The 57,671-nt window shown below is 61.2% G+C and carries 51 protein-coding genes (2 of these 51 running past the window's edge); 32 read left to right on the top strand and 19 right to left on the bottom strand.

Going from position 1 to position 57,671, the window contains the following annotated elements; translation table 11 throughout:
• From AC097L_RS07685 to AC097L_RS07675, 3 genes are all read left to right on the top strand, one after another.
• Positions 1-96: the 3' portion of a pilin gene (locus AC097L_RS07685; RefSeq protein WP_479585675.1), read on the top strand. The gene continues 339 nt to the left of window position 1, outside the view; only the last 96 of its 435 coding nucleotides appear in the window; its start codon lies off the left edge, out of view; it ends in the stop codon at positions 94-96.
• A gap of 85 nt (positions 97-181) precedes the next feature.
• Positions 182-1,930 (top strand): PglL family O-oligosaccharyltransferase, encoded by a 1,749-nt coding sequence (locus AC097L_RS07680; RefSeq protein WP_479585674.1) that lies wholly within the window; start codon positions 182-184, stop codon positions 1,928-1,930.
• Between the two features lie 122 nt (positions 1,931-2,052).
• Entirely contained in the window at positions 2,053-3,477 is a 1,425-nt protein-coding gene (locus AC097L_RS07675; protein ID WP_479585673.1) for a PglL family O-oligosaccharyltransferase, read from the top strand.
• A 41-nt stretch (positions 3,478-3,518) separates the two neighbouring features.
• Here the strand turns inward: AC097L_RS07675 and AC097L_RS07670 are convergent, their stop codons facing one another.
• Positions 3,519-4,601: an adenylate/guanylate cyclase domain-containing protein gene (locus AC097L_RS07670; protein ID WP_479585672.1), complete on the bottom strand. Its 1,083-nt coding sequence runs from the start codon at positions 4,599-4,601 to the stop codon at positions 3,519-3,521.
• Positions 4,602-4,691: 90 nt separating this feature from the next.
• The gene (moaC, locus tag AC097L_RS07665; protein WP_479585671.1) at positions 4,692-5,174 is read right to left on the bottom strand and encodes a cyclic pyranopterin monophosphate synthase MoaC; all 483 of its coding nucleotides are present in this window, start codon (positions 5,172-5,174) and stop codon (positions 4,692-4,694) included.
• Positions 5,175-5,345: 171 nt separating this feature from the next.
• On the opposite strand from moaC, the gene AC097L_RS07660 reads away from it, so the two are divergent.
• On the top strand, positions 5,346-6,842 hold the full coding sequence (locus AC097L_RS07660; RefSeq protein ID WP_479585670.1) for a M48 family metalloprotease: 1,497 nt from the start codon (positions 5,346-5,348) through the stop codon (positions 6,840-6,842).
• Here AC097L_RS07660 and AC097L_RS07655 read toward each other — a convergent pair.
• Together AC097L_RS07655 and AC097L_RS07650 are read right to left on the bottom strand one after the other, a co-directional pair.
• The gene (locus tag AC097L_RS07655) at positions 6,839-7,171 is read right to left on the bottom strand and encodes a phage holin family protein (protein ID WP_479585669.1); all 333 of its coding nucleotides are present in this window, start codon (positions 7,169-7,171) and stop codon (positions 6,839-6,841) included. The genes AC097L_RS07660 and AC097L_RS07655 overlap by 4 nt on opposite strands.
• A 56-nt stretch (positions 7,172-7,227) precedes the next feature.
• Positions 7,228-7,920, bottom strand: a complete 693-nt coding sequence (locus tag AC097L_RS07650) for a TerC family protein (RefSeq protein ID WP_479585668.1) — start codon at positions 7,918-7,920, stop codon at positions 7,228-7,230.
• 287 nt (positions 7,921-8,207) lie between these two features.
• Between AC097L_RS07650 and AC097L_RS07645 the strand changes: the two genes are divergently transcribed.
• The gene (locus AC097L_RS07645) at positions 8,208-8,633 is read left to right on the top strand and encodes a DUF3717 domain-containing protein (protein ID WP_479585667.1); all 426 of its coding nucleotides are present in this window, start codon (positions 8,208-8,210) and stop codon (positions 8,631-8,633) included.
• 45 nt (positions 8,634-8,678) lie between these two features.
• Here AC097L_RS07645 and uvrA read toward each other — a convergent pair whose 3' ends face one another.
• The gene (uvrA, locus tag AC097L_RS07640; RefSeq protein WP_479585902.1) at positions 8,679-11,561 is read right to left on the bottom strand and encodes an excinuclease ABC subunit UvrA; all 2,883 of its coding nucleotides are present in this window, start codon (positions 11,559-11,561) and stop codon (positions 8,679-8,681) included.
• Between the two features lie 162 nt (positions 11,562-11,723).
• On the opposite strand from uvrA, the gene AC097L_RS07635 reads away from it, so the two are divergent.
• Positions 11,724-12,896, top strand: coding sequence for an MFS transporter (locus AC097L_RS07635; protein WP_479585901.1), 1,173 nt, complete (start codon positions 11,724-11,726; stop codon positions 12,894-12,896).
• Between the two features lie 24 nt (positions 12,897-12,920).
• Entirely contained in the window at positions 12,921-13,487 is a 567-nt protein-coding gene (gene ssb, locus AC097L_RS07630) for a single-stranded DNA-binding protein (protein ID WP_479585666.1), read from the top strand.
• Between the two features lie 108 nt (positions 13,488-13,595).
• Here ssb and AC097L_RS07625 read toward each other — a convergent pair whose 3' ends face one another.
• From AC097L_RS07625 to AC097L_RS07605, 5 genes are all read right to left on the bottom strand, one after another.
• Positions 13,596-14,189, bottom strand: coding sequence for a DUF1349 domain-containing protein (locus AC097L_RS07625; protein WP_479585665.1), 594 nt, complete (start codon positions 14,187-14,189; stop codon positions 13,596-13,598).
• 14 nt (positions 14,190-14,203) lie between these two features.
• Entirely contained in the window at positions 14,204-15,214 is a 1,011-nt protein-coding gene (locus AC097L_RS07620) for an aldo/keto reductase (protein WP_479585664.1), read from the bottom strand.
• A gap of 155 nt (positions 15,215-15,369) precedes the next feature.
• A complete protein-coding gene (mglC, locus tag AC097L_RS07615; protein ID WP_479585663.1) occupies positions 15,370-16,413 on the bottom strand; it encodes a galactose/methyl galactoside ABC transporter permease MglC in 1,044 nt (347 codons plus the stop codon).
• The gene (locus tag AC097L_RS07610) at positions 16,400-17,941 is read right to left on the bottom strand and encodes a sugar ABC transporter ATP-binding protein (protein ID WP_479585662.1); all 1,542 of its coding nucleotides are present in this window, start codon (positions 17,939-17,941) and stop codon (positions 16,400-16,402) included. Before AC097L_RS07610 ends, mglC begins: the two co-directional genes overlap by 14 nt.
• A 78-nt stretch (positions 17,942-18,019) precedes the next feature.
• Entirely contained in the window at positions 18,020-19,045 is a 1,026-nt protein-coding gene (locus AC097L_RS07605) for a galactose ABC transporter substrate-binding protein (RefSeq protein ID WP_479585661.1), read from the bottom strand.
• Positions 19,046-19,367: 322 nt separating this feature from the next.
• On the opposite strand from AC097L_RS07605, the gene AC097L_RS07600 reads away from it, so the two are divergent.
• The 16 genes from AC097L_RS07600 (at position 19,368) to AC097L_RS07525 (ending at position 39,037) form a co-directional block, all read left to right on the top strand.
• Positions 19,368-20,459, top strand: coding sequence for a LacI family DNA-binding transcriptional regulator (locus tag AC097L_RS07600; protein ID WP_479585660.1), 1,092 nt, complete (start codon positions 19,368-19,370; stop codon positions 20,457-20,459).
• Positions 20,456-21,469: a hydroxyacid dehydrogenase gene (locus tag AC097L_RS07595; protein ID WP_479585659.1), complete on the top strand. Its 1,014-nt coding sequence runs from the start codon at positions 20,456-20,458 to the stop codon at positions 21,467-21,469. The genes AC097L_RS07600 and AC097L_RS07595 overlap by 4 nt, the downstream gene beginning before the upstream one ends.
• Positions 21,470-21,754: 285 nt before the next feature.
• Positions 21,755-26,119 (top strand): response regulator, encoded by a 4,365-nt coding sequence (locus tag AC097L_RS07590; protein ID WP_479585658.1) that lies wholly within the window; start codon positions 21,755-21,757, stop codon positions 26,117-26,119.
• 3 nt (positions 26,120-26,122) lie between these two features.
• On the top strand, positions 26,123-27,139 hold the full coding sequence (locus tag AC097L_RS07585; protein WP_479585657.1) for an HD-GYP domain-containing protein: 1,017 nt from the start codon (positions 26,123-26,125) through the stop codon (positions 27,137-27,139).
• 131 nt (positions 27,140-27,270) lie between these two features.
• On the top strand, positions 27,271-28,053 hold the full coding sequence (locus AC097L_RS07580; protein ID WP_479585656.1) for an ABC transporter ATP-binding protein: 783 nt from the start codon (positions 27,271-27,273) through the stop codon (positions 28,051-28,053).
• 25 nt (positions 28,054-28,078) lie between these two features.
• Complete coding sequence (locus AC097L_RS07575; protein ID WP_479585655.1) at positions 28,079-28,933, top strand: ABC transporter permease; 855 nt, start codon at positions 28,079-28,081, stop codon at positions 28,931-28,933.
• A gap of 107 nt (positions 28,934-29,040) precedes the next feature.
• Positions 29,041-29,874, top strand: coding sequence for an ABC transporter permease (locus AC097L_RS07570; protein ID WP_479585654.1), 834 nt, complete (start codon positions 29,041-29,043; stop codon positions 29,872-29,874).
• Positions 29,875-29,897: 23 nt separating this feature from the next.
• The gene (locus tag AC097L_RS07565) at positions 29,898-30,905 is read left to right on the top strand and encodes an ABC transporter substrate-binding protein (protein ID WP_479585653.1); all 1,008 of its coding nucleotides are present in this window, start codon (positions 29,898-29,900) and stop codon (positions 30,903-30,905) included.
• Positions 30,902-31,561, top strand: a complete 660-nt coding sequence (locus AC097L_RS07560; protein ID WP_479585652.1) for a TetR family transcriptional regulator C-terminal domain-containing protein — start codon at positions 30,902-30,904, stop codon at positions 31,559-31,561. The genes AC097L_RS07565 and AC097L_RS07560 overlap by 4 nt, the downstream gene beginning before the upstream one ends.
• Entirely contained in the window at positions 31,558-32,502 is a 945-nt protein-coding gene (locus tag AC097L_RS07555) for a PfkB family carbohydrate kinase (RefSeq protein ID WP_479585651.1), read from the top strand. Before AC097L_RS07560 ends, AC097L_RS07555 begins: the two co-directional genes overlap by 4 nt.
• Before the next feature lie 18 nt (positions 32,503-32,520).
• The gene (locus AC097L_RS07550; protein WP_479585650.1) at positions 32,521-33,447 is read left to right on the top strand and encodes a pseudouridine-5'-phosphate glycosidase; all 927 of its coding nucleotides are present in this window, start codon (positions 32,521-32,523) and stop codon (positions 33,445-33,447) included.
• 4 nt (positions 33,448-33,451) lie between these two features.
• Positions 33,452-34,321 (top strand): phytanoyl-CoA dioxygenase family protein, encoded by an 870-nt coding sequence (locus AC097L_RS07545; protein ID WP_479585649.1) that lies wholly within the window; start codon positions 33,452-33,454, stop codon positions 34,319-34,321.
• A gap of 84 nt (positions 34,322-34,405) precedes the next feature.
• Positions 34,406-35,377 (top strand): BMP family lipoprotein, encoded by a 972-nt coding sequence (locus tag AC097L_RS07540; protein ID WP_479585648.1) that lies wholly within the window; start codon positions 34,406-34,408, stop codon positions 35,375-35,377.
• Positions 35,378-35,389: 12 nt separating this feature from the next.
• Positions 35,390-36,949 (top strand): ABC transporter ATP-binding protein, encoded by a 1,560-nt coding sequence (locus tag AC097L_RS07535; protein ID WP_479585647.1) that lies wholly within the window; start codon positions 35,390-35,392, stop codon positions 36,947-36,949.
• Positions 36,946-38,076: an ABC transporter permease gene (locus tag AC097L_RS07530; protein WP_479585646.1), complete on the top strand. Its 1,131-nt coding sequence runs from the start codon at positions 36,946-36,948 to the stop codon at positions 38,074-38,076. Before AC097L_RS07535 ends, AC097L_RS07530 begins: the two co-directional genes overlap by 4 nt.
• On the top strand, positions 38,069-39,037 hold the full coding sequence (locus AC097L_RS07525) for an ABC transporter permease (RefSeq protein ID WP_479585645.1): 969 nt from the start codon (positions 38,069-38,071) through the stop codon (positions 39,035-39,037). Before AC097L_RS07530 ends, AC097L_RS07525 begins: the two co-directional genes overlap by 8 nt.
• Before the next feature lie 54 nt (positions 39,038-39,091).
• On the opposite strand, the gene AC097L_RS07520 is transcribed toward AC097L_RS07525, so the two are convergent.
• Both AC097L_RS07520 and AC097L_RS07515 read right to left on the bottom strand, forming a co-directional pair.
• Entirely contained in the window at positions 39,092-40,093 is a 1,002-nt protein-coding gene (locus AC097L_RS07520; protein ID WP_479585644.1) for a Gfo/Idh/MocA family protein, read from the bottom strand.
• A 1-nt stretch (position 40,094) separates the two neighbouring features.
• The gene (locus AC097L_RS07515; RefSeq protein ID WP_479585643.1) at positions 40,095-40,598 is read right to left on the bottom strand and encodes a cupin domain-containing protein; all 504 of its coding nucleotides are present in this window, start codon (positions 40,596-40,598) and stop codon (positions 40,095-40,097) included.
• A gap of 210 nt (positions 40,599-40,808) precedes the next feature.
• On the opposite strand from AC097L_RS07515, the gene AC097L_RS07510 reads away from it, so the two are divergent.
• From AC097L_RS07510 to AC097L_RS07490, 5 genes are all read left to right on the top strand, one after another.
• On the top strand, positions 40,809-41,618 hold the full coding sequence (locus AC097L_RS07510) for an outer membrane protein OmpK (RefSeq protein WP_479585642.1): 810 nt from the start codon (positions 40,809-40,811) through the stop codon (positions 41,616-41,618).
• A gap of 96 nt (positions 41,619-41,714) precedes the next feature.
• Positions 41,715-42,698, top strand: a complete 984-nt coding sequence (locus AC097L_RS07505) for an MYG1 family protein (RefSeq protein WP_479585641.1) — start codon at positions 41,715-41,717, stop codon at positions 42,696-42,698.
• Between the two features lie 5 nt (positions 42,699-42,703).
• A complete protein-coding gene (locus AC097L_RS07500; protein ID WP_479585640.1) occupies positions 42,704-43,378 on the top strand; it encodes a hypothetical protein in 675 nt (224 codons plus the stop codon).
• 72 nt (positions 43,379-43,450) lie between these two features.
• Positions 43,451-43,885 carry a hypothetical protein gene (locus AC097L_RS07495; protein WP_479585639.1) on the top strand — a complete coding sequence of 145 codons (435 nt, stop codon included), beginning with the start codon at positions 43,451-43,453 and terminating at the stop codon, positions 43,883-43,885.
• Positions 43,886-43,964: 79 nt separating this feature from the next.
• Positions 43,965-44,327, top strand: coding sequence for a c-type cytochrome (locus AC097L_RS07490; RefSeq protein ID WP_479585638.1), 363 nt, complete (start codon positions 43,965-43,967; stop codon positions 44,325-44,327).
• A gap of 46 nt (positions 44,328-44,373) precedes the next feature.
• On the opposite strand, the gene AC097L_RS07485 is transcribed toward AC097L_RS07490, so the two are convergent.
• The gene (locus AC097L_RS07485) at positions 44,374-44,838 is read right to left on the bottom strand and encodes an Lrp/AsnC family transcriptional regulator (RefSeq protein ID WP_479585637.1); all 465 of its coding nucleotides are present in this window, start codon (positions 44,836-44,838) and stop codon (positions 44,374-44,376) included.
• A 269-nt stretch (positions 44,839-45,107) separates the two neighbouring features.
• On the bottom strand, positions 45,108-47,255 hold the full coding sequence (katG, locus tag AC097L_RS07480) for a catalase/peroxidase HPI (protein ID WP_479585636.1): 2,148 nt from the start codon (positions 47,253-47,255) through the stop codon (positions 45,108-45,110).
• Positions 47,256-47,480: 225 nt separating this feature from the next.
• Between katG and AC097L_RS07475 the strand changes: the two genes are divergently transcribed.
• Positions 47,481-47,783: a type II toxin-antitoxin system TacA family antitoxin gene (locus AC097L_RS07475; RefSeq protein WP_479585635.1), complete on the top strand. Its 303-nt coding sequence runs from the start codon at positions 47,481-47,483 to the stop codon at positions 47,781-47,783.
• Positions 47,780-48,277, top strand: coding sequence for a GNAT family N-acetyltransferase (locus AC097L_RS07470; RefSeq protein WP_479585634.1), 498 nt, complete (start codon positions 47,780-47,782; stop codon positions 48,275-48,277). Before AC097L_RS07475 ends, AC097L_RS07470 begins: the two co-directional genes overlap by 4 nt.
• 103 nt (positions 48,278-48,380) lie before the next feature.
• Here AC097L_RS07470 and AC097L_RS07465 read toward each other — a convergent pair whose 3' ends face one another.
• The 5 genes from AC097L_RS07465 to AC097L_RS07445 form a co-directional block, all read right to left on the bottom strand.
• Positions 48,381-49,808, bottom strand: a complete 1,428-nt coding sequence (locus AC097L_RS07465; RefSeq protein ID WP_479585633.1) for an SEFIR domain-containing protein — start codon at positions 49,806-49,808, stop codon at positions 48,381-48,383.
• Between the two features lie 210 nt (positions 49,809-50,018).
• Positions 50,019-51,266 carry a Zn-dependent hydrolase gene (locus AC097L_RS07460; protein ID WP_479585632.1) on the bottom strand — a complete coding sequence of 416 codons (1,248 nt, stop codon included), beginning with the start codon at positions 51,264-51,266 and terminating at the stop codon, positions 50,019-50,021.
• 13 nt (positions 51,267-51,279) lie between these two features.
• Positions 51,280-52,722 (bottom strand): dihydropyrimidinase, encoded by a 1,443-nt coding sequence (gene hydA / locus AC097L_RS07455; protein ID WP_479585631.1) that lies wholly within the window; start codon positions 52,720-52,722, stop codon positions 51,280-51,282.
• 191 nt (positions 52,723-52,913) lie between these two features.
• Positions 52,914-54,221 carry an NAD-dependent dihydropyrimidine dehydrogenase subunit PreA gene (gene preA / locus AC097L_RS07450; RefSeq protein ID WP_479585630.1) on the bottom strand — a complete coding sequence of 436 codons (1,308 nt, stop codon included), beginning with the start codon at positions 54,219-54,221 and terminating at the stop codon, positions 52,914-52,916.
• Positions 54,214-55,563, bottom strand: a complete 1,350-nt coding sequence (locus tag AC097L_RS07445; RefSeq protein WP_479585629.1) for an NAD(P)-dependent oxidoreductase — start codon at positions 55,561-55,563, stop codon at positions 54,214-54,216. Before AC097L_RS07445 ends, preA begins: the two co-directional genes overlap by 8 nt.
• Positions 55,564-55,787: 224 nt before the next feature.
• Between AC097L_RS07445 and AC097L_RS07440 the strand changes: the two genes are divergently transcribed.
• Together AC097L_RS07440 and AC097L_RS07435 are read left to right on the top strand one after the other, a co-directional pair.
• Positions 55,788-56,957 (top strand): zinc-binding metallopeptidase family protein, encoded by a 1,170-nt coding sequence (locus AC097L_RS07440; protein ID WP_479585628.1) that lies wholly within the window; start codon positions 55,788-55,790, stop codon positions 56,955-56,957.
• A 310-nt stretch (positions 56,958-57,267) separates the two neighbouring features.
• A protein-coding gene (locus AC097L_RS07435; protein ID WP_479585627.1) for an Hpt domain-containing protein crosses the window boundary here: on the top strand, positions 57,268-57,671 show its 5' portion. It continues 1,231 nt past the right edge of the window; the window shows 404 of its 1,635 coding nt (coding positions 1-404); the start codon lies at positions 57,268-57,270; its stop codon lies off the right edge, out of view.

Below are 57,671 nucleotides of genomic sequence, written 5' to 3'. Positions count from 1 at the left end.
ACTTTGTCTGGTGTATCCGATACCAACGGACAGATTATTTGGACTTGCTCTGGTAGCATTCTTCCTAAATATCGCCCTGCTAGCTGCCAAGGTTAATTTAGGCTAAACTAAAAAGCCCCTTACGGGGCTTTTTTTATGTGTGATCACAAAGCATTTTAAACAAATATTTCTAGGCTGAATTTTGCAATCGCATTATTTTAAAGACCCCCTTTCTCCGCTTTGGTTGGGCCTCTGGGTGCCACTTGTATCCTTGGCGTGGCTGGCGCCAAATCATTATTTCCCTTGGGGAACCTTCCATTCTGATGCATGGCTTGCCATCATGTTTGTTATGGCCGCGGTTGCCGTAATCATTCGTTCGCCTAATAAAATATCATGGCACAGCTTACCAATAATTATTATATTCATCGCAATATTGCCGATTATACAATTCCGTACAGGTATGCTGTCTTACAGTGGGCAAGCATGGGTTGGTACGGCATATTGGCTAGGACTGATATTGGCACTGTTAATAGGCACGAGATGGGAGGCTGCGTCACCTGGTCGCGCTGCGGATGGACTGTTTTTGGCGGTGGGTCTAGCTGCTTTTGTTTCGGTGGGCTTGCAATTGCGCCAATGGTTGGGAGTGGAAAGTGATGAACTGCAATTTTGGACAGCTGATTTTTCGCCAGGGCGACCATCTGCGAATTTGGGCCAACCCAATCAACTTGCCACATTATTGCTTTGGGGTGTATTGGGCTGTGGATGGGGCGTAGTTCGGCAAAAAATAAAATCAATTTATGCTGTTTGCATGGCCCTCTATTTCTTATTTGGTGTTGTATTAACCCAGTCACGTATAGCACTTGTCGCAATGCTTGTGGTGACTTTCTTGGTATGGGTCTGGCGCCGCTTGTGGGCATCTCAGACCGTGCCATGGGTAGTCACATTTTTATTTCTATTTTGTGTACTGTGTACTTTTTCACTACAGTATTTGAGCGATCTGCTTCACCTTGACATCGAGATCCGTGCTGCGTCATTTGGGGGTGGCTCTACACAATTAAGACTCAAGGCATATAGTTTATTTTTGGATGCTATACAGCATCAGCCCTGGTGGGGCTACGGTTTATACCAACTGCCTGAAGCTCAGTTGTCTGTAGCACAAAACCACCCAAATCTGACTGCATTTTTTACGCATTCACACAATCTATTTTTAGATCTAATTCTGTGGTTTGGCATTCCTATTGGTGCTGGGCTATCTGTTTATCTTATGGGTTGGTTCGTAATCTGCATAAGAAGAGTCATTAACATGGAGCAAGCCCTATTGGCGCTAACTTTGGTTGTAGTAGGGCTACACGCCATGGTAGAGTTTCCCTTACACCACGCATATTTTCTTTTGCCGACGGGGCTAGTGGTGGGCATGCTGAATCATAGCCAGAAAAATCGCACGATATTTACGACTCCTCGTTGGATTGCCGGCTGCTTATTGTTTACTGCCACCATTTTGGTGTCACTTATCATACGGGATTATTTACGGATAGACGATAGCTTTAGAAGGTATAGACTGGAGTCAGCTCGCATTGGTAATCTTTCGCCAGGAAAAGTACCTGATGTATTTCTATTGACCGATCTTCAAGCATTTATTCTGAATACAAGAGCGGTTGTTCAGCCAAACATAAATACCGAAGAGTTCATGCAATTGCGTAACGTTACACTTCGATTTCCAACCCCCTCAAATTTATTTAGTTATACAACGGCATTGGCCTATCGGCATCAACCGACACAGGCGCGTGAATGGATGGAGAAAATGCAAAGAGTTTTGCCACCCACGATTGAGCATGGCATGAGATTAAGGTGGGAGGCGCAATCTCGCACACAACCCGCCCTGGCTGCAGTGCAATGGCCACCTCCGCTAGATATACCAGCAGAGCCTGCCACGCCTAAGAAATTGCCTTAGCGGTAGCTGTCGAGTATTTTCAGATTCGATTTATGCCATCTACTATTATTTCTCGACCTTTACTGCTTCTGGCCACCCTCTTCATAGTCCTCCCTTGGCTCAACCCCTTCGCCCCCGGTCCTATGGCATCCATGGTGCCGTGGCTGGTGGCGCTGGCATCGGTGGCGGGTTTATGCGGGGTGCAGGCGGTTTGGCAACCTGCACGGCAACCGGCTAACGCCCCTGGCTGGGCCGATGCCGCGGCGTATGGCTGGCTGCTGGCGGGGGCTTTGAGCTGTGCTATTGGCGTTATCCAGTATTTCGGTCTGAGTGCGGCGCTGTCTCCGTGGGCCAACACCACACCCCTGGGGGAGGCTTTTGGCAATCTGCGCCAGCGCAACCAATTCGCCAGCCTCACCCACATCGCGCTGGCGGCGTTGCTATGGTGGGTGGTGCAGGTGCGGCCCGTGGTGGCCCAGCCCGCAGCGCGGAATCTGGCCGTGGCGCTGGCGGTGCTGCTGGGAATAGGTAATGCCGTGTCGTCTTCCCGCACCGGCTTGCTGCAGACCGTGCTGGTGGTGGCGCTGGCAGCGGGCTGGGGCGGTCTGCGCCAGCCCACGGTGCGTAAGGTACTGCTGGCGTTTGCACTGGCCTATGGGCTGGGCTTGTTGGTACTGCCAGCCTTGGTCGGGCTGTACACAGGGGCCTGGGCGCGGCTACGGGAAGGCGATACGCTGTGCTCCAGCCGCCTGACGCTGTGGCACAACGTGCTGACGCTGATCGCCCAGCACCCGTGGCTGGGCTGGGGCTGGGGTGAACTGGATTACGCGCACTACATCCATCTGTACGACAGTCCGCGGTTTTGCGACATTCTGGACAACGCCCACAACCTGCCACTGCACTTGGCGGTGGAGCTGGGTGTGCCGGTCGCCGTGGTGGCCTGCAGCCTGCTGGTGTGGTGGGTGGTGCGCGCCAAGCCCTGGGCCGAGACGGATGCCACCCGGCGCATGGCCTGGACGGTGCTGGCGGTGGTGGGCTTGCACAGTTTGCTGGAATACCCGCTGTGGTACGGCCCGTTCCAGATTGCAGTGGGCATGTGTATGATTTTGCTGTGGCGCAGGCAGAATGCCGTCATTATAAAAAATAAGGCTCTAGCGCATATTCTGCCTGCACTAGTAGCTATACTTATAATAGCAATATGCATGTATACAGGCTGGGACTACCGGCGTGCCAGCCAGATCTACCTGCCGCCCGCATCGCGCGATGCGGCTTACCGGGACGATCCGCTGGCGCAGGTGCGCAGCACCTGGCTGTTCCAAAACCAGGTACAGTTTGCCGAGCTCAGCATTACGCCTTTGACCTACGAAAATGCGGCGGCGCAGTACCAGCAGGCCTTGGATTTGCTGCATTTTTCGCCCGAGCACCGGGTGATTGAGCGGGTGATCGACAGCGCGATGCTGTTGGGTCTTGACGGTGTGGCCGTGTTCCACATGCAGCGCTTCAAGGCGGCTTTTCCCGAAGCTTTTGCCGCGTGGCTGGCGGCCCGCCGACTGGGTAACGTGCAGTAATTTGCGTGGCCTGGGATGCTTTGCACCCAAGTCTTTGAAAGTCAGTGCTGGTTGAACTCCACAATGCCATCGACAAATTCCTTGATGGTCTGTGCCGCCTTGGCTTCGATGGAGGTGAACTCCACCGGGCATTGGTACTCGCCGTGGGACTCGGTGACACGCAGCACCTTGGCGTAGATTTCGGTCAGCTCGCGGCCCATCAGGGACAGCGATAGGGCGATTTTGATGTCGTCAAACGGGGCCAGCGCTACCGGGCTGATGACGAACATGCCGCCGTAGCTCAGGTCCACAATCCGGCCGATATGCTCTGCGGGCAGGACCGATTTACCCTTCAGAACCTGGTAGGCCAGCGGCATATCGACCTCGACGCGGGGGCTGTTGCGGACTTCGCGTTTGGGTGCGGTCAGCGGGTGCAGGCCCCGCAGCGCCAGCAGCTCGACCATGCGCACGCTGCCTTTCTTGCCCTTGACCTGCACCTCGTTGATGTCGCCAATGTCGATGAAGTCCCGGGCTTGCTGGTAAGTGCTTTCGCTGAGCAAAATCTGCCCGCGCAGGCTGTGCGCTTCAACCCGCGATGCCAGGTTGACCTGGTCACCGATCACCGTGTATTCGCTGTGCAACCGGGAGCCCAGGTGACCCACCACCACGTCTCCGGTGTTGATGCCGATGCCCATGTACAGCGCGGCCATGCCGTGCAGCTTGTTCTCAGAATTGATCTCGTCCATGGCCAGCTGCATTTCGATGGCGCAGGCCAGCGCCGCCTCGATGTCGTTGGGCCGTGCGTGCGGTGCGCCAAACAGCACCATGATCGCGTCGCCCATGAATTTGTCGATGCTGCCGCCGTGGCGCAGGATGATTTCGGTCATGCGCGACAGGTAGCGGTTCAGCGCCGCCACCATGTCCATGGCCGAGAACTTTTCGGCAATCGCGGTGAAACCGCGCAGGTCGGACAGCAGAATCGTCACCCGGCGGGTTTCGCTGTCGGTGGCGTGCAGCGTGGCGTTGTCGATCGCCTCGGCAATGGCCTGCTGCCGACGCTCGGCGCTTTGGGGGGCAGCCGGGTTACCGGGGTCAAAAATGGCGCTGAGCCTGGCGATCAGTTCTTGCCGGTGGACATGCTTCACAGGGGGCCTCTGGCGGTAGGGGGTCGGTACAGAATAGCAGACGCTATGGTCTACGCGCCACCATTGGCAAACGCTATGTGGATGGCGGCGTTACGGCGCAATCGCTACGAAGCTGCCCGATTGGCCACCGTGCTTCTCGGCCACGTGGATGTTCTGCAGCACCATGCCCCGGTCTACCGCCTTGCACATGTCGTAAATGGTCAATAAGGCGATTTGCACGGCGCACAGGGCCTCCATTTCCACCCCGGTGGGGCCGACGGTTTCCACCGTCGCGGTGCACACCACCGCGGCTGGCTCTGCAATGGTGGCAAAGTCCAGTGCCACCCGGGTCAGCGCCAGCGGGTGGCATAGCGGCACCAGGTCGCTGGTCTTCTTGGCTGCCTGGATGCCTGCAATGCGCGCAATCCCCAGCACGTCGCCTTTTTTGGCGGTACCGCTCTCGATAAGCGCCAGCGTGGCGGGCAGCATCTCGATACGGCCGGTGGCGACTGCTGTGCGGTGGGTGTGGGCTTTGGCGCCCACATCGACCATGTGGGCCTGGCCGTGTGCGTCGAAATGGGTCAGGGTGGGCATGCGGGTCACAATTCAGATGTACGAAACGTTTATGGTTGGGCGGCATCATACTGACACCACACAAGGTTACGGCCCATCGCCATGGAATCCAAGTTGAAATCTACATTTATAAAAAATAGGGCTCTAGCGCATATCAAACATACGCCTATAGCTATGCTATTGATAGCAAGTATGGCGCTGAGCCCGCTGACAGTTGTAGCCCAGGCGCGGCCCACCCCCGCCGCGCAACTGCCCAGCCTGGGCGACGGCAGCAGCATGACCACCAGCGCCGAGCGCCGCCTGGGCGAGCGCATTGCCCGCGAAATCTACCGCGACCCCGACTATGTGGACGACCCGGTGTTGGTCGAATACGTGCAAAGCATCTGGCAACCGCTGCTGACCGCCGCCCGCCAACGCGGTGAGCTGACCGATGAACTCGACCAGCGCTTTGCCTGGGAGGTGCTGATGGGTGCCGACCGCACCATCAACGCCTTTGCCTTACCCGGCGGCTACCTGGGCCTGCACCTGGGCCTGGTGGGCGTGGTCACCAGCCCGGACGAGCTGGCCTCGGTGCTGGGCCACGAGCTCAGCCACGTCACCCAGCGGCATATCTCGCGGATGATGGAATCCCAAAGCAAAGTCATGCCCTGGATGATCGGGGCCATGATTCTGGGCGTGCTGGCGGCCAGCAAAAGCCCGGACGCGGCCAATGCCGTGGTCATCGGCGGGCAGGCAGCAGCCGTGCAAAACCAGCTCAACTTCTCACGCGACATGGAGCGCGAGGCCGACCGCATTGGCTACGGGGTGATGACCCAGGCGGGCTATGACCCCATCGGCTTCGTCAGCATGTTCGAAAAGCTGCAGCAGGCTTCGCGGATTGGCGACAACGGCTCGCTGCCCTACCTGCGCACCCACCCGCTGACCACCGAACGGATTGCCGACATGCAGTCGCGCCAGGCGCTGGATGGGCCCCCCGTGCACGCCCCGCCCGGTGCCCTGCACGCCATGATGGCCGCCCGCGCCCGCGTGCTGGGCAATCCCGGCGTGGACATGCTGCGCGCCTGGGTAGGCGAGGCCAAGGCCGTGCACCCCAGCGGCCCGGCTGTAGATGTGCGCAGTGTCGGCGTGCTGTACGCTGGCGCGCTGTCGGCTTTGCAGCAGCGCGACTTCGCCATGGCCCGCAACTTGGTGGCCCGGCTGCAGGCCCTGACCGGCACCGATCCTGCGGTGGCCCGCATCAGCCGCTTGCTGGCCGCTGAAATCGAATGGGGCGCTGACGACGTGCCTGCGACCGCAGCCTTGATGGACCTGCAGGCACCGGGTCGGCCCGAGTTGGTGCTGGGCTCCCAGGTGCGCACCCGCATGGGCCAGGCCGCGGACGCGATGGCCCGCCTGCAGCCCTGGGTGGTGCTGCATCCGCGTGACGGCACCGCCTGGCAGCTACTGGCCGCCGCCTACACCGCCCAAGGCCAGACCTTGCGGGCGATCCGGGCCGAAGCCGAGGCCCAGGTGGCCCGGCTGGACTACGCCGGGGCGATGGACCGCTTCCGGGCCGCGCAAGACTTTGTGCGCAAGCCGCCCCCGGGCAGCGGGCCGGTGGACGACATCGAGGCCTCCATCATCGACACCCGCACGCGCCAAATCCAGGCCCTGCTCAAAGAGCAGGCGCTGGACAAGGCCAATAACTAAACCACTGCATCGATCACGATGCCCAGGGCTGAATACAGCAGCGAGCCAATCAAGGCCGCCGCAAACCCAGTCACGTGAAAGCCAGCCAGCAGGCCGGAGGCAGACCAGAACATCAGCGCGTTCACCACAAACAAAAACAGCCCCAGCGTGAGGATGGTGACCGGCAGCGTCAACACCACCAGCACCGGCCGCAGCACGGTGTTGAGCAGGCCAATCACCAGCGAGGCGATGAGTGCCGTGGTGAAGTTTTGCACCTGCACTCCGCTGTACAAATGGGCCACCAGGAGCAATGCGGCCGCGCTGAGCAGCCATTTGAGGATGAGTTTCATGCGGGCAAGGATAGCGCTTTTGCACGACACATATTCCGCTTGTACTTGCCCCGCCATCAGGCTACGGCCACTTTACGGCGTGCAGCCCAGCTACCGGTCGCCAGCACACCGGCCACAGCCACGGCATACAGCCCCCAGTGGGCGGCGGTGCTCCAGGGGGCAGCCGGGCCAAACACCGAAGCCAGCACCGGCTCACCCATAATCATCTTGGCCGCGGTAAAAGCCAGCACCGCAGAGCCGATCTGGATGATGGCCGGGAAGCGCTCCACCAGCTTCAGCACCACTGTGCTGCCCAGCACCACAATCGGCACGCTCACCAGCAGGCCGATGATGACCAGGTCGAACGCGCCATGTGCGGCACCGGCCACGCCCAGCACGTTATCCACACCCATCAATGCGTCGGCCACCAGGATGGTTTTCATCGCGCCCCAGAAGGTGCTGACCACCGGGCCGTCGTGCCCATCTTCACTGCCCTGGTCTGCCAGCAGCTTGTAAGCAATCCACAGCAGGCCCAGGCCGCCGACCAGCATCAGGCCGGGAATCTTCAGCAGCCAGACCACGCCGATGGTCATGACCGAGCGCACGGCGATGGCACCCACCGTACCCCACAGGATGGCTTTCTTTTGCAAATGGGGCGGCAGGCTGCGCGCCGCCAGGGCGATGACAATGGCGTTGTCGCCGGCCAGCACCAGATCAATCAAAATAATAGCCAGCAGGGCAGACCACCAGGGGGCCGATAAAAATTCCATAGAAACACTCCATTGCAGTTAAAAAAAGCAAAGGCGGGGATCGAGAGGCGGGGGGAAAGATGACCGATGGGAGTCAGCAAGCACGCTTCGAAACCCACCTCTGAAGGTGGAAATCGAAGGTCTTGCTCGGCATGGTGAAGCATGTTCAACCGTGCCCCACTGCCCGGTTGCCCGTGCGGGGCAACGTATTGACGACCAGTGGATGCCCGCTGGGATGGCGGGCGGGAGCTACTCCCCTTCAAGCGGCGATTAGAGCACAATCACCCTCCCTTTGCCTACCTAACTTTATGGCCGGACTGCACATCACCGATATCGAAGCCGCCATCAACTACTGGCGCGCGCAAAAGCCTTCGCCCGACGGCTTCACGCTGTGTGCCGAATTGCGCGCCCTGGCCGAGGTGTACGCGCTGATGGTCTACCACCATGAAGACACGGTGGATGACGTCTCCATGCCGCCCAAAGCCCGCGCGGCCTGGCTGACCTGGTATGAGACGACTCCCGACACGCCCTGCATCGCCATCTGCTCCACCTTCCAGGGCGATGCCATCTGCAAAGGCTGCGGCCGTACCTTCGAAGAAGTGCAGCACTGGCCCGCCATGGGCCCCGCCGACAAACGCGCCACCTGGCGGCGCATCACGTTGGAAGGCAATTCCTGGCGCTTCAACCGCTATGCAGAGCGCGCCGCCGAGGGGCGTATGAATGCTATTGATTGAGTAGCTGAAAGCGTATATTGCGTATGCGCTAAAGGCATAAAAAGCTTATAAAAGCCGCGCTAAATATTTGCCGGTGTGGCTGGCGGGGTTGGCTGCTATTTCTTCCGGCGTGCCCACTCCCACCACGGTGCCGCCACCGGCGCCGCCTTCGGGGCCCATGTCGATCAGCCAGTCGGCGGTTTTGATCACGTCCAGGTTGTGCTCGATCACCACGATGGTGTTGCCCGCGCTGCGCAGCTGGTGCAGTACCTTGAGCAGCAGGGCGATATCGGCAAAGTGCAGGCCGGTGGTGGGCTCGTCCAGGATGTACAGGGTGCGGCCGGTGTCGCGCTTGCTCAGCTCCAGCGCCAGCTTGACACGCTGGGCCTCGCCGCCGGATAGCGTGGTGGCCGACTGGCCCAGTTTGATGTAGCTCAGGCCCACGTCCAGCAGGGTGTGTAGCTTGCGCGCGATGGTCGGCACGGCCTGCAGGAAGGTGTAGGCGGCCTCGACCGTCAGCTCCAGGATCTGGGCGATGTTCTTGCCCTTGTACACGACCTCCAGCGTCTCGCGGTTGTAGCGCTGGCCTTTGCACACGTCGCAGGGCACGTACACGTCGGGCAGGAAGTGCATCTCTACCTTGACCATGCCGTCGCCCTGGCAGGCCTCGCAGCGGCCCCCGGCCACGTTGAAGCTGAAGCGCCCCGGCCCGTAGCCGCGTTCGCGCGCCATCGGCACCTCGGCCATCAGCTCGCGGATGGGGGTGAACAGGCCCGTGTAGGTGGCCGGGTTGCTGCGCGGCGTGCGGCCAATGGGGCTCTGGTCCACGTTGATGACTTTGTCGAACTGCTCGATGCCCAGGATCTCGCTGTGTTCGGCGGGCTCGTCGTGGGCGCGGTAGAGCTGGCGTGCCACGGCGGTGTACAGCGTGTCGTTGACCAAGGTGGACTTGCCCGAGCCTGACACGCCGGTGACGCAGGTGAACAGGCCGACGGGGATGTCGGCGTTGACGCTTTTCAGGTTGTGGCCGGTGGCACCGACGATGGACAGCCAGCCGTGGGTCGGCTTTTGGCGTTCGGTGGGGACCTCGATCTTCAAGGTGCCCGCCAGGTACTGGCCGGTGAGCGAGTCCGGGTTGGCCTTGACCTCGTCGAACGTGCCCTGGGCCATCACCCGCCCGCCGTGCACGCCTGCGCCGGGGCCCAGGTCGATCACGTGGTCGGCGGCGCGCATCATGTCTTCGTCGTGCTCCACCACCAGCACACTGTTGCCGATGTCGCGCAGGTGCTGCAAGGTGGCAATCAGCCGGTCGTTGTCGCGCTGGTGCAGGCCGATGCTGGGCTCGTCCAGCACGTACATCACGCCGGTCAGGCCGGAGCCGATCTGCGAGGCCAGGCGGATGCGCTGCGATTCGCCGCCGCTCAGGGTTTCGGCGCTGCGGTCCAGGCTCAGGTAGTTCAGGCCCACGTCGTTCAGGAATTTGAGCCGCAGGCCGATTTCGCGCACGATCTTGTTGGCGATTTCCCCCTTGGCACCGCCCATGGTAAGGGTGTTGAAGTAGGTAAAGCAGTCGCGCAGCGTGGTGTGGCTGATCTCGAAGATGGCGCGGGCCTGGCTGCCTTCGCCTACCTTCACATGCCGAGCCTCGCGCCGTAGCCGGGAGCCGCCGCAGGTCACGCAGGGCTGGGTGGTGCGGTAACGGGCCAGGTCTTCGCGTACCAGGTTGGAATCCGTCTCGCGGTAGCGCCGCTGCATGTTGGGGATGATGCCTTCGAAGGGGTGCTTCTTGCGCAGCTTTTTGCCCGCCGTGGGGCCGGTGTCCATCAGGTAATGGAAGGCAATGTCTTCTTCGCCCGAGCCGTGCAGAATGGCCTGCTGCACTTCAGCGGGCAGCGTCTCAAAAGCCTGCTCTATGTCGAATTTGTAGTGTTTGGCCAGGCTTTCCAGCAGGGTGAAGTAGTAGGCATTGCGCCGGTCCCAGCCCTTGATGGCGCCGCTGGCCAGGCTCAGCGACGGAAAGGCTACCACCCGCGCCGGGTCAAACAGCTCCTGCATGCCCAGGCCGTCGCAGGCCGGGCAGGCCCCTACCGGCGAGTTGAACGAAAACAGGCGCGGCTCCAGTTCGCTGATGGAGTAGCTGCAGATGGGGCAGGCAAACTTGGCGTTGAACAGGTGCTCCTGGCCTGAGGCCATCTCCACCACAATGGCCTTGCCTTCCGCCAAGCGCAGAGATGCCTCGAAGCTCTCGGCCAAGCGCTGGCGCTGGGCGGCTTGGGATTGGGGTTCGGTGTCACCGTGCACCTTCACGCGGTCGATCACCACGTCGATGTTGTGCTTTTCGGTCTTTTTCAGCTTGGGCAGGGCATCGAACTCGAAGGTTTCGCCATCCACCCGAAAGCGCACATAGCCCTGGGCCTGCATGTCGGCAAACACGTCGGCGTACTCGCCCTTCTTCTCGCGGGCGATGGGGGCCACCACCATTAGCCGGGTGTCCACTGGCAAGGCCAGCACCGCATCCACCATCTGGCTCACCGTCTGAGCCTGCAGAGGCAGGTCGTGGTCGGGGCAGTAGGGCGTGCCGGCGCGGGCAAACAGCAGGCGCAGGTAGTCGTGGATCTCGGTCACCGTGCCGACGGTGGAGCGCGGGTTGTGGCTGGTGGCCTTTTGCTCGATGGAAATCGCCGGGCTCAGGCCTTCGATCAGGTCCACGTCGGGCTTGTCCATCAACTGCAAAAACTGCCGGGCGTAGGTGCTCAGGCTTTCCACGTAGCGGCGCTGGCCTTCGGCGTACAGGGTGTCGAACGCCAAACTGGACTTGCCGGAGCCGCTGAGTCCGGTGATCACCACCAACTGGTTGCGCGGGATGTCCAGGTCGATGTTCTTCAGATTGTGGGTGCGTGCGCCACGGATGCTGATGCGCTGCAACTGCAAGGCATTGCGCAGGTACATGCCGTCGGAAGCGGTATCGGGGAGGGCAGAGTTCAAGGTGGGGACACTTAAGGGGTAACCCGTGATGATAGACAATCGTGGGTTGTTTGCTTGCCAACGGTTTTCCGCGTGTCCTCACCCTCCGTCTCCATCCCCACCGCTGCTGCATCCGTGTCTGTCGCCATGACACCGCCAGAGCGCCACGCCAGCCTGTCGCTGGCCCTGATTTTTGCGTTGCGCATGCTGGGTCTGTTTCTGGTGCTGCCGGTGTTTGCGCTGGAGGCGGCCAAGCTTCCCGGTGGCGATGACCCGGCCCGTGTGGGGCTGGCGATGGGTATTTATGGGCTGACGCAGGGCCTGCTGCAACTGCCATTTGGCATGGCATCGGACCGGTTTGGCCGCAAGCGCGTGATTGTGCTGGGTTTGCTGCTGTTCGCTGCGGGCAGTTTTTTGGCGGCCACGGCCAATAGCCTAAACGGCTTGCTACTGGGTCGGGCCGTGCAGGGTGCGGGGGCCATTTCGGCCGCCGTGACGGCCCTGCTGGCCGACCAGACCCGCGATGCCGTGCGCACCAAGGCCATGGCGCTGGTGGGTGGCAGTATTGCGCTGGTGTTTGCCCTGTCGCTGGTGCTGGCCCCCGTATTGGCCGCACATATCGGATTGGCGGGGCTGTTTGACCTGACCGGAGTCCTGGCGCTGGCTGGAGTGGCGGTGGTGCTGTGGGTGGTGCCGCCCGAGCCCATGCTGCACCAGAACCAGCCACGCGGCAAGCTGATTGAAGTGCTGTTGCACCCAGGCCTGCTGCGGCTGAACTTTGGTGTTTTTGTGCTGCATGCCGTGCAACTGGCGATGTGGATGGCCGTACCCGCGCTGCTGTTGCAGGCCGGGCTGGACAAGGCCCACCACTGGTGGGTGTACCTGCCTGCCGTGCTGGGCTCGTTCGTGGTGATGGGCGGTAGCCTGTTCCCGCTGGAGCGGCGCGGCTATCTGCGCGGCGTGTTCCTGGTGGCCATAGCGCTGATTGCGCTGGTGCAGATGGGACTGCTGTGGGTGGCGGATGCGCCACAGGTCAGCACGATGGCGACGCTGCTGTTTTTATTTTTCTGTGGTTTCAATGTGCTGGAGGCCAGCCAGCCCAGCCTGGCCTCGCGTCTGGCCCCAACCCATGTGCGCGGCAGCGCGTTGGGGGTGTACAACACGCTGCAGTCATTAGGCTATTTTGCCGGTGGCTTGGCGGGCGGTGCGCTGCTGAAATCGGGTGGCACACACAGCCTTTTTCTCGCTTGCGGGCTGTCCATGCTGGCTTGGTTCGTCGTCGCGTGGCCGATGCAGGCCCCGGCCAAAGTCAACGCATAATCTACTCCCTCTAGAGGAATAACCATGGCATCCGTCAACAAAGTCATCATCGTCGGCAATCTGGGCCGCGACCCTGAGGTGCGTACCTTCCCTAATGGCGACCGGGTGGCCAATGTCACCATCGCCACCACCGAAACCTGGAAAGACAAGCAAACCGGCGAGCGCCGCGAAGCTACAGAATGGCACCGTGTGGTGTTTCGTAGCGGCTTGGCGGGCATCGTTGAGCAGTACCTGCGCAAGGGTTCGCAGGTGTATGTAGAAGGCTCCATCCGCAGCCGCAAGTTTAACGACGCAACCGGCTTGGAAAAATCCATTACCGAAATCATCGCCACTGACATGACCATGCTGGGCAGCCGCCAGGGCATGGGCGGCCCGCAGGGTGGTGGCAATGACGGTGGTAATGGTGGTGGTTATGACGACGGCGGGGGCTACGACAACAGCCCGGCTCCTGCTCCCGCTCGCCGCCCCATGGCACCGGCACCGGCCAGCCGCCCGCCAATGGCCGTCCCCGCACCCCGTCCCGCACCACCTCCGCCAGCGGCCCGCGCTTCCAGCGGTTTTGACGATATGGATGACGACATTCCGTTCTAGGGCCTACTTCATTAGATTTTGTAAAAAACCCTGGTAATTCGTTGGCTTACCAGGGTTTTGTTGTTTAGGCCACACCTTGTGGCTTAAGGGTTGCACTGCATCCGTGTATCACATGAATTGCAATTCTCGGAATTGGGCATGCGTTGGCTTGAGTGCGTCGTGGGACGTGACGGCCAGCCCTACGAATGCAGTCTGCGGCAGAAGCAGCTCCGTCTGGGTGTACACCCTCCAATGCGCGCCGTCTCTGCTGGCCCAGCAGGTAAAGACGTTGGCTTTGCGCCCGACGCGTAACCACACGTGCGGAAAATCAACTGGGAATTCGGGTGGCAGCGCGCCCTTTTTCGGAGGGTAGATGGCCACGCAGTCGCCGCCTCTGGTTTGGCGGTACTGCGCCTCATAACCCCCGCTATTGCTGTTGCGTGCCCGGTTGTCGGGAAACACCCATTGCATAAAGTGGACGGCATCTGCTTCCAAGTCTGCACGCGCCATCACACCCATCTTGGTGTAGGGGTGCGTAAGTTCGGCAGATGCAACCCGAACCCGTAGCTCAAAATCACCAGTAAGCGGGGTACAAACAAAATGGAACTGGTCGCTAGAGTCCCAAATATCAGCGCCTCCTGCCACCACATCAAATCCCGTACTGGTGGGGGTGCTGGACCCTGTGATGTCGGGTGCACCAACGTCGATACCTTTGAGTTGCATAGTCTGTATTTCCTTTAGGCTTGCGCCCATTGCACTGTAGTGATGATGGCGTGGATGCGGGCCAATTCGTCCGCGCTGAAGTCCAGATTCTGTAGCGCCTTCACGTTTTCTTCGATCTGCGTAACACGGCTGGCACCGATGAGGGCAGATGTCACCCGGCCTCCACGCAGCACCCAGGCCAAGGCCATTTGGGCCAAGCTTTGTCCGCGCTCTTGAGCGATCAGCTTGAGTTTTTGCAGGGCGGCAATGTTCCCGGGGACTACGTCTGCCTCATGGATGAAGCCTGCCTTTTTGGCCAGGCGGGACGTATCGGGAACGCCACCCAGGTATTTATCTGTTAATAAGCCCTGTGCCAATGGACAAAACGCAATGCTGCCAATCCCTTCCGCATCCAAAACATCTTGCAGATCGCTTTCCATGGTGCGGCTGAACATGTGGTAATAGGGCTGGTGTATTAAACATGGCGTACCCAGTTTTTTGAGGATGACCGCCGCCTGTCGGGTTTGCTCACCGTTGTAGTTTGAAATGCCTACATACAACGCCTTGCCCTGGCGTACAGCATGGTCTAGCGCGCCCATAGTTTCTTCCAGAGGGGTGTGGGGGTCAAAACGGTGCGAGTAAAAAATATCTACGTAGTCCAAGCCCATGCGCTTGAGGCTTTGGTCGAGACTGGCGAGCATGTATTTTCGGCTTCCCCAATCACCGTAAGGGCCTGACCACATGGTGTAACCGGCCTTGGTTGAAATGACCAGTTCATCGCGAAATGGCCTCAGATCGAACTGCAGGATGCGGCCAAAGGTCTCTTCCGCGGAGCCAGGGGGCGGCCCGTAGTTGTTGGCCAAATCCATGTGGGTGATGCCCAAATCAAAGGCCCGCAACACCATGGCACGGCTGTTTGTGTGCGTATCAATCGCACCGAAGTTATTCCACAGTCCCAAAGAAATTCTCGGCAACTTCAGGCCGCTTTTGCCAGTACGTGTGTATGGCATGGTTTCGTAACGGTTGGTCAAAGGTACATAGGTCATGGGTAACTGACATTCCATTTTGTTGATTGAGAAAAAATACGGCTTTGTCTATGGTGCCAGTCGAGCGCCATGCCAAGCAGGGATGGGCCAAGTGGCTTGGTGCGGATTCGACCGTGGCGACCGTGTTGCGCACCGGTTCCGAAATTTCAGCGCGCTCAGCGTTTTTTCAGGTATTTGCGAATATCAATACCGACGGCGGTGACAATAATTAGTCCCTTGAAAATCTGCTGCCAGTAGACCGATACGCCGAGAATGACCAGCGCGTTGTTTAGAAAGGTCAGGATCAGGACACCGGTCACGATTCCACCAACCGTGCCGATCCCGCCCGAGGTGGACACACCGCCGATGACGCACGCCGCGATGGCGTCCAGCTCCCAGGTGAATCCCAGGTTGTTGGTTGCACTGCCTTGACGGGCTGCTTGCAGGGAGCCAGCCAAGCCATAAAGGGCCCCCGCAATGACGTAGACCAGGATCAGGGTTTTGTTGACGTTGACCCCCGACACCGTCGCGGCATCGGGATTCGCTCCGATGGCATAGACGTTCTTGCCCATTCTGGTGTGGTTCAACAGCACCCACATCGAGAAAACCACAATCGCGGCGATGATGACGATGTACGGCAATCGGAAGTCTCCCCAGATATCGAAGGCACCGTTGGCAATCATCGTAAAGTCGTCCCGAAGTCCCCCGATGGGCGTTGCGCCGTGTGGGGGACGGTCCACATAGAGCGAGGTAGAGCCGTACACAATGACCATGGTGCCCAACGTAGTGATGAATGGGGGCACCTTCAGGTAGGCCACGATAGAGCCGTTGATGATGCCAACCACAATCCCAGCCATTACCGCCAAAAGGATGGGACCCCACAAGGGAACGAAGGGCAGTTCAGGGAAAACTTTGCTGGCGTAGTCGGCCCGCTGCAGCATGGATGCCGCGATGCAGGCGGTCAGACCTACGACCCGGCCGGCGGATAGATCGACACCCTTGGTTAACAGAATAGGTCCTTCACCAAGTGCCAAGATCACATACACCGACGAGATCATCAACACGTTGATCATGTTGGTGACATCCAGGAAAGACGGTTGCACGATACCCGTTACCACAATCAAGGCCACAAGGACGAAAAGCATCGCTTGCTTACCAGCCACCTCCTTGAGCCGAATCCCTAAGGGCCTATGTGCAACGGGGGTGTTAATGGTGGCCATACGGTAGTCCTTGTGTCATGAATTGGGTCGAGAGATGCATGATGTTTTCTTGCGTTGCATCCGCTCCCGCGACGGTGCCGGTCATGCGTCCTTCGCACATGACCATGACCCTGTCGGACATCCCCAATATTTCGGGCAGTTCAGACGAGACCATGATGATTCCCTTGCCCCGCCGGGCCAGTTCTGCGATAAGCGTGTAAATTTCAAATTTGGCGCCAACATCGATGCCCCGGGTTGGTTCGTCCAAAATGAAAATGTCCGGCTCCGTCAAGAGCCAACGAGAGAAGACAACCTTTTGCTGGTTCCCGCCTGAGAGGTTCTGAATCAGGGTTTTGGAGGACGGTGTCTTCACCCGCAGCGCCCGGATGCTTTCCTGCACATCGTCTTCGCCTTTGTTGAGGTCGAGCAGTCCCCAGGCTTTGACGTAATGCCCCCAGTGCGCCATTAAGGTGTTTTCGAAGACGGGGAGGATGGGGAATATGCCGGTGGTGCGACGCTCCTCTGTCAAGAGCGCCATCTTGTTTTTCTGAGCATCAATCGGATGTCTGATGATTGTGCGTTCGCCGTTCAGGAATATTTTTCCGGACTGGACGGGCCGCATGCCGAAGATCGCTTCCATCACTTCGGTTCTCTGGGCACCGACCAGTCCGCTGACTCCCAGGATCTCGCCTCGCCGCAACTCGAAGGACACGTCCTGGAAGGATTTCGGATTTGGCGAGGTGTAGTTTTCAACCCGCATGAGGACTTCACCGGGAACGTTGCTCCGAGGCGGAAACCGATGGGTCAAGTCCCGTCCGACCATGCGGTTGATGATCAGGTCGGTGGTGAGCTCGGCCGCCGGGTAGGTTCCCACCCGGCGGCCGTCTCGCATGATCGTGACCTCATCGGCGATTTGCAGGATCTCTTCCATCTTGTGCGATATGTAGATGATCGCTACGCCGTCGGCCTTGAGCTTGCGGATGATGCGAAAGAGGTGCCCCACTTCCGTCTCCGACAGGCTGGATGTCGGTTCGTCCATGATGATGGTCCGCGATTGGTAAGACACCGCCTTGGCAATTTCGAGGGACTGTATTTTGGAAACCGAAAGGTGGGTTGTCCAGATATGGGGGTCGAGGTCCATTTGGAGTTCGGCAAATAGCTTGACCGTATCGGCCAACATCTTGCGGTGGTCAATCCACTGGAAGGGGCCTATGCCCCGGGTGGGGTAGCGTCCCAGCCAAAGATTCTCCATCACGCTGCGGTAGGGAATGGGATGCAGCTCTTGGTGGATCATCGAGATACCGGCATCCAGGGCTTGCTTGGAATTTGCAAACTCCCTCACTTTGCCGTTGAGGACGATGTTCCCCGAATCCGGTTGGTACATGCCAAAAAGGCATTTCATCAAAGTGGATTTCCCGGCACCGTTTTCGCCCATCAGCGCATGGACGGTTCCGGGACGAACTTTCAAAGAGACATCGTCCAAGGCCTGGACACCCGGAAAACTCTTGGAGATTCCCCGCAATTCCAGAAAGTTGGGTGTTTCGGACATACGAAAGGGCTCTTTTTTTCAAAATGGCGAGGACACCCGTGCTTTTGGTGCCCCGCAACGTTCCATGCAGATAGAACACTATTTCATGAATTTGGTGTAGTTGTCCTTGGTGACCTTGGTGTAGGGGACCCACACGTAATGCCCGGCGGGGTTGGGTGTTCCATCGGCGTTGGCCAGCGGAGCGACGGTTTTAAGGGTTTTGGCTCCGGCACCGAGTTGGGCCGCCAGATCAAAAGTAGCCTTGCCCTGGTTCTCAGCATCGTTCAAGACAGTTCCCAGCAGAGTGCCCTGTTTGAGCGCATCCAGGGCAGGGGGCGTAGCATCAACGCCGACAACGGGGATAAACTTTTTACCGCCGGCAAAGTAGCCAGCCGCCTTCAGCGCTTCGATGGCACCGAGGGCCATATCGTCATTGTTGGCGAACACAACCTCAATCTTGTCGCCAAACTTAGCCAGCCAGGCCTGCATCTTGTTTTGCGCATCGCCACGGCTCCACATCGCAGTGTCCTCGGCCAGGCTTTCTACCTTGATACCGGCAGCGGTAACGGCTTTGATGGAAAACTCGGTGCGGTATTTGGCATCGGTGTTGGCGGGGTCACCGATCAGCATCACATACTGGAGCTTGCCGTCCTTGTTTTTATCGGCTTCGGGATGGGCCTTCCAGTAGTCCACCACGATTTCGCCTTCCATGGTCCCGGAAGCCTGTGCCTTGGCACCGACGTAATAGGCTAGGGGGTATTTGGCCATGTCAGCCGCATCGGGCTCCCGGTTGAAGAACACGACCGGAATTTTCTTGGCCGCAACTTTCTGGATGACCACGTTGGCGGCGGTGGGTTCGACCATGTTCAGGGCTAGGCTGTTATAGCCCTGTGTCAAGAACAGATCCTGGATGTCGTTCACCTTGGACTGGTCACCCTGACCGTCCTGGACCGAAATGGGTACACCTGCGGTTTTGGCCTCTGCTTCGATCTTGCCCCGAACATAAGACATGAACGTATCGTCAAACTTGTAGATCGTGACGCCGATCTTGGGCTTCGTCTGGGCAAACGCACCCGTGCTGGCGACCGTGAGGGCAACCAACAACACAGCGGAGATTTTTTTCATACAAATTCCTGACATGGGACAAAGGGATTTAAAAATTTAGTGTAACGATACACTAACACCGAATTTACAGGGTGGAATGGCATGGGTCGATCAGTAACAACCTTAGCGACGAGGCGTTTATCCGTTCGAAACAACTTGAATTCCCGAAGCGGTCGGTTCGTTTATGCTTGATGCGGCACAAGCACTTCAGTGCTGGGTGGAAGGCATGCCCCCAGCGCATGGTGGTGCTTTTCGAGACACTGATCCTGCAGATAGTTTTGTATTCATTCAGCCTCTGGCTTACTTCCCGACTCGGCCGGCAAGCGGCCACAGAAAGACTTTCGTGAACACAATCAAGGACGTAGCCCACTATGCAGGGGTGTCGGTGAGTACCGTTTCCAATGTGCTCAACGGACGCACTGACCGCATGCGCAAGGAAACGCTGGCCCGCGTCCAGAACGCAATTGGCCTGCTCAAGTTCAGACCTAACCCTGTGGCACTGCGACTCAAAACCGGTCAAACACCCTTGCTCGGACTATTGGTTCCTTCGTTGGCCAACCCGATGTATGGAGTCCTTGCCCGGGAGATAGAAACCTTTGCGCAAGAGCAATATGGGCACCGTGTGCTGATTGGCAGCACCTACCGGGACAAGGAGAAGGAAGCCGCTTTCTTCGAGGACTTGCTGACTCACGGTGTGCGCCGTGTGATCGTCATTTCATCGCTCGCCGACGAGCGCCATTTCGAGATCGTGGTCGAACGCGGAATGGTGGTCGTGAGCTATGACCGGCGTGCGGCACAGGGGCATACATCCAAAGTCATGCACGTCACGCCAGATAACTTTGAGGCTGGGCGCCTGGCCACCGAGCACTTGATCGCGCACGGCCACCGGCGACTGGCCTTTGCCACAGTGGCCGGGATGACCATGAGCCGCAGCGCAAAAATCCAGGGTTTCCAAGCGGCGGTCGGCAGCAATGGCATGCAGGCAACGGCGGTCGTTCTGGACGGTGGCTTGTTGGACGAATACGGAGACTCCGTCATGAGCGAAGTTGGCCGCGCTCTGGCGCTGCGCCTGGCGGCGGATCCGGAGCGCCCCACCGGCATCGTCGCGGTTAATGACCTGATGGCGCTGGGTTTGATGGCCGGCCTGCGCGAGGCCGGGCTGCGGGTGCCGCAGGATGTATCCATCGTTGGTATTGACGGTTTGTTCCTGGCCGCGCTATCCAATCCTGGGCTGAGCACGGTGCAACTTCCGGTGGCAGACATGGCACGTGCGATGGTCGAATGTGCAATATCGCCCCAAATCGAAGACGGGGCACTGGCGGGTGAACGGGTTTTCAGTTCCATGCTTTTGGTTGAGCGCGAATCCGTCGCGCCACCACCGGCTCCCGCGGCTGAAAGAGTGACCGGTTTAGGTGCCCGGAAAGTCCGCGTATGACGCGGGTGTTTGTCAGCCACCCGCACGACAAGCTTGCGCAGTACTTTGGAAGCAAGGCCGCGTCTGCTCTGGAGGCCTTTGCCACCGTGCAATACAACCCTTTGGATCGGGAGCTTTCCACCCAGGAGCTGGTGGCAGCAGCCCAAGGCTGCCAGGCCATCATTGCGTACCGCCAGACGCCGGGGCCGGCTGCATTATTTGCTGCGTTGCCAGAGCTGGTTGCCTTCATGCGCTGCGCCATGGACATCCGCACCATTGACGTCAATGCGGCCAGTGCGCAAGGTATTTTGGTCACGCAGGCGAGCGCGGGTTTTGTTCCCGCCGTGTCGGAGTGGATCATCGCCGTGATGGTTGACATGGGGCGCGGCATCAGCCGCCATGCCGAGGCTTATCACCAAGGCCAGCCACACGCGCCACGCATGGGTAAAGAATTGCGCGGTGCCACGCTGGGCGTGATCGGTTATGGGCGTATTGCCCGCTACCTGTGCAAGCTGGCAGATGCCTTTGGCATGCGCATCTTGGTAAATGACCCGTATGTGCTGGATGCGCCCCGGGCACCGCTGCAGGTGGGTCTGTGCCATTTGTTGTCCTGCTCGGACTTCGTCGTTTGCCTGGCACCGGCATTGCCCGAGACCCACCATATGATGGACGCTGAGGCTTTCAAGGCGATGAAGCCGGATGCCTTTTTCGTCAATGCGTCCCGCGGCGAACTGGTCGATGAGGCAGCGTTGCTGGATGCGCTGCACAACGGTGCTATTGCAGGCTGCGCGCTGGACGTAGGGCAGGCACCGGACCAAATGCCCTCGCCGCAACTTGCACAGCATCCGCGCGTGATCGCCACGCCCCACATCGGCGGGTTGACGCCCGAGGCGGTTGAGCACCAAGCCTTGGAAACAGTCCAGCAGATCAAGACGCTGTTGCATGGTGTCTTGCCCGCAGGGGCCGTCAACGCCCCCTTAGCTAGCCGCCTGTGCCGATGGGGTCATGGCATTTCAACTTTGGTGGGTTGACTAGCCCTGCTTTTAAACCGCTGCACGTGCCAGGCCCGCGGGCACCGCGCCGATCCTGTCCATGGGCATCCGCCTTAACACCTTGCCCGTCGACTGTGTGCCTGTCGGCTTTTTTGGAGCTTGCAATATGCCCAAAACTTCATGCAAATGGGGGATAAGAAGGCTTCTCAACGATGCTTGCGCTGCGCAAATTTTGCGGTCCATTGGGTAAAGTGGGCTAGCATTGTATGGATGCCTCTCCACGCTACACATCAGGTTTCGCGACGCAAGCTACTTGAATGGCTGTTGCTGCTACTGGTTCTCGTCCTGGTAGGGGGCTTTATTGCCTATGTGCACACGGTTGAGGTAAACCGCACCCAGGCCACCGAGCAAGACCGTTTGCAGGTGCAATCGAATGTGATTGCCAATGACATTCAGGGTAATTTGTCGGTGATCAGCCTGGCCCTGAATGAGGTCATCAAAGACTATTTGACGGTTCCGGGGGCGGCCAACCCCAAAGACGTGTCCCGGCGTTTAAGGGCGTTGGCCAATGCCATGCCCGGTGTCCGGGCCATGGTGGTGATGGACGCGCAGGGTGTAGTGATCGCCGCACACAGCCCAGATTTGATCGGGGTTAACTTCAACCAGCGTGACTATTTCAAGACCGTGCAGACGCGACCCAGCCAGGCAACTCTGTATGTGTCGGCTCCCTATAAATCTTTGCGCAACGATTTGGTGGTCAACACCGCCCGAATGGTGTCCGGGGCCGGAGGGGAGTTTGCGGGCATCATTATTGCCACGCTCGATCCCGAGTATTTCGCGGGCATATTCCGTTCGGTCATGTATGCCCCGGACGTGTGGGGGTTTATGGTCCATAGCGACGGGCTTCAGTTTTTGAATTTTCCGTCCAGGGCAAATATTGACGGCAATAACTTTAATAAACCCGGGACTTTTTTCAGCCGACACCTGGCGACTGGCAAAGCCAGTAGCGTATTGACGGGAATGACCCCCCAAACCGGTGAGCAGCGTTTGATAGTCTTGCGCAGTATCCAGCCGGCAGAGCTGCAAATGGACAAAGGGCTGGTGATTGCGCTCAGCCGCGATCTGCATGCCATCCAGCAGCCCCTACAACGCCAGGCGATCACCAACGGGATTTTTTTTGCGGTGCTGGCCTTGCTCTGTTGTGGTGGGCTATGGTGGGGACAGACGCGGCGGTCGCGCATGGAAGACTTGGCGTTTGAACGGGACAGTGAGCGGCTCAAAGCCGCTGACCGACTCAAGCTGGCGCTGCGCGGTGCAAATCTGGGGCTCTGGAGTTTCCACGCGCCTACCGGCACCGGCACTTTCGACGAAAGCTCTTCGGGCATGCTGGGTTTTGCCTTGCAAGATCTGCAGGGTGATCCGGAATTCTGGCACCACCGCATCCACCCGCAGGATTTTCCCGCGCACCAGGCTGCGTACGAAGCGTGTCTGGATGGCAGTGTGCCGTTTTACGAGGTGACCTACCGCATCCAGCACCGGCTTGGCCACTGGGTGTGGATTCTGGGACGTGCCCAGGCGATGGAGTTGGATGCGCAGGGCCGGGGTACCACCATGATGGGTACGCACATGGACATTACGGAGGCCCGAACGGCTGAGCAGGAGGTGGTGCGCACACGCAACGAGCTTCTGGCGGTGTTTGACAGCATGGCCGATGCAATTTTTGTGTTTGACCGCCAGCACCATCTGGTCCGCATCAACCGTGCAGGGCGGACCATGCACGGCTTGTTTGAAGTGACAACGCCTTTCGAAGAAATTTTGGCGACGATCGAATTGCTGCAGATCAATGGGGATGCCTTGCCGCCAGAAGACTGGCCCAGCCAGCAGGGCATGCGAGGGCAGTTCATGCGGGACTTTCTGCTTGAAGTTCGCCGAAAAGACCGCGCCATGTCTGTTTTTGTGGAGCACAGCACATCTGCCATCCGCGACGCATCGGGCGAGATGGAGCTGCTCATCGTGGCCTGCAAAGACGTTTCAGAGCGCCGCCACACCTATGCATTGCGTGAAAGTGAAGCCCGGTTTCGCACGTTGATTGAGGATGCGCCGCTAGCCATCGCCATTTTGCGGGGCGGGCGCATAGCCTATTGCAATCCGCGCTACCGCAGCTTGCATGGCTTTGTAGAAGGTCACAGTTTCGTGGGCATGCTGTGGACCGACATGGTCTCTGCCGATTCTCTCGCGGTATTGCACGCCCAGGCAGCGTTGATTCGGGAAGACTCTCCCATAGAGCAAATGTTTGAAGCTATGGGCTTAGGCAAGGACAATTGTCTGGTGCCCGTTTTCAAAACCACTGCCCGTGTGGTGCTAGCCGATGGTCCCGCCACCCTGGTGTTCGCGCAGGATATTTCGGCCCAGAAACAGGCCGAGGCGGCCATGCTGCAGGCCCGCGATGTGGCCGAGGCCGCGAACCGCAGCAAGGCCGAGTTTTTGGCCAATATGAGCCACGAGATCCGCTCGCCCTTGAACGCCATTCTGGGCCTGGCCTATTTACTGGAGCAGGCACGGCTGGATACGGGAGCCCACGACCTGGTGCGCAAAATACGTGCGTCGGGCCGCTCGCTGCTGGGCATCATCAACGACGTGCTGGATGTTTCCAAAATCGAAGCCGGTCATATGGCGATAGAGTGCACGCCGTTTCGCATGGGCGATGTGATGGACAACCTGGCCAGCGCCATGGGCATCGCAGCCGGCAACAAAAATATCGAACTCATCATCCAACCTCTGCCTGCGGGCATCAGCGCGGTGAAGGGCGATGCGCTGCGGCTGGAACAGGTGCTCACCAACCTGACCAGCAACGCCATCAAGTTCACCCACGCGGGCAGGGTGGAGCTGCGTACCGAGCTACTCACTATGCACGAAGACACCATCATTCTGCGGTTTAGTGTGGTGGATACCGGCATTGGTATTGCGCCGGAGCTGCAAAACGACGTGTTCTCCGCCTTTACCCAGGCGGACGGCTCTACCACCCGCCGCTTTGGTGGTACCGGACTGGGGCTGACCATCAGCCGCCAGCTGGTGGGCTTGATGGGCGGTGAGATCGGCCTGACCAGCAACCTGGGTGAGGGCAGCGAATTTTGGTTCACCGTGCCGGTACAGCAAATACCCAGCACCGATTTTTCGTCGCCCGACATGGTCCGCATTGATGCCTTGGTTGCCGACGACAGCCAGATCGCCTTGCGTGCGGTGGTGGAGATTGCCCAAGGCCTGGGTTGGCAAGTGAGTGCCGTGGATTCCGGCGAGGCCGTGCTGGCGCAGGTGCGGGACCGTAAAAATGGCAAGTTGCCCAATGTGGTGGTGCTCGACTGGAAGATGCTCGGCATGGATGGCCTGACCACCGCGCAGGCCATCCGCAGTAGCGTGCCCCCAGACGAATGCCCGATCGTGATCATGGCCACCGCCTACTCGCACACCAGCCTGGCCAGCCAGCCAGGTGCCGACATGGTGGATGCGATTTTGAGCAAACCCGTCACTACCTCCACGTTGTACAACGCGGTCATGAATGCGCAGCGCAGGCGGGCCCATACCGTGGGCACGCCCCGGGCCTTGCCACATGCCGTGGGCCAGGAACTGGCGGGGGTGCGGGTGCTGGTGGTGGATGACAGCGAAATCAACCGCGAAGTAGCCCAACGCATCCTGCACCAGCAGGGGGCCAATGTGGTGCTGGCCGAGGATGGACAGGCGGCACTGGACTGGTTGCGGGCCCACCCCAGCGATGTGGACATGGTGTTGATGGATGTGCAGATGCCGGTCATGGATGGCATCGAGGCCACCCGCCAATTGCGGCGCATGACGCAGTTCAATGACCTGCCCATCGTGGCTCTGACCGCCGGGGCGTTCAAATCGCAGCAAGATGCTGCGCAGGCCGTTGGCATGACCGATTTCATCAGCAAGCCCTTTGACGTGCCGTCCACGGTGGCGTTGATTCAGCGACTGCGGCGGCGCACGCTTGGCGCAGAACCGCGCCCGGTGCAGATAGCCACGGAAGTGGTGCATACAGTACCTGTAGAAAACGTACCGTTGCTGGACACCTCGGTGGTAGATGTCGCGCAGGGCCTGCAGATCTGGTCGAATTTGGAGGTTTACCGCGACTACCTGCGGCGCTTTGCCGACGGCTATGGCCATGCGGTGGCCGAGATGCATGCCAGCCTGGCAGCAGACGACCGCTCTGCTGCCGCTGCCTTGGCCCACAAGCTGGCGGGGGTGGCCGCCAATATGGCCCTGCCCGCCACCTACCGCTTGGCCAGCGAGGCAGAGCGCGTGCTGTCCATGGGCTATGACCCGATACCGGTGCTGACCCGCCTGGACGAAGCGATACGCCAAGCTATGGGAGTGATTGCGCGCTTTGCTCCGCTCGCTGTGCGACCCGATGGCCCAGACCTTCTGGTCCGCAGTGCGCAGCTGGATGCTCCCGCGACCCAAGCGGCCATCGCTGCGCACCTGCAGGCTTTGCTGGAGGCCCTGGATGCCGACAATCCCACACCGGTAGAGGCTTTACTGGCGACCCTGGCGCAGCACGTGCCCGAGCAGGACCTGGCTGCCGTGCAGGCCTGTGTGCGCGGGTTTGACTTTCGGGGGGCCGAGGCCTGCAGTCGCCAATTGGCCCGGCACTACGGCATCACGCTGAAGGAGTAAACCATGTACGTCCCGACTATTCTGGTCGTCGATGACGAGCCTGCCAATCTGGCCATCATGCGTGAGATCTTGCAGAAAACCTATGTGCTGGCGTTTGCCCGCAATGGCACCGAAGCACTGGCCGCCGTGGTCAAGCACCGCCCGGCCCTGGTGCTGCTGGATATCGGGCTGCCCGACACCAACGGCTACGACCTGTGCCGACAGATCAAACAGCGCGATACCACCCAGAGCGTACAAGTGATTTTTGTCACCGGCTATGCCGACATGGCGCACGAGGCCGCAGGCTTTGCGGCGGGTGCGGTGGACTACATCGCCAAGCCGGTGTCCCCGCCCATCGTGCTGGCGCGGGTGGCAGCCCACCTGTCGCTGGTGCGGGCTACGGCGCTTGAACAAAGCTACCGCGATGCGATCCTGATGCTGGGCCATGCCGGGCATTACAACGACACCGATACCGGTGCCCACATCTGGCGCATGGCCGCCTACGCCCGGGTGCTGGCCCAGGCCTGCGGCTGGGATGTCGCCAGCAGCACCCGGTTGGAGCTGGCAGCCCCCATGCACGACACCGGCAAGCTGGGCATCCCGCAGGCGATTTTGCGAAAACCGGGGCCGCTGGACGAACCCGAATGGGTGGTAATGCGCACCCACCCGCAAATCGGCTTTGACATTCTGAGCAAGAGCGAAGCCCCGGTGTTCCAGCTGGCGGCCGAAGTAGCGCTGCGGCACCACGAGAAATGGGATGGCAGCGGCTACCCCGAAGGCTTGCGCGGGCAAGACATACCCAAGTCGGCCCGTATCGTGGCGCTGGCCGATGTATTTGATGCCCTGAGCATGCGCCGCCCCTACAAGGAGCCCTGGCCGATGGAGAAAATCCTGGCCTACATCCATGCCGGGGTAGAGGTGCACTTTGACCCCATGGTGGTCCACGCTTTCTTGGGCATCCTGCCGGAGCTGCTGGACATCCGCAAGCAGTGGGCCAAAGTCGAAGAAGAGCAGATGCAGGAGCCGGAGCGCCCGAGCTGAAGCGGCCGCACCCCATCGGTGCAGCAGGCTGCAAAAATATTGGCATAAAACTAGCTTAAACCCGAAGAAGCTGACCGTTTGGTTAGCTTTATAGTGGGTTTATATGATTCAACTCCTTCGCCATGGTGTCCATGCCAACGCCTGAACCGTTAGCGGTTGAGGTGTGCCAGGCCAACGTCATTTACCCCGCTGCCGACGCGCCGGTACACGCCCTGCAAGATATTGATTTGGCGGTGCGGCCGGGCGAATTCATCTCGCTGATCGGCCCCTCGGGCTGCGGCAAAACCACGCTGCTGCGCGCCATCGCCGACCTGGAGCCCATCAGCTCGGGCACCATGCTGGTGAACGGGGTGAGTCCGCACGCTGCGCGCCTGGCCCGCTCCTACGGCTATGTGTTCCAGGCCCCGGCGCTGTTTCCCTGGCGCACGGTGCTGGGCAATGTGCTGCTGCCACTGCACATCCAGGGCCGCGGCAAGGCCGAGAGCCAGCGCATCGCCATGGACCAGCTGGCACGGGTGGGCTTGCAAGGCTTTGAAAAAAAGTACCCCTGGCAGCTCTCTGGCGGCATGCAGCAGCGGGTGTCGATAGCCCGGGCGCTGTCGTTCGAGCCGCGCATTCTGATGATGGACGAACCCTTTGGCGCGCTGGACGAAATCACCCGCGACCACCTCAACGAGCAACTGCAGCAGCTCTGGCAGCGCGAGCGCCGCACGGTGGTGTTTGTGACCCACTCGATTGCCGAGGCGGTGTACCTCTCAACCCGCATCGTGGTCATGTCGCCGCGCCCCGGCCGCATCGTCAAGGTGATTGATTCCCCCCTGCCGGACGAGCGCCATCTGGGCCTGCGCGACACCCCCGAATTCATGGCCCTGGCCCACGCCGTACGCGAGTCCCTGGCGGATGGACACCATTAAACGCAGCTCTGCTTTCGATAGCGCCTTGCCTATAGCCACTGTGCTGCTGGGCGTGTTATTGCTGTGGTACGCGGGGGCTGTGTGGCTGAACGCACCAGGGGCCATCGAGCGCGTGCTCAGCCCCCGGGGCACGGTCTGGGGCTGGACGGATCTGGTCCAGACCACGCTGTCCATGCAGCGCCCGGTGCTGCCCTCACCGCAGCAGGTGGCGCAAGATTTTTGGTCCAGCCTGGTCGATTGGCCGGTAGATTCGCCGCGTAACCTGCTGTTCCACGTGGCCGTGACCGCGCATTCCAACCTGCTGGGTTTTGCCATGGGCACGCTGCTGGGCCTGCTGCTGTCGGCGGGCATTGTGCATTCGCGCACCCTGGACCGGGCGTTGATGCCCTGGATCGTGGCCTCGCAAACCATCCCCGTGCTGGCGATTGCACCCATCGTGCTGGTGATTCTGGGCAGCCTGGGCTTTTCGGGCGTGTGGCCCAAGGCGGTGATCGCCATGTACCTGTGCTTTTTCCCGGTCACCGTGGCCATGGTGCAGGGCCTGCGCTCACCGCAGCAGATCGACACCGAGCTGCTCTATACCTACGCCGCCTCGCGCTGGCAGGCGTTTTGGCTGCTGCGCCTGCCAGCGGCCCTGCCGTTCTTGTTTCCCGCCTTGCGGGTGGGCATTGCGGCCAGTCTGGTGGGTGCCATGGTGGCTGAATTGCCTACTGGCGCGCAGGCGGGCCTGGGGGCCAAGCTGCTGCTGGGCTCGTACTACGGCAACACCGTGGCCATCTGGTCGGCACTGCTGATGTCGGCCTTGTTGGGGCTGGCGCTGACCGCTGCCGTACTGGGCGTAGAGCGGCTGGTGCTGCGCCGCTTTGGGGGCCGGGCATGAAGGCGCGCAGCCCAGGGGCGGTGCTGGGCCTGGTGGTGGTCAGTGTGCTAGTTGCTATTATATTTATAGCTAATTGCGCAGATGAATCATGCGCTAGAGGCCTGTTTTTGCCTCAAATTTTGCTGTTGCTGGTTTTGGCGGTGTGGACGGTGCGTGCCTGCGCCAGGCTGGACGGGCGGCCTGTGTACGGCCTGCTGACGGCGGCTTTGTTCGGCCTGTGGCTGCTGTACTTTTGGCAACTGCTGGTCACGGCGTATGGCATACCCCGGGTGCTGCTTCCATCGCCGCTGCTGATCGTGCAAGCCATGGGTGAAGGCTGGGCGATACTGTGGGGCGACTTTGTGCAGACCGTGCTCAAGTCGGTGCTCACCGGCTGGGTGCTGGGCTGCGGCCTGGGTTTTGCCGTTGCCGTGGCCATCGACCGCCTGCCGTTTTTGCAGCGCGGCCTGCTGCCGATTGCCTCGCTCACCAGCACCGTGCCGCTGGTGGGGGTGGCACCGATTGCGGTGATGTGGTTTGGCTTTGACTGGCCGTCCAAGGCGGCGGTGGTGGTGCTGATGACCTTCTTCCCCATGCTGGTGTCCACCCTGGCCGGATTGAAAGCCGCAGGCAAGTTGGAGCGCGAGCTGATGCACAGCTACGCGGCGGGCTACGGGCAAACCTTGCTGGGGCTGCGCCTGCCCAGTGCCTTGCCGTTCATCTTTGGTGCGCTCAAGGTCAATGCCACGCTGGCGCTGATCGGGGCCATCGTGGCCGAGTTTTTTGGTTCGCCCACGGCCGGGCTGGGCTTTCGCATTTCCACCGAAGCGGCCAAGATGCACATGCCGCTGGTGTGGGGCGCGATTGTGGTGGCGGCCCTGACCGGCTCGCTGGCCTACGCCTTGCTGGTGCAGCTGGAGCGGCGCTTCGCGTTCTGGCACCCTTCCGTTCGTTCCCGCTAAGTTCCCCACCCTAGGAGTATTCGATGCAGAAATTATCCAAGTTGAGCCAATGCCTGCTGGCTGCCGCTTTCGTGGTCGGCAGCCTGGCCGCCCAGGCGCAAGAAAAAGTCACCGTGCAGCTCAAATGGGTGCCGCAAGCCCAGTTTGCAGGCTACTACGTGGCCGCCGCCAAGGGCTACTACAAGGCCGAGGGCTTGGACGTGACCATCAAGCCCGGCGGCCCCGACATCTCGCCGGTGCAAGTGATTGCGGGCAACAACGCCGACGTGATCGTCAACTGGATGCCCGACGCACTGGCCGCCCGCGAAGCCGGAGTGCCCCTGGTCAACATCGCCCAGGTGTTCAACCGCTCCGGCCTGATGCTGACCTGCAAAAAAACCAGCGGTGTCACCAGCCCCAAAGACCTGAAGGGTAAAACCCTGGGGGTGTGGTTTGGCGGTAACGAATACCCGTTCCTGAACTGGATGGCCAAACTGGGCCTGAAGCCCGACGTGGACATCAAGGTGCTCAAGCAAGGTTTTAACGTCGATCCGTTGCTGCAAAACCAGGCCGCCTGCGTGTCCACCATGGTCTACAACGAGTACTGGCAGATCATCGACGCAGGCGTGAAAGAAAGCGACCTGGTCACCTTCTTCTACGAAGACCAGGGCGCGGCTTCACTGGAAGACGGCCTGTACGTAATGGAGTCCAAGCTCAAGGACCCGGCCTTTGTAGCCCGCATGGGCAAGTTCCTGCGCGCCACGTTCAAGGGCTGGAATGACGCGGTGAAGAACCCCGAAGAGGCCGCCAAGATTGTGGTCTCCAACGATATGTCGGGCAGCGCCACCCTGGCCGTGCAAAAACGCCAGATGGAGAACGTGGCCAAGCTCATTACCACTGCCAACAGTCCCAAGATGGGCTACCTGGAACCCGCCGCCTACGAGCGCACGGTGAAGGTGTTGCTGTCGGGCGGCAGTGCACCGGTGATCAAGAAAGACCCCGGTGCAGCCGCCATGAGCCACATCGTTTGGGAAGCGGCCAGCAAAAAGTGATAGCCATTACGCAAGTTTCCCAAGCCCCGCAAGCCCCGGCGGATGCCAAAGGCCAGATCCGCCAGGCCAACGAAGAGCGAATTTTGGCCGCGGCAGAGCGCGTGTTTGCCGGGGCCGGGTTCAGCGGTGCCACCATGGCCCAGATTGCCGATGAATCCGGCCTGCCCAAGGCCAACCTGCACTACTATTTTGGCAACAAGGACGGGCTGTACCGGGCGGTGCTGGCCCGCATCCTGGAGGACTGGCTGGCCCCCACCCACGGCATCACCCCCGATGCCGACCCGGCCCAGGCGATTGGCGGCTACATCCGCAGCAAGATGGCTATGTCGGCCGCCCGGCCGCACGCGTCCAAGGTCTGGGCCAACGAGCTGCTGCACGGCGCGGCCGTGGTCAAGCAACTGCTGGCCACCGAACTGCGCGGCACGGTGCGGGCCAAGGCCGCTGTCATCGACCAGTGGATTGCCGAAGGGAAAATGGCCCCGGTGGACAGCACCCACCTGTTTTTCACCCTGTGGGCGGCCACGCAAACCTATGCCGACTTTGACGTGCAGGTCAGCGCCGTGCTGGGCCGTCCCAAGCTGACCCGTGCCGACCAGACCCGCGCCACCGAACATGTGGTGGCCTTGCTGCTGCGCGGCTGCGGGCTGCAACCATGAGCACCGTTGACTACAGGCCTTACACGGTGGCTGTCGGCGCGTCCAACATGGACATTGCGGGCCACAGCAGCCAGGCTGTGGTGCCGGGCGACTCCAACCCCGGCCACATCCGCTTTGCCCCGGGAGGCGTGGCCCGCAACGTGGCCGAGAACCTGGCCCGCCTGGGCCAGCCCACCCGGCTCGTCAGCGCCGTGGGCGACGATGCGCCGGGGCACAACCTGCGCACTGCCACGGCGGCTGCGGGGGTGGATATGCAGGCCTGCTGGGTGCTGCCGTTTGAGGCCACCTCCAGCTATATGTCGCTGCACGGCCCGGATGGCGACATGGCCCTGGCTATCAACGACATGCGCATCGTGGCCCGCATCACGCCCGAACGGCTGGCCCCGCTGGAGCCTATGCTGGCCGCTGCCCAGGCTGTGCTGCTGGATTGCAACCTGACCGAGGCAGCACTGACCTGGCTGTGTGCACACAGCGGCAGTGCGACGATTTTTGTGGATACCGTGTCCACCCACAAATGCCAGCGCATTGCGCCCTGGCTGCACCGGGTGCACCTGCTCAAACCCAACCGGCTCGAAGCCCAGGCCCTGACCGGCTTGCCCCTGCAAACCTCCGCGCAAGCGCCCGCCGTAGCCGCGTGGCTGCACCAGAAGGGTGTGCAGCAGGTGGTGCTGAGTCTGGGCACGCAGGGCGTGTTCTGGAGCGAAGCCACCGGCCCGCATGGCTGGCACGCCGCCCCCACCGGCCCGGTGGTCAACACCACCGGTGCCGGGGATGCACTGATGGCCGGTTTGTTGCATGCCACCGTGCAGGGCGAAGGCCTGGCACAGGCCGTGCACTTCGCTTCGGCTTGCGCGGCCCTGACCTTGGGCATTGAGGCCGCCAACCATCCGGCACTGTCGGTAGCGCTGGTACAGCAGTGGCTGGCTGCCCATCCTGCATAACTGAACCAAGAGACTTTTATGAAGACCCCTGCCTTCCTTGATATCCATCCCGAAGTGGCCGCCGCCCTGGCCGCCAAACGCCCTGTGGTGGCGCTGGAATCCACCATCATTGCCCATGGCATGCCCTACCCGCAGAACGTAGCCACGGCTTTGCTGGTGGAAACCGAGGTGCGCACCCATGGGGCTGTGCCTGCCACCATCGCCATCCTGCAGGGTCGTCTCAAGGTCGGCTTGACCCCGGCCGAGATCGAGCAACTCGGCCTGGGCGGGCGCGAGGTGGTCAAGGTCAGCCGCCGCGACGTGGCCTTTATCGTGGCGGCCGGGCAGACCGGTGCCACCACCGTGGCCTCCACTATGCTGATCGCCGCCATGGCGGGTATCCGCGTGTTTGCCACCGGCGGCATTGGCGGCGTGCACCGGGGCGCGGCCACCAGCTTTGATGTGTCGGCCGACCTGCAAGAGCTGGCACACACCCCGGTGGCGGTGGTGTGTGCAGGCATCAAATCCATCCTGGATTTGCAACTGACGCTGGAGTACCTGGAAACCCATGGCGTGCCGGTGGTGGGCTACCAGAGCGACAACCTGCCTGCCTTCTACACCCGCGACAGCGGCTTCAAGGTGGACTACCGGCTGGACAGCGCAGCGCAGATCGCCAGCGCCATGCACGCCCAGTGGGCGCTGGGCATGCCGGGCGGCATGGTGGTGTCCAACCCCATCCCTGAAGCCTATGCCATGCCCCGCGCCAGCATCGACGCAGCGATTGAACAGGCGCTGCAGGAGGCCCAGGCCCAGGGCGTGGCGGGCAAGCAGTCCACCCCGTTCCTGCTGGCCCGGGTGAGCGAAATCACCGGTGGCAACAGTCTGGCCGCCAACATCCAGCTGGTGCTGAACAACGCCCGCCTGGCGGCTGCCATTGCGGTGGCCTACCAGCAACTGGCGCACTGAGGCCATGGTCTGCCGCAGCCGCTTCGACGCGCAGCAAGGCCTGTCTGCCGAGGCCCGCGCCGCCTACGCCCGCAACGGCGTGCTGGTGCTGGAAGACTTTGTGCCGCAAGCCCAGTGCCTGGCGCTGCAGCAGCGGGCGCGGGAACTGGTGGCCGAACACGCACCCAAGGCCCCCGGCACGGTGTTTTCCACCACCGACCAGCGCCATGCGCTAGACGCTTACTTTGCCGCCTCGGCGCGCGGCATCGGCACGTTTTTTGAAGCCGGGGCTTTTAATGCGCAAGGCCAGTTGTGCGTGCCGCTGGAGCGCGCCATCAACAAGCTCGGCCACGCCATGCACGACCTGGACCCGGTATTCCGCGCTTTCTCGCACGGACCGCGCCTGCAGGCGGTGGCAGAAGGCCTGGGGTTAGTGGACCCGCAACTGGTGCAGTCCATGTACATCTTCAAGCAGCCCGGCATTGGCGGCGAGGTCAACTGCCACCAGGATGCCACCTACCTGTATACCGCGCCGCAGTCGGTGGTGGGCTTCTGGTTTGCCATCGAAGACGCGCACCGGGGCAATGGCTGCCTGGGCGGCTTGCCGGGTGCGCACCGCCACGGGCTGAAAGAGGTGTTTCGCCGCCAGGGCGACGGGGCTTTGCGTCTGGAGGCCTTGCAGGCCAGCATGCCCTGGGACATGGATACCCTGGAGTGGCTGGAAGTGCGCCAAGGCACGCTGATCGTCTTCAACGGCCTGTTTCCGCACCTGTCCGAACCCAACCACTCGGCGCAGTCGCGCCACGCCTACACCTTGCACGCCGTCAGCGGCCAGGCCATGTATCCCGCCAGCAACTGGATCCAGCCCAGCGGCTTGCCGTTCACCGGTTTTTGAAAGGAGGCCGTCCCCAGCAGCCCACTCCAAGTTCATACCGTGTTCACCTTCCATTCACGTTCGATCTTCACAACGGATATCCCCATGAAAACCTCTTTCCACCTCAGCTTTATCGCCGCCGCCCTTGTCACCACCTTGTCGGCCTGGGCCGAGCCCGCCATCATTTACGACCTGGGCGGCAAGTTCGACAAGTCCTTCAACCAGTCGGCCTACGACGGTATGGAGCGCTGGAAGAAAGAAACCGGCAAGAGCTACCTCGAATTTGAAGTAGCCAACGAAACCCAGCGCGAGCAGGCGGTGCGCCGCATGGCCGAGCGCGGTGCCAGCCCCATCATTGGCATGAGCTTCAGCCAGGCTTCGGCGATTGAAAAAGTGGCCAAAGAATTTCCCAAACTGCAGTTCGCCATCATCGACATGGTGGTGGATTTGCCGAATGTCCAGTCGGTGGTGTTCAAAGAGCATGAGGGCAGCTTCCTGGTCGGCATGCTGGCGGCCCAGGCCAGCAAGACGGGCAAGGTCGGTTTCGTAGGCGGGATGGATATTCCGCTGATCCGCAAGTTCCAGTGCGGTTATGAGCAGGGTGCCAAGTTCGCCAACCCCAAGGCCGAAACCTTCGCCAACATGACCGGCACCACGGGTGCTGCCTGGAACGATCCTGGCCGGGGCAGCGAGTTGACCAAGGCCCAGTTTGCCAAGGGCGCGGATGTGGTGTTTGCCGCCGCAGGTGGCACGGGTACCGGTGTCTACCAGGCCGCCAAGGATGCGGGCAAACTGGCCATCGGCGTGGACAGCAACCAAAATTACCTGCAGCCCGGCACCATGCTGACCTCCATGGTGAAGCGCGTCGATGTGGCCGTGTACAACGTACTGAAGAGCTACAAACCCGGCGTTTCCAACCTGGGCCTGAAGGAAGACGGTGTGGGCTACGCCATGGACGAGAACAACGCCAAACTGGTGACTGCCGACATGAAGTCCAAAGTGGACGCGGCCAAGGCTGACATCATCAGCGGCAAGATCAAAGTAGTCGATTACATGGTCGCCAGCGCCTGTAAGTAAGCCCAAGGCCTTATGACCACCCCGATTTCCCCACCCCTTTTGGCCGTGCACATGGCCGGTATCTGCAAACGCTTTGGTGCCGTGCGCGCCAATGAGCAGGTGGATTTGCAGGTGCAGGCGGGTACGGTGCATGGCATCGTGGGTGAAAACGGGGCGGGCAAAAGCACGCTGATGTCCATCCTGTACGGCTTCTACAGTGCCGACAGCGGCAGCATCGCGGTGCTGGGCCAGCCGGTGCGCATCCGCAATGCATTCGATGCCATTGCATTGGGCATCGGCATGGTGCACCAGCACTTCATGCTGGTCGATTCGCTCACCGCGTTAGACAACGTGATGCTGGGTGCCGAACCGCACGTGCTGCTGCACAAGGCTGAGGCGGTGGTGCGCAGCGGGCTGGGGGCGCTGATGCAGTCCACCAGCTTGCATGTGAAGCTGGATGCCACGGTGGCGGATTTGTCCGTGGGGGACCGCCAGCGGCTGGAGATTCTCAAGGCCTTGTACCGCGGGGCCAAGATTCTGATTCTGGACGAGCCCACAGCTGTGCTGACCCCGCAAGAGACCGAGCAGCTGTTTGAGGTGCTGGCGCGTCTGCGGGCCCAGGGCACCACCATTTTGCTGATCACCCATAAGCTCAAGGAAGTGATGCGCTTGTGCGACTTCGTCACCGTCATGCGCGCGGGCAGGGTAGTGCATGCCTGCCCGATTGCCCAGGCCTCGGTCGATATCCTGGCCCAGGCCATGGTGGGGCGCAAAGTCCATATGGGCCGCCAGGGCGAGACGCATGCCAAGCTGGGCGCGGTGTTGCTGCAAGCCCGTGGCCTGGTGGTGCGGGATGCGCTGCAGGTCACGCGTCTGGCCGATTTCAATCTGGACCTGCGGGCGGGTGAAATCGTTGGCATTGCCGGTGTGGCGGGCAACGGCCAAAGCGAGCTGCTGGAGGTGCTGTCTGGCCTGTGCACACCGGCTGCGGGCACGCTGGCGCTGGGCGGTGCCACTTTTGCGGTAGGCGATTGGCTGGACCCGGGCAGGGCGCGCAGCCTGGGCCTGGCCCATGTACCCGAAGACCGGCACGCCCGGGCCATGGTGATGGCATTTGCGGGCTGGGAGTCGGCGGTGCTGGGCTACGAGGGGCTGCCCGCCTACAGCCGCTGGGGCTGGATGCGCCATGCAGCCATGCGCGCCGCCACCGCCGCCATGATGGAGCGCTTTGATGTGCGGCCGCGTGATCCGTCCTTGGTCAGCGCCAAGTTTTCCGGGGGCAACCAGCAAAAACTGGTGCTGGCGCGCGAGCTGGGGCAGTCACCCACCGTGTTGCTGGTGGGCCAGCCTACGCGCGGGGTCGATATCGGTGCCATTGAATTCATTTACGCACAATTGCGGGCGCTGCGGGATGCAGGTTGCGCGGTGCTGGTGGTGTCGAGTGAGCTGGATGAAATACTGGCCTTGGCCGACCGGGTGCTGGTGCTGAACCAGGGCCGCGTCACCGGCGAGCTGCCGATGGAAGACTGCAGCGAGGCCCGGTTGGGCCTGCTGATGGTGGAAACCCAAGTACCCGAAGGAAGCCCCGTATGAGCACTCCGCAATCCTTGCCCCGTTGGGCCGACGTGGTATTGCTGCCCGCCATCAATCTGTTGATCGCGTTGCTGGCCGCGGGTCTGGTGGTGTGGCTGGTCGGGCAAAACCCGCGGGAGGTGCTGTCGGTGTTGCTGCACGGCGCTTTCGGCACCCAGCGGGGCTTGAGCTATACGCTGTACTACGCCACCACCTTTATCTTTACCGGGTTGGCGGTGTCGGTGGCCTCGCATGGCGGTTTGTTCAATATTGGTGGAGAAGGGCAGGCCTTGATGGGCGGCTTGGGCACGGCGCTGGTGGCATTGTGGTTGTCCCATACCCTGCCCGCGGTGCTGCTGCTGCCGCTGATGCTGGTGGCCGGTGTGGTGTTTGGGATGGCGTGGGCGGCGGTGCCGGGCTATTTGCAGGCCTACCGCAGCAGCCATGTGGTGATCACCACCATCATGTTCAACTTTTTGGCCAGCAATCTGTTGGCCTACTTGCTGGTGAACCGCCTCAAGCCGCCAGGCACCATGGCGGTGGAAAGTGCCGCTTTTGGCCCGGCGGCCAAGCTGCCCAGTATGCAGGATGCGCTGGCGTGGGTGGGCCTGGAGTGGCCTTCGTCGCCGCTGAATACCAGCCTGTTCCTGGCGCTGGCGGCGGCATTTGGTGTATATCTTTTTCTGTGGCATAGCCGTGCGGGCTACCGTTTGCGCGCCATGGGCTCCAGCGAAAGTGCTGCCGCCTATGCCGGCATCCACCCCCGGCGGCAGGTGATCTTTGCCATGGCCTTGTCGGGCGGGCTGTCCGGCATGGTGGGCATGAATGAAATCGCGGGCGTGAACGGCAAGCTGCTGCTGGACTTTGTGGCCGGAGCCGGGTTCACCGGTATTGCCGTGGCGCTGATGGGCCGCAACCATCCGGTCGGCATCGTCCTGGCCAGCGTGTTGTTTGGCGCGCTGTTCCAGGGCGGAGCGGAAGTCAGCTTTGAAGTGCGCGGCTTCAGCCGCGACATGGTGGTGATGCTGCAGGGTTTTATCGTTTTGTTCTCGGGGGCGATGGCCTATGTGGCCGCGCCGTGGCTGGCGCGCGGCCTGGCCCTGCTGGCGCGCAAGCCGTTGCTGGCCACGGGAGCCCGCCATGGATGAGGCCCTGGTAGCGGACCTGCTGGCATCCAGCTTGCGGATGGCGGCCCCCCTGATTCTGTGCGCCTTGGCCGGTTTGATTTCCGAGCGTGCGGGCGTGATTGACCTGGGGCTAGAGGGCAAGATGCTGTTTGCCGCCTTCATTGCCGGGGCGGCTGGTGCAGCTTTCGGCTCCACCACCCTGGCCCTGGTCTTGGCCATGGCGACGGCGGTGGCCTTGTCGTGGCTGCATGGCTTTGCCTGCGTCAGCCACCGGGGTGACCAGGTGGTCTCGGGTGTCGGGCTGAACATCATTGCCGCCGGTTTGACCGTGGTGCTGGGGCTGGCCTGGTTCCAGCAAGGCGGGCAAACGCCGACCCTGACGGACGCCGTGCGCATCCGCGCGGTGTGGCCCGGCGCAGCCGAAGCTTGGCAGGGCCTGCCCTGGGTGGGCGGCATCGTGGGTGCGGGCTTGCTCAGCCACAACATCCTGGTGTACTTGGCCCTGGCCCTGGTGGTGGGGATGTGGTGGCTGGTGTACCGCACGCGCTTTGGCCTGCGTTTGCGCGCCGTGGGGGAAAACGCCCATATGGTGGATGCCGCCGGGGTCTCGGTGCTGCGCCTGCGCTACGCCGCACTCACCCTCAACGGCGTGCTGTGCGGCCTGGCGGGCAGCTATCTGGTGCTGGCCCAAAACGCCGCGTTTGTGCCGCACATGACCGCCGGACGCGGCTACATGGCTCTGGCGGCCATGATCTTTGGCAACTGGCGACCGGTGCGCGCGCTGTGGGCCTGCTTGCTGTTTGGTTTTCTGGATGCCGTGGCCATCCGCCTGCAAGGGGTCAGCCTGCCCGGTGTGGGCGAGGTGCCGGTACAGGCGATACAGGCTCTGCCATATCTGCTGACCGTAATTTTGCTGGCGGGCTTTATCGGCAAGGCGGCGGTACCCAAGGCGCTGGGCCAGCCTTACGTCAAAGAGCGCTAGTGTGGTGCGACACTGTTCACCCCGCACTATTCACCCCGCACGGTTCGCTACGTACTATCCGCCCCGTACATGCGTCTCCCACTGCGTGAGCAGCGCCATGATTTCCAGCGAGTCTTGGGGCCGGGGCGATGGGCGGGCTGCCGTGCGGTGGCGCTGGCCGATGTGTTCTTCGACCATGCGCACCTGATAGTCGAAGGCATCGCCCTGTGCCTGCACGCTCATGTGTTCGGGGCTGCCTTCGTAAGGCGTCCACAGCAGGGTGTTGTCATCCGCCGTAGGCAGCCACGGATTGCTGGTGCACTGCAAAGTGCCCTGCGTGCCCACCACCGTAAAGGCCGGGCCCATGCCGTAGGTTTCGGCCGTGTACACACTGGCCAGCACACCGCTGTCAAAGCGCAGCCCCAGCATGGCCTCCGCCACATTGCCATCGTGCGCCGAAACCGTGCCGCTGCCCCAGCTGCGGCGGGTCTGGAATGCATCGGCACCCAGCAGGGTCTGCACCACCAAATGCACTAGCGAAATCGGGTAGCACCCCAGGTTGTAAATCGCACCCCGTCCGGCCGGGTTAACCACTTGCCAGATATCTGCGGTGTAGTGCGCCGAGATGGACTTCAGTGCGCCCAAGCGCCCGTCTTGTAGCACCGCTACCAAGCGCGCCATGAACGGGTGCGCCAGGTACATCAGGCCTTCGACAAAAAACACGCCATGGGCCTCCACGGCGCTTAGCAGCGCCAACGTGCTGGGCATGTCGATAGACAACGATTTTTCACACAGGATATGTTTGCCCGCCGCCGCTGCGCGGATGCACCAGGTGTGGTGCACATGGTTGGGCAAGGCGATGTAGACCACATCTACCTCGGGGTCGGCCAGCAGGGCATCCATCTCTGTGTGCAGTGTAGGGATGCGGTGTTTGGCCTGGAACGGCAGCGCCTTTTGCGCATCGCGCCCGGCGACGGCTTGCAGGCGGGAATGCGGGCTTTTCTGGATTGCCGATGCCATCACCTCGGCAATGAAGCTGCTGCCCAGAATACCCCAGCGCAGTGGACGGGTCGCCATATCAATTGGCCACCGTCAGGCGGGTGATCAGCGCGCGATGCTGGGGGAACTTGTCCACCAATTGCTGCCGCGTGGGCAGCACCATGTCTTCCAGCTCCCAGCCAGGCGCGACCACTTCGGTCACCAGCCCGAACTCGCCAGCGGGCAATTCCGCTGCCTTCCACACCCCGCCTTCCACGGTCAGTTGCAATACCTGGCCATGGGCAATATCTGGCCCGACCACGACGGTTTCATGCCGACCGTCGGGATGGATCAGGTGGTAGGTGATCGGTGCACCCAGGTGGTAGCACTGCACACCGGCCGAGTGCTTGGTATGGAAGCAGTCCACCGGAGAATCGTCGGTCAGCATGTAGTAGATGGCCGTCATGCTGGTGCGTTCACCCTGTGCGGTCTGTACTTTTTGCTGCTCGGTCTTGAAGGTCTGGCGGAAATAGCCGCCTTCAAAATGACTATCCAGGCCCAGTCGCTGTTGGACCATGTGTTTATCGAGAATGCCGTGTTGCATGGTGCGTATCGCTTGTTCAAAGTTGTGAGGACCTACGCTGCTCCCTGTGTTTTGCCCACTGGGCGCACAGAGAACCTGCGTAAGTCTGGTGTGAATTATTAGGTCTTTTTGATGGTACCGCGTGGGGTAAAAAAACCTGACCGCTTCGCCAAGTATTTGGCATGGCATTTGCATAGTTTGCAGGCTTAAAACTCTTCTTGGAACCCACCCATGCACATTACCAAAATTCTGGCCGCTGTAGCCTATACCGCCGCTTTTACCGCTGCCTTGGCCCCCGCTGCGCACGCAGACGACGACTGGTCGTTCAAGAACGTCAGCGTTAACCACCTGGCCTGGAGCGACCACACGCTGAACCAAACCGGCAAAGGTCCGTTTGGGGTAAAAAAAGACTTCACCTACCTGGAACTGGAAGGCGGCGCGGGCGGCAAGTGGGGCGATGTGTACGGCTTCTTCGATGTGGAAAACCCCACCAAGGATGCCCACAACGCCGCCGACTCTGCCATGGACCGCCGCTACGCCATGAAGGTCGTGGGCCACTACAACCTGACCGAAGCCGGTGGCCTGCCGGTGCAGCTCTACGGCCATATCTACAACTTCATGGACGACGGCTTTCGCGACCAGAACAATGTGCTCGGCCTGAGCACCGCCATTTATAACGGCGGCTTCTGGATCAAGCCGTTTTTAGTCGCGCACTATGAGACCAAAACCGACCTGGGCACGCAGTACAACGGCCTGATGGGCGGCTGGGTGTTGGGCTATAGCTTCAAGGCCATGGACCAGTCCTTCATGGTCACCAACTGGCACGAAACCGAGATGGGCCGCAAGTCCGACTACCTGGTCATGGCCCGTGACGGTGGTGTGGTGACCGCCAACAAAACTGCCCAAAACGGTGCCGTGTCGCTGTGGTGGAACGCCACCCCCGCATTCACCACCGGCATCACCTACCGCTACGCCAAAAACAAGCTGGGCTCGGCCACCTACCAGGATGGCTTTATCTACACCGCCAAGATCAACTTCTGATTTGCTATTTAATATATAGCTGCTTGCGCAGGTGTTATATGCGCTAGGGGTGGTTTTTGTTACTTATTTGCCCTAGGGGGCCGGTAAAATCACCCCATGACCGATACCGCATCTCTCCCCACCCCTACCATCGCCACGCACAGTGGCACCTTCCACGCCGACGACGTTTTTGGTGTCGGCGTTTTGATGGGGGTTTTCCCATCGTACACACTGCTGCGCACCCGCAACAAAGACCTCATCGCCACCGCCGACTACGTGGTGGACGTGGGCGGTACCTGGGACGCGGCCACGGGCCGGTTTGACCACCACCAACGCGGCTTCGAAGGCGCGCGCCCGGCCCGGCTGGTCGATGGCCACACCGTCCCCGGTGTGGGCTACGCCAGCGCCGGTTTGGTGTGGTCGGCCTTTGGTGCTGCCTACGTCAGCGCCTGGGCTGCGGGCCATGGCCAGACGCTGGACGAGACCGCAGTGGCCAGCGTGGTGGGCACCATCGACCACTCCCTGGTGCAGTACCTCGACATCGTGGACACTGGCCAGGGCGATGTGGCCCCCGGCATCTTCGGCCTGTCCAGCCTGGTCGCCCAGCTCAACACCCATTGGCTGGAAGAGCAGGGCCTGGACCTGGCCGCCAAGGCCCAGTTGCTGGAAACCCGCTTCCGCGAGGCTATCGCCATCACCCGCAAGTTTCTGGACCACGCTATCGGCAAGAAGGTGGCGCAGATACGCGCCGTGGACACGGTGCGCCAGGCCCCGCGCCTGCTCGGTGGCCGTGTGCTGCACCTGCGCGAGGGTGGCATGCCCTGGACCCGCGTGGTGGTCGATGAAATGCCCGAGGTGCTGTTCGTCATCTACCCCGACTCCGACGGCAACCAGTACCAGATCAAGACCGTGCCGGTAGAGCCCGGCTCCTTCGACACCCGCAAAGACCTGCCCGCCAGTTGGGCCGGTCTGCGCGACCAGGAACTGGCCGCAGTGACCGGCGTGGAAGACAGCGTGTTCTGCCACCTGAACCTGTTCATTGGCGGCGCGCGCAGTTTTGAAGGGGCGGTGAAGCTGGCTGCGCTGGCACTGGCCGAGTAGGCCGGATGGAACGCGTGCTCCCCGCCACACCGCTGCAGCAGGTCCGTGCGGCGGTCCGGGCCAACCTGCTGCCGGGGCTGGTGCTCTGGTGCGGCCTGGCGCTATTGGTCCTGGCCTATGTGCTGAGCCCGGCCGTGCAAGCGGGCTTGGCCACCTGGGGCAGCGCAAAGCAGGCCGGGGGCTACCCTTTTGCGTTTGCCACGTACGCCGCGTTCGCTGTGCTGGTGCCCGAGGCCCTGGGCCAGCTGGTGCTGAAAGAACCCTGGCGCAAGACCCAGTGGGCCGACATGGCCTACGCCATTCTGGTGTTTGGCTCTATCGGCATCACCGTGGACCTGTTATATGCGTTGCAGGTCAGCCTGTTTGGCGAGGGTAATGACGCTGCCACCATTGCGAAAAAGATGCTGGTCGACCAGTTTGTCTACTCGCCCATGACCAACTTTGCGGTCATTGCCCTGTTTGCCTGGCGCGATGACGGCTACCGTGCCCGCACCTGGAAGCGTGTGGTGTCGGCCGAGTTCTTGAGCAGCCGCTACCTGCCGCTGATGGTGGCCCTGTGGTGCGTGTGGATTCCCGGCGTGCTGGCCATTTACTTCATGCCCACCGCGCTGCAGTTCCCCGTGGCCTCGCTGATTTTGAGCTTTTGGGTGCTGATCTTCAAATGCATGCGCAAGGGGTAATTGCTATTCAATTAATAGCTATGAGTGTAGATTTCATATGCGCTAGAGGCCTATTTTTTATAAATTTCCGCCATGACCGCTGACCTTTTACTTCCCTCGCCACCCGCCGATAAACCCCATGCCCGCACCGAGGCAGCGCTGGCCCGGCTGCGCCAGGCCATGCGCGACATCGAGGCTGACATTGCGGCGCACCACGGCATCTACCCCTTCAACCATGGCCGCGTCACCCAGTCGGAGCTGTGCCGCAGGGCCGACGTCAAAAAGGCCACGCTGCAAACCCCGCTGCACAAAGATACGACGCGGGTGGACATCCTGCGCTGGCTGGGTGGCTTGAGCGCGCAGCTTGCGCACACCCGCGACGGCACGCGCGAGCGCGTCACCCAGGTGGCGGATGGGCTGGCGGCGCAAGTGCAGCGGTTGACGCAGGCACTGGAGGCCGCAGAGCAGCGCGCGCTGCAGTTGGAAGCGGACAACGCTGCGTTGCGAAGCGCGCTGGCTTCCCGCTGACCACCGCCAGCCACCATCGGGCAACCACGGTGCGTGCTGCGGATGTAGACTAAATGTCCACTCTCACCAAGGCTTCGCGATGCATTCACTGACCGGTCTGGCGATTTTCGTGTCAGCGCTAAGCTTGGTGCCCATTGCCCAAGCCAGCCCTGGCGATCTGAACGGCAAGGCACTGTACAGCGCCAACTGCGCGGCCTGCCATGGAGATACCGGCAAAGGCGGGCTGGATGGCGTCAAAGGCCCCCGCCTCGCGGGGGATGCCAGCAAATGGTCCTTGAAGATCTTTCAACGTGCGGTGCTCCAAGGTATTGACGACCACGGTAAACCCCTGGACAAGGCCATGCCCCATTGGAAAGATGCGAGCTTCCAATCCGACAAGGGCAAGCCACCCACGCCGCTGGAAGTCGCGGCGATCCAGCACTATCTGAAAACGGTGAAGTAAAGACCCGCACGGCAGGGCAGGCCATCTGGCGTAACGGCGCGCGTTTTCAGTACAGCGCCAGCGCGGTCCTGTCCACCACCCGGCGCAGCACAAAGCTGGAGTGCACGCCGGTAACGCCTTCGATCCGCGTCAGCTTGTTGAGCAATAAATCCTGGTAGTGGTCCATATCGCGCACCACTACCTTGATTTGGTAGTCGGCATCCTGCCCGGTGATCAGCAGGCACTCCAGCACCTCGGGCAACACGTCCACCGACGCCTCGAAGTTGGCGAAGCGTTCCGGCGTGTGGCGGTCCATGGAGATGTGAACCAGGGCCATCAGCGACAGCCCGAGTTTTTTGGCATCCACCAAAGCCCGGTAGCCCAGCACCATGCCCGATTCTTCCAGCGCCCGCACCCGGCGCAAACACGGCGATGGCGACAAGCCAATGCGGTCCGCCAAGTCTTGGTTGTTGATGCGGCCGTCGACCTGCAGAATTTCCAGAATTTGCTTGTCATACCGGTCTAAAACCATGTTGATGCCTTGATACTTAAGAAAATTGGCATATTATGCCAATAAATAAGAATTTAAAGGCAATAACGCAATATTCTGCCCGTGGCCTGGTCCTACACTGAAGTCTCTGCAAACCACAGACCCCCGCCACTCTGGCCATAAGCCAGAAATCGCACCCACCGGTCCCATAAAGGCCGATACCCCCAAAAGCCAAATCCCCGAGCGTACCAACGCCCGGGGAGTATGCTGGCGCTTCGGACACAGGCCACTAGAGCCCGAGTCCTTGCCGCTTAGGCTAGGTCGAAACGGTCCAGCTGCATCACCTTAGTCCAGGCCGCCACAAAGTCGGCCACAAACTTCTGCTGGCCGTCGGCACTGGCATACACCTCTGCGTACGCACGCAGTACCGAGTTGGAGCCAAAGACCAGGTCAGCCCGGGTGGCGGTGTACTTCGTCTGGCCGGTCTTGCGGTCGCGGCCTTCGAACACTTCGCCTTCTCCATCCACCGCCGTCCAGGTAGTGCCCATGTCCAGCAGGTTCACGAAGAACACGTTGCTGAGCACGCCCACCTGGTCGGTGAACACGCCGTGCTTGCCGCCATCGGCATTGGCACCCAAGACCCGCAGGCCGCCGACCAGCGCGGTCAGCTCGGGGGCAGTCAGGGTCAGCAACTGGGCCTTGTCGATCAGCAGGGCTTCGGTGGCGGCACCGATGGGGCCTTTTTTGTAGTTGCGGAAACCATCGGCTGCGGGCTCCAGCGCCTCAAAGGACTCGGCATCGGTTTGCGCTTGTGTGGCATCGACGCGGCCCGGTGCAAAAGGCACCTCCACAGCGATGCCCACGGCCTTGGCCGCCTGCTCCACACCTACGCTACCTGCCAGCACGATCACGTCGGCCAGCGAGGCCTTGCCCGCTGCCTGTTGGATCTGCACCAGCGTCGGCAATACCTGTACCGCCACGCGGTTAACTTCCCAGTCTTTTTGCGGAGCCAGGGCCAGGCGCGCGCCATTGGCACCGCCGCGCTTGTCGCCACCGCGGAAGGTGGAGGCCGAAGCCCAGGCCACCGACACCAGCTGGCTCACCGTCAGGCCGGAAGCGGCAATTTTCGACTTGATGTCAGCAATGTCTGCGTCGGTGGGGTGGTAGGTGGCCGCTGGCAGCGGGTCTTGCCAGATCAGGTCTTCCTGGGGCACTTCGGGGCCGAGGTAGCGCGCCTTCGGGCCCATGTCGCGGTGGGTCAGCTTGTACCAGGCGCGGGCAAAGGCTTCGGCAAAAGCCTGTGGGTCTTCGTGGAAGCGCTTGGAGATCTTGCCGAACTCGGGGTCAAAGCGCATCGTCAGGTCGGTGGTCAGCATGGTGGGCTTGTGGAACAGGCCGGGGACATGCGCGTCGGGGATGATGTCGGGCGCATTGGTGGCCACCCATTGCTTGGCACCGGCAGGTGAATGCATCAGCTCCCACTCGAACTTGAACAGGTTCTCGAAGTAGTTGTTGCCCCACTGCGCTGGTGTGGTGGTCCAGGTGACTTCCAGGCCGCTGGACACCGTGTCTTTGCCATGGCCGCTGCCAAAGTTGCTGTTCCAGCCCAGGCCTTGCGCCTCGATGCCTGCACCTTCGGGTTCCGGGCCCTTGTGCGACTCGGGTGCCGCGCCGTGGGATTTGCCAAAGGTGTGGCCACCGGCGATCAAGGCGACGATTTCTTCGTCGTCCATCGCCATGCGGTAGAAGGTGGCGCGGATGTCCTTGGCGGCGGCCATGTAGTCGCCACTGGCGTTGGGGCCTTCGGGGTTCACGTAGATCAGGCCCATGTGGGTCGCGGCCAGGTTGTTGTCCAAATCCCGGTCGCCGCTGAAGCGCTTGTCGGTGCCCAGCCAGGTGGTTTCGGCGCCCCAGTTCACGTCCATGTCGGGTTCCCACACGTCTGCGCGGCCACCGGCAAAGCCGAAGGTGCGGAAACCCATTGACTCCAGCGCCACATTGCCCGTCAGAATGAACAGATCGGCCCAGGAAATGCTCTGACCGTACTTCTGCTTGATGGGCCAGAGCAGGCGGCGCGACTTGTCGATGTTGACGTTGTCGGGCCAAGAGTTCAGCGGCGCAAACCGCTGCTGTCCGCGCCCGCCACCGCCACGCCCGTCCTGGGTGCGGTAGGTGCCGGCAGCGTGCCAGGCCATGCGGACGAACTGCGGGCCGTAGTGGCCAAAGTCGGCCGGCCACCAGTCCTGGCTGTCGGTCATCAGCTTGACCAGATCGGCCTTGAGTGCCTTGTAGTCGAGCTTCTTGAATGCCTCGGCGTAATCGAACGACTCGCCCAGCGGGTGGGACTTGTTGGAGTGCTGGTTCAGCAGATCCACGCGCAATTGTTTAGGCCACCAATCCTTGTTGGTCGTACCGCCGCCTGCGGCGTGGTGAAAGGGGCATTTGGCTTCGGTGGTCATGGAGAGCTCCTGGGTGTTGTGTGGGGTGGCTTGGCTGTTACATCGTGCCTCAAAGATCTTGCACGAGCCTGCATGGTAATTAAATACTATGGAAATAGAGATCTAATAAAATTTATGTATCGGATAGGCGTTTTCAAAGATGCGGCGCGGTGGCATAGAGAGATTAGACAATGTATGTCGTTTGTACTAACATGGAGGCCTCTTTTGGTTCCCCGAGGTAAGGCCATGCTTGCTGCTCCTGTCGATCCCGTCGCCCCCAATGCCCGCTCCGCACGCCTGGGTCTACGTGCCACCGTGGCCCAAGAGGCGGTGCTGCGCCGCGCCGCCGATGTGGCGCATAAATCCCTGACCGACTACATCCTGGACAGCGCCTGCCGCGCCGCCGAGCAGACCCTGATCGACCAGCGCCTGTTCACCGTGTCGGGCCAGCAGTACGAGGATTTCCTGGCCTTGCTGGACCGCCCTGCGCAAGACAACGCGGGTCTGCAAGACCTGTTTTCTCGGCCTGCGCCCTGGGCACAACCGTGAGCCTGCGCGGCCCGCAGCCGTTAACCGCGCAGCATGTTTTGGAGCCGTTTGACTGCGGCAAACCCGCGCTCAACGAATGGCTGCTGCGCCACGCCCGGCAAGGCCAGGCCAGCGGCTCTGCGAAGACCTATGTGGTGCTGGATGGCGAAAGCATCGCCGCCTACTACAGCCTGACCGTCGGCCAGGTCGACACGCTGGAAGCGCCCGAGCGGGTGCGCAAAGGCATGGGCCAGTACCCGATTCCGGTGGTGGTTCTGGCGCGACTGGCGGTTTCCATCCACCACCAAAAACAAAGCCTGGGCGTGGGCCTGCTGCAAGATGCCATCCGCCGTACCGTGCTGATCGCCGAGCAAGCAGGTATCCGCGCCATGCTGACGCATCCCATCGACGCGCAGGCCGCTGCGTTTTATGCCCGGTTCGGGTTTGAAAGCTCGGCGTTGCGGCCTCAGCAGTTGCTGCTGTTGCTGAAGGATGCGAGGCGGTGGGTGGGCTGAGTTTGGTTTCCCATCTCTCGTCGCGGTAGATGTTTGCTATCGTCGCCAAGCTACCCCAATCGCGGAGAGCACCGGCAGGGCGACACGATGAACCCTAGTCAGTCTAAGCTTTGGTAGTGAGCTTATCTAGCCCGATTAAAGCGGAGACATCTAGCGTGTGCCATCCGGCGCTGAAGTGGTGCCCTTTTGTTGCAACGGTCATTAGTGGCTCGACGCTGGAGATGTTGAATAGCGGAGCAAGCACTTTTTCAAAGTATTGAGCTGAACAGGCACGTGCGAAGATATCTAATGCGCCGCTGTGCTCGCCTATGTAAATCCAAGTGATTGGAAACCAGCGCTCTTTGTGAATTGATGCTTTCACATAGAGTAAGAAGTCAGCCTGGCATAGGTCACGGGGTTCAATGTCAGTGCCATTCGTGCGTTCGATCAAGATGTCTGCATGAATCGATATGCGGTTGATGCTCAAGCGCCTTTTTCTGTCTTCAAAGGATGTGAGATGAAAATTAAGTGCTTCAAATCCTTTAACTGAAACATTCCTACTTTCTCGAATACTCTTTGGCAGTGTATATTGTCGCGTTGTCAGTAGTGAAATAAATTCAAAGCGCTCATAGCGGACGAAGATGGCTATGGCACTAATGAATAATTCATGAGTAATAAATTTATAATTATCCCAGTCTTGGTCGCGATACGAGTTAGCACCTTCTCGGAGCATCGTGTAAACAATCATTCTTTCAAAAAAACGATGCAATGCTCCACCAAAGTCACCAGTATGTGAATATTGCGCTATTGCTTTAAAAATTCTCGTGATCTCATTTTTAAAAGGCAAGAAGTCATCAATACTTTGTTTCACTTGCTCATCGAAAATTTTGTCGCTAGATCGTTCAATACGAAACCTCTCCAGGTTTCTAAGGAATAAATCTAAATATTCATTGAATGAACCTAGTGCAACTGGACGACCGTGAGTAATATTGTCTAAGCATCGACGTCCCGTAGCACCTGTTCCTAAATCAATTTGGAAGTGCTCGTCAAGGAAAGCTGGCCGCGGCCCAATTTCTGGGCGGACGTGCAGTGGTTTGTCGAAAACCCATCGAATTAATTGCTCGTGTCCGGTTGCGTAGGTTTCCTCTTGGCTCATATCAATGTGGATGCGGCCTCTATAGTAGGTTGGTATATACGGCTTTCCATTTTCATCGCGCTCGCAAACAACCAGAACAAACTTGTCTTGATTTTGCCCTCCATAAAGATCAGGGGTGAGAATTTGCGTCTCTGTTCCAACTCCACCGGAGCGCGAATTCGCTTTTTCGACGTATACCTTGTCTGCCAAAATGACAACCTTCTTTACTTCTTGATTCGTCACCATCGACTCCATGAATCGAATGGAGTCGTGACCATCACGCAACTGCCATTTATCTAGTAGAACCTCAATCCCCGACTCTACTAACGATCTAGCTAATTCGAGCACCCAATTTTCGTGTTCTGCGTTCGACCAACTGTAAGAAATAAAAAGTTTTGGAGGGGTTGTTTCGGACATTTTTGTTTTAGCTAAAGTGGGTCAGGTGAATTTCCAAGTGGAGTTTAGTGTGGCGAGTCATTTGGCGCACTCCCTGAACGAATTTTTCGATAAAAGCCCTCGTTTTTTAACTGCTCCTAATTCAGGAGCTGCACGTGCAATAAAAATGGGCGCTAGAGGCCGATGCGCTCGCCTCATAGCGCCCAGTGGGTCGGTGAATAATTCAAGTCGTCAAACCGCCCCCGCCCGCTCCAGCATCGCATGCAACAGCACATTGCACCCCGCCGCAATGTGCTCCGGCTTCGCATCTTCAATCTCGTTGTGGCTAATCCCGTCCTTGCAGGGGATGAAGATCATGCCGCTGGACGTCAGCTTCGCCATGTACACCGCGTCGTGTCCCGCGCCTGACACGACGGGCATGTTCGAGTAGCCCAGTTTGGCGGCGGCGCGGGCTACGGCGTCTACGCAGTCGGGGTGGAAGCCTATGGCCGAATAGCTGGAGACCATCTCGATCTTCACGTCCACGCCGTGCTCTTGGGCCACGGTGGCGGCGAAGGCTTTGACCTCGTTGGCCATCTGGTCCACCAGGGCATCGGTGCTGTTGCGCAGGTCGATGCTGAACTTCACGCGGCCCGGAATCACGTTGCGGCTGTTGGGAAACACCTGCACCATGCCCACGGTGCCACGGCCGTGCGGCGGGTGGCGGTGTGCCGCGGCCACCACGTCTTGCATGATGCTGGTGGCGGCCAGCATCGCGTCCTTGCGCAGCGCCATGGGCGTGGGGCCGGCGTGGGCTTCCATGCCGGTGACGGTGCAATCAAACCAGCGGATGCCCAGCACGCCTTGCACTACGCCGATGGTGATGTCGTGGTCTTCCAGCACCGGACCTTGCTCGATGTGCGTTTCAAAGTACGCGCCGATGGGGTGGTCGCCGGGCTCTTGCGGGCCGATGTAGCCAATGCGCTCCAGCTCGCCTTGCACCGTCTTGCCTTCCAGGTCGGTGGCGGCGTAGGCGTGCTCCAGGGTGAAGGCTTTGGCGAACACGCCCGAGCCCATCATGACCGGCACGAAGCGCGAGCCTTCTTCGTTGGTCCAGAACGCGACTTCGATGGGGGCTTCGGTCTGGATGCCGTGGTCGTTCAGGGTGCGCACCACTTCGATGCCCGCCAGCACGCCGTAGTTGCCGTCGAACTTGCCGCCGGTGGGCTGGGTGTCGATGTGGCTGCCGGTCATGATGGGCGGCAGGCTGTTGTTGCGGCCCGGGCGGCGCATGAAGCCGTTGCCGATCTTGTCGATGGTGACGGTCATGCCTGCTTCTGTAGCCCAGCGGGTCACCAGGTCGCGGCCTTGTTTGTCCAGGTCGGTGAGGGTGAGGCGACAGACACCGCCCTTGGGCGTGGCACCGATCTGGGCCAGTTCCATCAGCGAGTCCCACAGGCGCGGGCCGTTGATGCGCAAGGATTCAATATTGGGTTGCATACGGGTTCCTGCTTCAGCGGGCGACGGGGGAGGGTGCTTGCAGCGCGGTCTTTTTGGCCAGCGCATCGAACTGCGGGCCGAAGGGCGGGCGCTTCACGTACTTGCCCACGCCGCGCTCGGCGCGCAGGTCACCGTTGGCATAGACCACCTTGCCCTGGCTCAGGGTGTGGCTGGGCACGCCGGTGACGGTGCGGCCCTCGAAGATGTTGAAGTCGCCCAGCGACTTTTGCGTCTTGACCGACAAGGTTTTGGTGCCCGCCGGGTCCCATACCACCAGGTCGGCATCGGCCCCGGCCACCACGCAGCCTTTGCGCGGGTAGATGTTGAACAGCTTGGCGGCGTTGGCCGAGGTGATGGCGACGAATTCGCTGGGCGTCAGCCGGCCGCTGTTCACGCCTTCGTCCCAGATGACGGCCAGGCGCTCTTCCACGCCGCCGCAGCCGTTGGGAATTTTGGAGAAATCGTTTTTGCCTGCGGCTTTTTGCGCGGCGCAAAATGTGCAGTGGTCGGTGGCGGTGGTGTGCAGGTGCCCGGCCTGCAGGCCGTGCCACAGGGCATCCTGGTTGCTCTTGTTGCGAAACGGCGGGCTCATCACATGGCCTGCGGCGTAGGCGAAGTCGGGGTTGCGGTAGACGCTGTCGTCCACCGTCAAATGCCCGGCCAGCACCTCGCCAAACACGCGCTGGCCTGCAGCGCGGGCGCGGGCAATGGCCTCGGCCGATTCGGCGCACGACACATGCACCACGTAGATCGGCACGTTGAGCACATTGGCGATGGCGATGGCGCGCTGGGCGGCTTCGGCCTCTACCGCGGGCGGGCGCGACAGGGGATGGGCTTCGGGGCCGAAGATGCCTTTGGCCTTCATGTCGGCCTGCAGCAGGTAGACCAGTTCGCCGTTTTCGGCATGCACCGTGGGCATGGCGCCCAGCTCCAGGGAGCGCTTGAAGCTGTTCACCAAGGTTTCGTCGTCGCACATGATGGCGTTTTTGTAGGCCATGAAGTGCTTGAAGCTGTTCACGCCTTCGTCACGCACCAGGGTGCCCATGTCGCGGTGCACGCTCTCGTCCCACCAGGTCACGGCGACGTGGAAGCTGTAGTCGGACGCGGACTTTTCGGCCCAGCCGCGCCAGGTTTGGTAGGCCTCCATCAGCGGCTGCTTGGGGTTGGGGATGACGAAGTCGATGATCGTCGTGGTGCCACCCGCCAGCCCGGCAGCCGTACCGCTGTAGAAGTCGTCCATGGTGGTGGTGCCCATGAACGGCAGCTGCATATGGGTGTGCGGGTCGATGCCGCCAGGCATGACGTACTGGCCCCCGGCATCGACCACCTCGGCCTCGGCGGGGGCAATCAGGTTGTCGCCCACGGCGACGATCTGGCCGTCGACACACAAGACATCGGCGCGGAAGGCGCGGTCGGCGTTGACCACCGTACCACCTCGGATCAAGACAGAAGACATGGTTGCTCCTAAATAAATAGCTAAAGGCGTAGAAGGTATATGCGCTATAGCCCGATTTCTCTTAAAAAACGATAACTACCCAAACCCCAGATTCAGCCAGAACGCACGCCCCCCAGGGATACCGCAGAACTGGCTTTGCCAGGCTGCTGGTATCGCCCCCTGCAAGGGGGGTGGCGCAGCCTGGGGGTGTTTCAAGCTGAGGCGCGCATCGGGTTGTTGGCGTGGCGGGTCCAGTCCGCATGTTTATCGCTCACGACCCTACCGGTGCGCAAGTCTTTTTCGCCGGGCTGCAGGTCGCGCAGGCTAATGGTGTCGGGCACGGGGCAGACCAGCACGCACAGGTTGCAGCCCACGCACTCATCTTCCATCACCTCGAAGTGGCGCAGGCCGTCTTTTGTTTTGGTGATGGCTTGGTGCGAGGTGTCCTCGCAGGCGATGTGGCAGCGGCCACAGGAGATGCAGCTGTCCTGGTTGATGACGGCCTTGCTGACGTGGTTCAGGTTCAGGTTGCGCCATTCGGTGACCTTGGGCACGGCGCGGCCCCGGAAGTCGTCCAGGCTTTTGAAGCCCTTGCTGTCCATGTAGTCCGACAGGCCGGAGGTCATCTCTTGCACGATCTTGAAGCCGAACACCATGGCGGCGGTGCACACCTGCACCGTGCCCGCGCCCAGGGCGATGAAGTCCAGCGCGTCGCGCCAGTTGCCCACGCCGCCGATGCCGCTGATGGGTAGGCTATGGGTTGCCGGGTCGCGGGCGATCTCGGCCACCATGTTCAGGGCGATGGGTTTGACCGCCGGGCCGCAGTAGCCGCCGTGTGAGCCCATGCCGCCAGTGCTGGGGGTCATCAGCAGGGTGTCGGGGTCTACGCCGATGATGGAGTTGATGGTGTTGATCAGCGACACCGCATCGGCCCCGCCGCGCTGGGCCGCCCGGGCGGGCAGGCGCACGTCGGTGATATTGGGCGTGAGCTTCACAATCACCGGCAGTTTGGAGTACTGCTTGCACCAGCGGGTGACCATCTCGATGTACTCGGGCACCTGGCCCACAGCCGCGCCCATGCCGCGCTCGCTCATGCCGTGCGGGCAGCCGAAGTTCAGTTCGATGGCGTCGGCACCGGTGTCTTCCACGCGCGGCAAAATCGCCCTCCACGATTCTTCCACGCAGGGCACCATCAGCGACACCACCATGGCGCGGTCGGGCCACAGGCGCTTGACTTCGGTGATCTCGCGCAGATTGAGTTCCAGATCCCGGTCGGTGATGAGTTCGATGTTGTTAAAGCCCAGCACCCGGCGGTCGTTGGACAGCAGCGCGCCGTAGCGCGGGCCGTTGACATTGACCACCGGTGGCCCGGCCTCACCCAGCGTCTTCCAGACCACGCCGCCCCAGCCCGCTTCGAAGGCGCGGTTGACGTTGTAGGCCTTGTCGGTGGGCGGCGCAGAGGCCAGCCAGAAGGGGTTGGGGGTTTTGATGCCCGCGAAGATGGTGGAGAGATCAGCCATGGTTCAAACCTTTGTGGATGGATTCAGCGGCGCGTTTGCCGTGCTCTACGGCCTCGACGGTGAGGTCGCGGCCTCCGGCGCGGCAGTCGCCACCGGCCCAGACCTTGGCGAGGTTGGTGGCCCCGTCCTCAGAAGTGACAATGCGCCCGCCCTGCAGCACCAGGCCGGTGCCTTGCAGCGGGCTGTCGTCCAGCTTTTGGCCGATGGCCTTGAACACCATGTCGGCGGGAAAGGTCAGTTCGCGGCCCGTGGGCTGCATCTGGCCGTCCACCAGCGCCTGCTGGGCGAAGCGCACGCCGACTGCGTTGCCTGCCGCGCCGACAATTTCCACCGGAGCCATCCACTGGTGCAGCACCACGCCGTGGGTTTGCGCCCACTCCTGCTCGGCGGCTGATGCGCCCATGGTTTCCACGCCCCGGCGGTACACCATGTGCACCACCTTGGCCCCCAGCAGCTTGGCCTGCACGGCGGCATCCACGGCGGTCATGCCGCCGCCAATCACCACCACGTGGTGGCCGATGGGCACCGTGGCCACATCGTCGGCTTGGCGCAGCGCGGCGATGAAGTCCACCGCGTTGCGCACCCCGGCCAGGTCTTCGCCCGGCAGGCCCAGCGCCTGCACCTTGGACAGGCCCAGGCCTAGAAATACCGCGTCAAATTCGGTTTGTAGCTTGTCGAGCGAAGCCGCACCGGCAAAGCGCCAGCCGTGCTGGATGCGGATGCCGCCAATGTCCAGCAGCCACTGCACTTCGCGCTGGGCAAACTCGTCCACGGTTTTGTAGCTGGCCAGGCCGTATTCGTTCAGGCCGCCCGCCTTCGGCTGGGCATCAAAAATCACCACCTCGTTGCCCAGGCGCGCCAGGCGGTGCGCACAGGCCAGGCCCGCCGGGCCGGAGCCGACCACGGCAATGCGCTTGCCGGTGGGGGCGGCGCGGGTGAAGATTTGCGGCTGGGGGCTGGCCATCAGCGCGTCCACCGCAAAGCGTTGCAGGCGCCCAATGGGAATGGGGGTGTCGGTCTGGGTGTTGCGCACGCAGGCCTGCTCGCACAGCACCTCGGTGGGGCAGACCCGGGCGCACATGCCGCCCAGCGGGTTGGATTCCAGGATGGTGCGGGCCGCACCGCGCAGGTTGCCGTCGGCAATGCGCTTGATGAAGCTGGGCACGTCGATGTCGGTGGGGCAGGCGGTTTGGCAGGGTGCGTCGAAGCAGTACAGGCAGCGCTCGGATTCGAGCATGGCCTGTGAGGCGTTCAGCGGCGGGGTGGCATCGGCAAAGTGCTGCGCGTACTGGGCGGCACTGAGTCGGCCGGCACGGATGTCCGGGGGGGAGGTTTCTGGCACGGTAACTCCTGTGGCTGGGGCATTCGGGTCCTGGCGCTGCACCAAAGTGCGGCACGCGGGGCCCGGCGTTGGCTGGTTGGCGTCCAAATCCTGACCAAATGGTCAAGAAGTGCAGACGATATAGCAACAGCCGTGCCAGGCCCATAGGGAATCTACCGGGGTGTTGAAACCTTATGCGGTGCAGCGCACAGACAATCGGGTACGGCTGCACTTAGACTTATTCCATGGACTTTTTTACCGCTGTATTTCGCCCTTTCTCCCTGTTTGAAAGCTTCTGGACTCTGCCCAAGGCTGACCAGGGGGCCATCCGTGGCTCGCGCGCCTACGTGTGCCAGTGCGGGCGGCCCGTGTTCTTTCGCAACAGCGAATGCCTGGCCTGCCACACGCCGCTGGGCTTTGTCACCCACACCTCCCGCCTGGAGCCCCTGGCTGCCGTGCCCGACCAGCCCGATGTGTGGACGTTGTGGACGGCCCCCGGCGGCGCCCGCTTTCGGCGTTGCGCCAACCTGCACACAATTGGCTGCAACTGGCTGCTGCCCGGCGAGGCCGCCGCCGGCGCGGTGTGCCTGGCCTGCAGCCTGAACCGCACTGTCTCCGACCCCACCGTGCCCGAAAACCTGGCCGCCTGGCGGGTGTTGGAGATCGCCAAACGCCACCTGGTGGCGCAATTGATGGTGATGGGCCTGCCGGTGGAGCCGCGCCAGCCCGACCACCCCCAGCAGCTGGGTCTGGCATTCGACTTTTTGCGCCCCGCGCCGGACAAACCGGTGCTGACCGGCCACGACCACGGCCTGGTCACCCTGAACATGGACGAAGCCGACGATGCCCGGCGCGAGCAGGTACGCACCCAAATGGGCGAGTCCTACCGCACGGTGCTGGGGCATTTCCGCCACGAGGTGGGGCACTACTACTGGGACCGGCTGGTAGTTAATACGCCTTGGCTTGCCGACTACCGCGCCCTGTTTGGCGACGAGCGCGCCGACTACGCCGCCGCCCTCAAGCACCACTACGAAGAAGGCCCGCCCGCCGACTGGGCGCAGCGTTATGTAAGCACCTATGCCAGCACCCACCCCTGGGAGGATTGGGCCGAAACCTGGGCCCACTACCTGCACATGGTGGACACCCTGGGCACGGCCATGCGCTTTGGCTTGGATGCCCATGACGTGGAGCTGCCCTACGCCCCGTTCACCCGCGAAGCCCTGTGGCGGCCCGAGGACCCCAGCGCCGACAGCTTCCTGAAAATCGCCAACGCCTGGGTCGAGCTGACCGGCGTGCTCAATGAAATGTCGCGCAGCATGGGCGAACACGACTTCTACCCTTTCGTGCTCACCACCCCGGTGGTCGCCAAGCTGCAGTTCATCCACTGCGTGGTGCTGCAGGCCCGAGGGGCATAGGTAGGAACACCCCCAGGCCCCACACTGCGTGTTTGCTCCCCCTTGCTGGGGGCGAACCCCGTGGTCCGGCAAAGCCGGTTCCACGGGTTCCTGGCTTGGAAGCTGTTGTGCCCGTCAAGGGATTGTGAGTCGTTAATATATTTTATATAAAAATGGCTTCTAGCGCATATTCTGCCTAGGCCTGTAGCTCTGTAAATAATAGCAAATTACGGCGGCGCAGCGCTGCTGTTCTGGCGGTCGATCTAGCGGGTTAAATGCGCCACAATGTGTTCATTTGTAAGCACGTGGTGATGCCTTTGATTCCTCCTCTATGACCCGAATCAGCAAACTCCTGGCCTTGCTGGCGGCGGTGCTGGTCGCTGTGTATGCGGCTATCGCGGCCTTCCTGCACCACCCGCTAGAAGGGCTGAACCCGGTGGCCAGCAGCCGCTGGTTGACCCTCGTCCCGGGCCTGCTGGCCCTGGGACTGGTGGTGGCTCTGTACCTGCAGTACCGCCGACGCGAAGCCGCCGAGGCGCAAGTCCAAATCCAGGCCCAAATCCAGGCCGATATCCACTCCCAGCAGTTGCGCCTGCTGGAGGCCGGTGCCCGGCTGCAAACCGAAGAGGCCAACCGCTTCAAAACCGACTTTTTGGCCAATATGGGCCACGAAATCCGCACCCCGCTGAACGCCATCATCGGCATGTCTTACTTGGCGCTGAAGACCGAGCTCAA

The sequence above is a fragment of the Rhodoferax sp. RT5P35 genome (assembly GCF_056521385.1).
Note: the sequence above shows the minus strand (reverse complement) of the source record. Positions and strands in the feature narration are given on the sequence as shown.

Excerpts from the sequence above, each read along its gene's own strand:
- hydA (WP_479585631.1), bottom strand. The coding sequence starts at position 52,722 with ATGTCTTCTGTCTTGATCCGAGGTGGTACGGTGGTCAACGCCGACCGC.
- AC097L_RS07440 (WP_479585628.1), top strand. The coding sequence starts at position 55,788 with ATGGACTTTTTTACCGCTGTATTTCGCCCTTTCTCCCTGTTTGAAAGC.
- AC097L_RS07645 (WP_479585667.1), top strand. The coding sequence starts at position 8,208 with ATGGCCGGACTGCACATCACCGATATCGAAGCCGCCATCAACTACTGG.
- AC097L_RS07465 (WP_479585633.1), bottom strand. The coding sequence starts at position 49,808 with ATGTCCGAAACAACCCCTCCAAAACTTTTTATTTCTTACAGTTGGTCG.
- mglC (WP_479585663.1), bottom strand. The coding sequence starts at position 16,413 with ATGGCCACCATTAACACCCCCGTTGCACATAGGCCCTTAGGGATTCGG.
- AC097L_RS07675 (WP_479585673.1), top strand. The coding sequence starts at position 2,053 with ATGGCATCCATGGTGCCGTGGCTGGTGGCGCTGGCATCGGTGGCGGGT.
- AC097L_RS07520 (WP_479585644.1), bottom strand. The coding sequence starts at position 40,093 with ATGGCGACCCGTCCACTGCGCTGGGGTATTCTGGGCAGCAGCTTCATT.
- AC097L_RS07660 (WP_479585670.1), top strand. The coding sequence starts at position 5,346 with ATGGCGCTGAGCCCGCTGACAGTTGTAGCCCAGGCGCGGCCCACCCCC.
- AC097L_RS07595 (WP_479585659.1), top strand. The coding sequence starts at position 20,456 with ATGACGCGGGTGTTTGTCAGCCACCCGCACGACAAGCTTGCGCAGTAC.
- AC097L_RS07505 (WP_479585641.1), top strand. The coding sequence starts at position 41,715 with ATGACCGATACCGCATCTCTCCCCACCCCTACCATCGCCACGCACAGT.
- AC097L_RS07545 (WP_479585649.1), top strand. The coding sequence starts at position 33,452 with ATGGTCTGCCGCAGCCGCTTCGACGCGCAGCAAGGCCTGTCTGCCGAG.
- AC097L_RS07500 (WP_479585640.1), top strand. The coding sequence starts at position 42,704 with ATGGAACGCGTGCTCCCCGCCACACCGCTGCAGCAGGTCCGTGCGGCG.
- AC097L_RS07460 (WP_479585632.1), bottom strand. The coding sequence starts at position 51,266 with ATGCAACCCAATATTGAATCCTTGCGCATCAACGGCCCGCGCCTGTGG.
- AC097L_RS07525 (WP_479585645.1), top strand. The coding sequence starts at position 38,069 with ATGGATGAGGCCCTGGTAGCGGACCTGCTGGCATCCAGCTTGCGGATG.
- AC097L_RS07625 (WP_479585665.1), bottom strand. The coding sequence starts at position 14,189 with ATGCAACTCAAAGGTATCGACGTTGGTGCACCCGACATCACAGGGTCC.
- AC097L_RS07515 (WP_479585643.1), bottom strand. The coding sequence starts at position 40,598 with ATGCAACACGGCATTCTCGATAAACACATGGTCCAACAGCGACTGGGC.
- AC097L_RS07475 (WP_479585635.1), top strand. The coding sequence starts at position 47,481 with ATGCTTGCTGCTCCTGTCGATCCCGTCGCCCCCAATGCCCGCTCCGCA.
- AC097L_RS07510 (WP_479585642.1), top strand. The coding sequence starts at position 40,809 with ATGCACATTACCAAAATTCTGGCCGCTGTAGCCTATACCGCCGCTTTT.
- AC097L_RS07635 (WP_479585901.1), top strand. The coding sequence starts at position 11,724 with ATGACACCGCCAGAGCGCCACGCCAGCCTGTCGCTGGCCCTGATTTTT.
- moaC (WP_479585671.1), bottom strand. The coding sequence starts at position 5,174 with ATGCCCACCCTGACCCATTTCGACGCACACGGCCAGGCCCACATGGTC.
- AC097L_RS07490 (WP_479585638.1), top strand. The coding sequence starts at position 43,965 with ATGCATTCACTGACCGGTCTGGCGATTTTCGTGTCAGCGCTAAGCTTG.
- AC097L_RS07495 (WP_479585639.1), top strand. The coding sequence starts at position 43,451 with ATGACCGCTGACCTTTTACTTCCCTCGCCACCCGCCGATAAACCCCAT.
- AC097L_RS07535 (WP_479585647.1), top strand. The coding sequence starts at position 35,390 with ATGACCACCCCGATTTCCCCACCCCTTTTGGCCGTGCACATGGCCGGT.
- AC097L_RS07655 (WP_479585669.1), bottom strand. The coding sequence starts at position 7,171 with ATGAAACTCATCCTCAAATGGCTGCTCAGCGCGGCCGCATTGCTCCTG.
- uvrA (WP_479585902.1), bottom strand. The coding sequence starts at position 11,561 with ATGTACCTGCGCAATGCCTTGCAGTTGCAGCGCATCAGCATCCGTGGC.
- AC097L_RS07485 (WP_479585637.1), bottom strand. The coding sequence starts at position 44,838 with ATGGTTTTAGACCGGTATGACAAGCAAATTCTGGAAATTCTGCAGGTC.
- AC097L_RS07650 (WP_479585668.1), bottom strand. The coding sequence starts at position 7,920 with ATGGAATTTTTATCGGCCCCCTGGTGGTCTGCCCTGCTGGCTATTATT.
- AC097L_RS07585 (WP_479585657.1), top strand. The coding sequence starts at position 26,123 with ATGTACGTCCCGACTATTCTGGTCGTCGATGACGAGCCTGCCAATCTG.
- AC097L_RS07540 (WP_479585648.1), top strand. The coding sequence starts at position 34,406 with ATGAAAACCTCTTTCCACCTCAGCTTTATCGCCGCCGCCCTTGTCACC.
- preA (WP_479585630.1), bottom strand. The coding sequence starts at position 54,221 with ATGGCTGATCTCTCCACCATCTTCGCGGGCATCAAAACCCCCAACCCC.
- AC097L_RS07565 (WP_479585653.1), top strand. The coding sequence starts at position 29,898 with ATGCAGAAATTATCCAAGTTGAGCCAATGCCTGCTGGCTGCCGCTTTC.
- AC097L_RS07555 (WP_479585651.1), top strand. The coding sequence starts at position 31,558 with ATGAGCACCGTTGACTACAGGCCTTACACGGTGGCTGTCGGCGCGTCC.
- AC097L_RS07605 (WP_479585661.1), bottom strand. The coding sequence starts at position 19,045 with ATGAAAAAAATCTCCGCTGTGTTGTTGGTTGCCCTCACGGTCGCCAGC.
- AC097L_RS07550 (WP_479585650.1), top strand. The coding sequence starts at position 32,521 with ATGAAGACCCCTGCCTTCCTTGATATCCATCCCGAAGTGGCCGCCGCC.
- ssb (WP_479585666.1), top strand. The coding sequence starts at position 12,921 with ATGGCATCCGTCAACAAAGTCATCATCGTCGGCAATCTGGGCCGCGAC.
- AC097L_RS07620 (WP_479585664.1), bottom strand. The coding sequence starts at position 15,214 with ATGACCTATGTACCTTTGACCAACCGTTACGAAACCATGCCATACACA.
- AC097L_RS07530 (WP_479585646.1), top strand. The coding sequence starts at position 36,946 with ATGAGCACTCCGCAATCCTTGCCCCGTTGGGCCGACGTGGTATTGCTG.
- AC097L_RS07580 (WP_479585656.1), top strand. The coding sequence starts at position 27,271 with ATGCCAACGCCTGAACCGTTAGCGGTTGAGGTGTGCCAGGCCAACGTC.
- katG (WP_479585636.1), bottom strand. The coding sequence starts at position 47,255 with ATGACCACCGAAGCCAAATGCCCCTTTCACCACGCCGCAGGCGGCGGT.
- AC097L_RS07610 (WP_479585662.1), bottom strand. The coding sequence starts at position 17,941 with ATGTCCGAAACACCCAACTTTCTGGAATTGCGGGGAATCTCCAAGAGT.